The organism is Sinomicrobium weinanense (assembly GCF_018863395.1).
Classification (GTDB): domain Bacteria; phylum Bacteroidota; class Bacteroidia; order Flavobacteriales; family Flavobacteriaceae; genus Sinomicrobium; species Sinomicrobium weinanense.
This window is the reverse complement of the sequence record NZ_JAHKRR010000004.1, coordinates 576,715-634,385: the sequence shown is the minus strand read 5'-3', so window position 1 is coordinate 634,385 and position 57,671 is coordinate 576,715. Positions and strand designations below refer to the sequence as shown.

General features: G+C 46.7%; 43 protein-coding genes (2 of these 43 only partly in view). 14 read left to right on the top strand and 29 right to left on the bottom strand.

Annotated elements, in window-relative coordinates:
* From KN811_RS15000 to KN811_RS14990, 3 genes are all read left to right on the top strand, one after another.
* Nucleotides 1-5: the 3' end of a hypothetical protein gene (locus tag KN811_RS15000; RefSeq protein ID WP_187965050.1), read on the top strand. It extends 520 nt beyond the left edge of the window; the window shows 5 of its 525 coding nt (coding positions 521-525); the start codon falls outside the window, past its left edge; it ends in the stop codon at nt 3-5.
* A gap of 407 nt (nt 6-412) precedes the next feature.
* Nucleotides 413-598 (top strand): hypothetical protein, encoded by a 186-nt coding sequence (locus KN811_RS14995; RefSeq protein ID WP_187965051.1) that lies wholly within the window; start codon nt 413-415, stop codon nt 596-598.
* A gap of 590 nt (nt 599-1,188) precedes the next feature.
* Complete coding sequence (locus tag KN811_RS14990; RefSeq protein ID WP_187965052.1) at nt 1,189-1,965, top strand: ParA family protein; 777 nt, start codon at nt 1,189-1,191, stop codon at nt 1,963-1,965.
* A 148-nt stretch (nt 1,966-2,113) separates the two neighbouring features.
* Here the strand turns inward: KN811_RS14990 and KN811_RS14985 are convergent, their stop codons facing one another.
* Together KN811_RS14985 and KN811_RS14980 are read right to left on the bottom strand one after the other, a co-directional pair.
* Entirely contained in the window at nt 2,114-2,503 is a 390-nt protein-coding gene (locus KN811_RS14985; RefSeq protein WP_187965053.1) for a hypothetical protein, read from the bottom strand.
* 5 nt (nt 2,504-2,508) lie between these two features.
* Complete coding sequence (locus KN811_RS14980) at nt 2,509-2,790, bottom strand: hypothetical protein (RefSeq protein WP_216334866.1); 282 nt, start codon at nt 2,788-2,790, stop codon at nt 2,509-2,511.
* A 568-nt stretch (nt 2,791-3,358) separates the two neighbouring features.
* On the opposite strand from KN811_RS14980, the gene KN811_RS14975 reads away from it, so the two are divergent.
* Nucleotides 3,359-6,406 carry a sensor histidine kinase gene (locus KN811_RS14975; RefSeq protein ID WP_187965055.1) on the top strand — a complete coding sequence of 1,016 codons (3,048 nt, stop codon included), beginning with the start codon at nt 3,359-3,361 and terminating at the stop codon, nt 6,404-6,406.
* 231 nt (nt 6,407-6,637) lie between these two features.
* Here the strand turns inward: KN811_RS14975 and porN are convergent, their stop codons facing one another.
* From porN to topA, 6 genes are all read right to left on the bottom strand, one after another.
* Nucleotides 6,638-7,537, bottom strand: coding sequence for a type IX secretion system ring subunit PorN/GldN (gene porN, locus KN811_RS14970; protein WP_187965056.1), 900 nt, complete (start codon nt 7,535-7,537; stop codon nt 6,638-6,640).
* Nucleotides 7,538-7,684: 147 nt separating this feature from the next.
* Nucleotides 7,685-9,253, bottom strand: a complete 1,569-nt coding sequence (gene porM, locus KN811_RS14965; RefSeq protein WP_187965057.1) for a type IX secretion system motor protein PorM/GldM — start codon at nt 9,251-9,253, stop codon at nt 7,685-7,687.
* Between the two features lie 38 nt (nt 9,254-9,291).
* Nucleotides 9,292-9,945 carry a type IX secretion system motor protein PorL/GldL gene (gene porL / locus KN811_RS14960; protein ID WP_187965058.1) on the bottom strand — a complete coding sequence of 218 codons (654 nt, stop codon included), beginning with the start codon at nt 9,943-9,945 and terminating at the stop codon, nt 9,292-9,294.
* A 58-nt stretch (nt 9,946-10,003) separates the two neighbouring features.
* A complete protein-coding gene (porK, locus tag KN811_RS14955) occupies nt 10,004-11,356 on the bottom strand; it encodes a T9SS ring complex lipoprotein PorK/GldK (RefSeq protein ID WP_187965059.1) in 1,353 nt (450 codons plus the stop codon).
* 108 nt (nt 11,357-11,464) lie between these two features.
* Nucleotides 11,465-12,625, bottom strand: coding sequence for a formimidoylglutamase (locus KN811_RS14950; protein WP_187965060.1), 1,161 nt, complete (start codon nt 12,623-12,625; stop codon nt 11,465-11,467).
* A gap of 135 nt (nt 12,626-12,760) precedes the next feature.
* Nucleotides 12,761-15,238 (bottom strand): type I DNA topoisomerase, encoded by a 2,478-nt coding sequence (gene topA, locus KN811_RS14945; protein WP_187965061.1) that lies wholly within the window; start codon nt 15,236-15,238, stop codon nt 12,761-12,763.
* Nucleotides 15,239-15,577: 339 nt separating this feature from the next.
* Here topA and miaB point away from each other — a divergent pair, with 339 nt between their 5' ends.
* The 8 genes from miaB to KN811_RS14905 all read left to right on the top strand — a co-directional run bounded on the left by miaB (nt 15,578) and on the right by KN811_RS14905 (nt 24,198).
* Nucleotides 15,578-17,059: a tRNA (N6-isopentenyl adenosine(37)-C2)-methylthiotransferase MiaB gene (gene miaB / locus KN811_RS14940; protein WP_187965062.1), complete on the top strand. Its 1,482-nt coding sequence runs from the start codon at nt 15,578-15,580 to the stop codon at nt 17,057-17,059.
* Nucleotides 17,060-17,143: 84 nt separating this feature from the next.
* Nucleotides 17,144-18,457, top strand: coding sequence for a sigma-54 interaction domain-containing protein (locus tag KN811_RS14935; RefSeq protein ID WP_187965063.1), 1,314 nt, complete (start codon nt 17,144-17,146; stop codon nt 18,455-18,457).
* Nucleotides 18,458-18,653: 196 nt separating this feature from the next.
* The gene (locus tag KN811_RS14930) at nt 18,654-19,169 is read left to right on the top strand and encodes an LptE family protein (RefSeq protein WP_187965064.1); all 516 of its coding nucleotides are present in this window, start codon (nt 18,654-18,656) and stop codon (nt 19,167-19,169) included.
* A gap of 12 nt (nt 19,170-19,181) precedes the next feature.
* Entirely contained in the window at nt 19,182-20,123 is a 942-nt protein-coding gene (locus KN811_RS14925) for a hypothetical protein (protein ID WP_187965090.1), read from the top strand.
* Nucleotides 20,124-20,224: 101 nt separating this feature from the next.
* Nucleotides 20,225-20,590, top strand: coding sequence for a preprotein translocase subunit SecG (gene secG / locus KN811_RS14920; RefSeq protein WP_187965065.1), 366 nt, complete (start codon nt 20,225-20,227; stop codon nt 20,588-20,590).
* Nucleotides 20,591-20,761: 171 nt separating this feature from the next.
* Nucleotides 20,762-21,040, top strand: a complete 279-nt coding sequence (locus KN811_RS14915) for a co-chaperone GroES (protein WP_187965066.1) — start codon at nt 20,762-20,764, stop codon at nt 21,038-21,040.
* 66 nt (nt 21,041-21,106) lie between these two features.
* Complete coding sequence (gene groL / locus KN811_RS14910) at nt 21,107-22,738, top strand: chaperonin GroEL (protein ID WP_187965067.1); 1,632 nt, start codon at nt 21,107-21,109, stop codon at nt 22,736-22,738.
* A gap of 176 nt (nt 22,739-22,914) precedes the next feature.
* On the top strand, nt 22,915-24,198 hold the full coding sequence (locus KN811_RS14905; protein WP_187965068.1) for a hypothetical protein: 1,284 nt from the start codon (nt 22,915-22,917) through the stop codon (nt 24,196-24,198).
* 2 nt (nt 24,199-24,200) lie between these two features.
* On the opposite strand, the gene KN811_RS14900 is transcribed toward KN811_RS14905, so the two are convergent.
* From KN811_RS14900 to KN811_RS14855, 10 genes are all read right to left on the bottom strand, one after another.
* Nucleotides 24,201-24,569, bottom strand: coding sequence for a cupin domain-containing protein (locus KN811_RS14900; RefSeq protein ID WP_187965069.1), 369 nt, complete (start codon nt 24,567-24,569; stop codon nt 24,201-24,203).
* Nucleotides 24,544-25,272: a PepSY domain-containing protein gene (locus tag KN811_RS14895; RefSeq protein ID WP_187965070.1), complete on the bottom strand. Its 729-nt coding sequence runs from the start codon at nt 25,270-25,272 to the stop codon at nt 24,544-24,546. Before KN811_RS14895 ends, KN811_RS14900 begins: the two co-directional genes overlap by 26 nt.
* A 122-nt stretch (nt 25,273-25,394) precedes the next feature.
* Entirely contained in the window at nt 25,395-27,971 is a 2,577-nt protein-coding gene (locus KN811_RS14890) for a heavy metal translocating P-type ATPase (protein WP_187965071.1), read from the bottom strand.
* Nucleotides 27,972-28,183: 212 nt separating this feature from the next.
* Nucleotides 28,184-28,549 carry a four helix bundle protein gene (locus KN811_RS14885; RefSeq protein ID WP_187965072.1) on the bottom strand — a complete coding sequence of 122 codons (366 nt, stop codon included), beginning with the start codon at nt 28,547-28,549 and terminating at the stop codon, nt 28,184-28,186.
* A 209-nt stretch (nt 28,550-28,758) separates the two neighbouring features.
* Entirely contained in the window at nt 28,759-29,322 is a 564-nt protein-coding gene (locus KN811_RS14880; RefSeq protein WP_187965073.1) for a helix-turn-helix domain-containing protein, read from the bottom strand.
* Between the two features lie 92 nt (nt 29,323-29,414).
* Entirely contained in the window at nt 29,415-29,978 is a 564-nt protein-coding gene (locus KN811_RS14875; protein WP_187965074.1) for a DUF3347 domain-containing protein, read from the bottom strand.
* A gap of 18 nt (nt 29,979-29,996) precedes the next feature.
* On the bottom strand, nt 29,997-31,805 hold the full coding sequence (locus tag KN811_RS14870) for an efflux RND transporter periplasmic adaptor subunit (RefSeq protein WP_187965075.1): 1,809 nt from the start codon (nt 31,803-31,805) through the stop codon (nt 29,997-29,999).
* A gap of 183 nt (nt 31,806-31,988) precedes the next feature.
* Nucleotides 31,989-33,221 (bottom strand): TolC family protein, encoded by a 1,233-nt coding sequence (locus KN811_RS14865; RefSeq protein WP_187965076.1) that lies wholly within the window; start codon nt 33,219-33,221, stop codon nt 31,989-31,991.
* 188 nt (nt 33,222-33,409) lie between these two features.
* Nucleotides 33,410-37,231 carry an efflux RND transporter permease subunit gene (locus KN811_RS14860; RefSeq protein ID WP_187965077.1) on the bottom strand — a complete coding sequence of 1,274 codons (3,822 nt, stop codon included), beginning with the start codon at nt 37,229-37,231 and terminating at the stop codon, nt 33,410-33,412.
* A 112-nt stretch (nt 37,232-37,343) separates the two neighbouring features.
* Nucleotides 37,344-37,784: an HYC_CC_PP family protein gene (locus KN811_RS14855; protein WP_187965078.1), complete on the bottom strand. Its 441-nt coding sequence runs from the start codon at nt 37,782-37,784 to the stop codon at nt 37,344-37,346.
* 476 nt (nt 37,785-38,260) lie between these two features.
* Here KN811_RS14855 and KN811_RS14850 point away from each other — a divergent pair, with 476 nt between their 5' ends.
* Nucleotides 38,261-38,716 (top strand): GAF domain-containing protein, encoded by a 456-nt coding sequence (locus tag KN811_RS14850; protein ID WP_187965079.1) that lies wholly within the window; start codon nt 38,261-38,263, stop codon nt 38,714-38,716.
* A gap of 131 nt (nt 38,717-38,847) precedes the next feature.
* On the opposite strand, the gene KN811_RS14845 is transcribed toward KN811_RS14850, so the two are convergent.
* The 4 genes from KN811_RS14845 to KN811_RS14830 all read right to left on the bottom strand — a co-directional run bounded on the left by KN811_RS14845 (nt 38,848) and on the right by KN811_RS14830 (nt 47,782).
* Complete coding sequence (locus KN811_RS14845; protein ID WP_187965080.1) at nt 38,848-42,138, bottom strand: VCBS repeat-containing protein; 3,291 nt, start codon at nt 42,136-42,138, stop codon at nt 38,848-38,850.
* Nucleotides 42,139-42,263: 125 nt separating this feature from the next.
* A complete protein-coding gene (locus KN811_RS14840) occupies nt 42,264-43,796 on the bottom strand; it encodes a SusD/RagB family nutrient-binding outer membrane lipoprotein (RefSeq protein WP_247716504.1) in 1,533 nt (510 codons plus the stop codon).
* Nucleotides 43,797-43,803: 7 nt separating this feature from the next.
* Nucleotides 43,804-46,923 carry a SusC/RagA family TonB-linked outer membrane protein gene (locus KN811_RS14835; RefSeq protein ID WP_187965081.1) on the bottom strand — a complete coding sequence of 1,040 codons (3,120 nt, stop codon included), beginning with the start codon at nt 46,921-46,923 and terminating at the stop codon, nt 43,804-43,806.
* Nucleotides 46,924-47,281: 358 nt separating this feature from the next.
* A complete protein-coding gene (locus tag KN811_RS14830) occupies nt 47,282-47,782 on the bottom strand; it encodes a YkgJ family cysteine cluster protein (protein ID WP_187965082.1) in 501 nt (166 codons plus the stop codon).
* Nucleotides 47,783-47,922: 140 nt separating this feature from the next.
* Between KN811_RS14830 and KN811_RS14825 the strand changes: the two genes are divergently transcribed.
* Nucleotides 47,923-48,654 (top strand): class I SAM-dependent methyltransferase, encoded by a 732-nt coding sequence (locus KN811_RS14825; RefSeq protein ID WP_187965083.1) that lies wholly within the window; start codon nt 47,923-47,925, stop codon nt 48,652-48,654.
* Nucleotides 48,655-48,656: 2 nt separating this feature from the next.
* Here KN811_RS14825 and KN811_RS14820 read toward each other — a convergent pair whose 3' ends face one another.
* The 7 genes from KN811_RS14820 to KN811_RS14790 all read right to left on the bottom strand — a co-directional run.
* The gene (locus tag KN811_RS14820) at nt 48,657-49,100 is read right to left on the bottom strand and encodes a carboxymuconolactone decarboxylase family protein (RefSeq protein WP_187965084.1); all 444 of its coding nucleotides are present in this window, start codon (nt 49,098-49,100) and stop codon (nt 48,657-48,659) included.
* Nucleotides 49,097-49,945 (bottom strand): isocitrate lyase/PEP mutase family protein, encoded by an 849-nt coding sequence (locus KN811_RS14815; protein ID WP_187965085.1) that lies wholly within the window; start codon nt 49,943-49,945, stop codon nt 49,097-49,099. The genes KN811_RS14820 and KN811_RS14815 overlap by 4 nt, the downstream gene beginning before the upstream one ends.
* Before the next feature lie 81 nt (nt 49,946-50,026).
* On the bottom strand, nt 50,027-50,596 hold the full coding sequence (locus KN811_RS14810; protein ID WP_187965086.1) for a Crp/Fnr family transcriptional regulator: 570 nt from the start codon (nt 50,594-50,596) through the stop codon (nt 50,027-50,029).
* A gap of 62 nt (nt 50,597-50,658) precedes the next feature.
* Nucleotides 50,659-52,902, bottom strand: a complete 2,244-nt coding sequence (locus tag KN811_RS14805) for a GH92 family glycosyl hydrolase (RefSeq protein ID WP_187965087.1) — start codon at nt 52,900-52,902, stop codon at nt 50,659-50,661.
* Between the two features lie 164 nt (nt 52,903-53,066).
* On the bottom strand, nt 53,067-55,394 hold the full coding sequence (locus KN811_RS14800; protein WP_187965088.1) for a beta-N-acetylhexosaminidase: 2,328 nt from the start codon (nt 55,392-55,394) through the stop codon (nt 53,067-53,069).
* 173 nt (nt 55,395-55,567) lie between these two features.
* On the bottom strand, nt 55,568-56,593 hold the full coding sequence (locus KN811_RS14795; RefSeq protein ID WP_187966974.1) for a glycosylasparaginase: 1,026 nt from the start codon (nt 56,591-56,593) through the stop codon (nt 55,568-55,570).
* Nucleotides 56,594-56,616: 23 nt separating this feature from the next.
* A protein-coding gene (locus tag KN811_RS14790) for a glycoside hydrolase family protein (protein WP_187966973.1) crosses the window boundary here: on the bottom strand, nt 56,617-57,671 show its 3' portion. It continues 70 nt past the right edge of the window; only the last 1,055 of its 1,125 coding nucleotides appear in the window; its start codon lies off the right edge, out of view — the gene reads right to left on this strand; the stop codon is at nt 56,617-56,619.

Here is a 57,671-nt window from a genome sequence, read left to right as displayed (position 1 = left end):
GGTGACTCGATCTCCTTTTTCAGGAACGGCAAGGTCTCAATGTGGTATGCCATAATCGATGGTAAGATCGAATTCTTTACGTTCCCCTGGGTACATCCCACGAGCAAAAAAACACTAAAGCCCGTAACTCCGTATCTCTCGAAAATGTATCTCTCGAAAACCAAAGATCATGTCGGGAAAAGATAAAACATTCCGGCCAGTTTAATTTCACGGGGGGGAGTATCACATAGAACTCATTCTACCTGATATTCGAATTAGTTCTACATTTCAGGCCATGAGCTACTAGGGAAAATAGCCTAATTTCACCGCACTTTTAACCCGGGCATCGATGCATGCCTGAGCGGGATTTATCCCTGAAAATTGATACTAAACCTTGAAATAGATTTGTGGAAACCTTTTACTTTTTGAGTTGATGAGAAAACTACTGACTCTTGCAGGAGTTGTGATATCCGTCTATTCCCTGACAACTATTCTGGGGTATGTTATGGAATACCGCATGATGGCAAATGACGAAACAGGCTATGTGTGGGGAAATTTTATCCTGCTGCTCATAGGCTTTGTGATGATCCTCTATGCCCGTGGCATAACAAATAAATGATCAAAGGCACAGGCTAAAGGAACCGCATTGCAAACAACCAACCGTAGGTTCCTGAAGTCCCGGAGCAGGTTTTTTAGGAAATTTAGCCGCCCTGTCAACCCGTTCAATACAGGGATAAGCTCCGGGATATTCAGGAATTATATTAGAACTATTTATGATGTGGTCACTTATAGATATTTATTACAATGAATTACTGGTGATGCGTTAATTTTCAAATAAAAAATACAAGAAGTTGAATATCAATAAATTGAAAATTGTTTTTTGCTTTTACATTTGGTTTTGATTGAGCCTAACAGGGCTCCTCCCTTGTGATGAAAGGAGGTGGTTCCGATCTCTGATCGGGACCCGAGAGCCTGTCCCGAGATATCGGGAGTTAGAAAGCCCAAACCATCGGACAAACATAGGTGTTCCGGGCAAATTCCCAAGGCTTGGGCCGGGTCAAACTCCCCGTCCCACAAGCGGGACACCCCTCTTCAGATGAAAAGGGGAGCTTTTGAAATTTGTTAAAACATTGATTTATTTCCAATAACAATAAATCTCTAAAAACCACAACAAACCTCTATAAGTCATTAAAAATCAATATTGTTATTATGGGTAAGATCATAGCTATTGCAAATCAGAAAGGTGGCGTGGGCAAGACCACTACCTCCGTTAACCTGGCGGCTGCGCTGGGTGTTCTGGAGAAAAAAGTGCTGCTTATAGATGCAGACCCGCAGGCCAATGCCACTTCAGGGCTGGGTATTCCGGTAGATGATGTAGAAACCGGCACTTACCAGTTGCTAGAACACACCGTTGAAGCAAAAGACGCCGTGATACCGACCAAATCTCCCAATGTAGACCTTATTCCGGCCCATATAGACCTTGTAGCCATAGAGATCGAACTGGTAGATAAGGAAAGAAGGGAATACATGTTTAAGGAAGCCCTGAAAGGGATTGACGACCATTATGATTTTATCCTTATAGACTGTGCCCCGTCGCTCGGGCTGCTCACGCTCAATGCCCTTACTGCCGCATATTCCGTCATCATACCCATTCAGTGCGAATATTTTGCCCTGGAAGGCCTCGGAAAACTTCTTACCACCATTAAAAGCGTTCAGAAAACACACAACCCCAGGCTCGATATAGAAGGTATGCTGCTCACCATGTACGACTCCAGGCTTCGGTTGTCCAACCAGGTGGTAGAAGAAGTAAAACAGCATTTCAGCGATATGATCTTCGACACCATCGTTCAACGCAACATCCGCCTGAGCGAAGCTCCCAGTTATGGTGAAAGTATCATCAACTACGATGCCACCAGCAAGGGGGCACTGAGTTACCTGAGCCTCGCTCATGAGATCATAAGCAAGGGAACTGCCACCACTGAATAAAAAGATTGAAAGAGATTGATGGAAGATTGAATTTCGATAATGAGAGTTTGATCTTAAACATTTTAATCTTCTTCAATCTTCCCGCGTAGCGGGGTCAATCTCCTATCAATCTTTTAACCTTGCCTTTGCCCGCACGGAAAACAGTTTCTTAAAACTCGTTAGGCAGAAGCAGGGTTCTTCCAATAAAGTAAAAACACATACAGACACCGGGTTCCAGGGGGATGTTCCGGGAGATTCTCGCTCTTTTTAAGACCTCCCTGTTTCTTTTACAGAATTCCAGCCAGCAATCCCCCTTTTCTCCCCTGCACAGGCGGATTACAATAAAATCTGTTTCCCGCGACAGTGCAAATGCCCACATAGCCATATCCAGGAACAACCTGCCGTCTTCAAAAAGAGCAATTGCATATTGAACACCATCAGTATAATAAAACGGGAAACCGGGATGCAAATACAGGTGACCGGAACTGCTGAAACCCTCTATTTTTTTTCGGACCGCCCTACTCTCATTCTCTTTTACCTGAAGTACAAATATTTCCATACGCTTTAAACGAGTTTTACCCTGCAAACGGAAACCGCATTATTGCGAAATTCGATCTCCAGGTACATTTTGTAGGGCAGGCTCTTCAGGTCTGTTACAAAATATTTCCATCGATCTACATAATAGTGATTGTACTCATCACCCAGAAGTTCCACAACCTCGGCTTTAGACTTGGACAGCAACACCTCGCCTTCCAGGATATTTTTCAGGTGAGAAATACGTTGCTCTCTACTGCTTTTCCACAAGGAACTTTCAAAAGAGCAGTGTCTGACTCGCAATAAAAGCATGACATATTTACAAAATAATGACATCTCTCAATTTTTTCTGTCTATTGAAGTCTAATATCCACACTTAGAAAAAGTTATTTAATTTCCTGCCCGTACAGTTTCATTCTCCCGATACGGATAATGCCGGGACAAGGGAACGACAGGACAGTTTTCCGGTATTCGCAGTTTAAATAAACTAAATAAGCTCCCGGCAAAGCAACACTTGCCGGGAAGACTTATCTAAACACTTGATTATGATATTAGGAAACGCTGTATTAACGTCGATATAAAAGTAGCGTAGTTGCCTTATAATCTCCTCAAAAAAGCCGTAGAACTAATACATGGCCCGTGTAGAATAAGTTCATTTTCAGTGTAGAACAAGTTCTATAACAGCCAGGTCATTATTAACTTTTTTTTTCGTATACTTGTAGGCCTCAAATAAGAATTTTCATAACCTACATTATTTCAGTACCTTATAACTGTTTTATAGTATTAAAATAAGTATAAAACAGGTGTTTTATCACTCCTGGTAGCAAACATTTAACGCCCGCAAATTTTACATAATCTTTAGAATTTCCCTCTGATTCTAATGCGACTTACGTTGATCACCCTTTTCAGTTCCCTCCATCTTATAACCTATGGCCACCAAATCCGCAATCACCCTGCTAAAGATTATAGCATAAAATGGTATACCGACAGTGACGGGTTACCACAAAACAGTGTAAAACAAATATTCAGGGACACTTATGGCTTTATCTGGCTCCTCACCCAAAACGGCCTGGTACGCTACGACGGCAGAAACTTCAGGGTATTTAATTCTGAAAATACTACCATACACAACAACCGCATGACCCATGCCGAAGGAAATCCGGGCATGGACAGTATTTTCGTCTATAACGATTTTGACGAAACCCTCCTGATATCCAAAAGGACTGCTAAAACGTTTCATAATAAGGCAAGGCCCTATCCCGGCCACAACACGGCCCCTTTTACGGGAAACATCCCGGACTCCACCCGTGTGGCGGGCAAAAGGTACATTATCCCCGCGTCCGGCAACACCCGTTATTCCATAGGCAATGACACTGTGGCCTATCAAATGTCCGGACAGGGTACATACAGGCTCCGTTTTCCTCACAACGGTCCCCGGCATTTCTTTACCATGGGAGACACCCTGTATTATCTGCAAAACAATGGCAGATATGCCATGATACATGACGGCGGGATATTTTTCGGAAGAACAAAGGTCCCGGATAAAAAAATCACCGGGATTATCCACAATGCCATAACTCAGCAAAGTTTCGTCCACACGGAAAAAGAGCTGTATCTCCTTCAGAAAAAGGGTACAGGGCTTTATCTTCAACGTATATTGGCAGATTTCGATTTCAGTGCTGAAAACAGCATTTTATCGATCTATTACGATCCCTACCTGAAGCATATTTATATGGGAAGTGCCACCCGGGGCATGGGTATCGTAAAAAAATACGATTTTCACAGCGTCAACGTCCCGGGAACGGACATGGTGCAATACGCCCTGGCCAGCTATGGTACAAATCAGATAGTCACGGCCACCGGATCTGTCATTGACGTAGCTAATATTTCGGGTAAAAAATTGAATGTCTCCTGGAAAAGTGACAAATACAGCCTTATTACAGACAGGCAGGGAGACATCTGGACCAAGGACCATAATCTACTGTACCGTTTCCGGAAAGAGACGAACTACGACGAATACCAGCAGTGGACACTCCCGCAAAAGATAGAACAACTGTATAAAGGTACTGACGGCCGGATATGGATTGCCGTACATCTCAACAACGAAAAAAGAATAGCCTCCAAAGGTGCTCTCTACTATCTCGATTCTTCCGACCCGGATTGCAGCCCTAAAAGGTTTAAAACACTGGATTTCAACACCTGTTATATGCTGCAAACTACCGATAGTACACTCTGGCTGGGCAGCTTCAACGGATTGTACAAAATGGACCTCCGCAACAAAGAAACCAGCCAGGTCACCGGACTTTATGCCAAGCATATCAAAAGCCTGTATGCCCCAAATCCGCAGGAAATATGGATCACCACTTCCACAAACGGCATATTTCTGTACAAGGACGGAGCACTGATCGGTTTTCCGCCGGACAGGAAGGGATATATGCTTTCATCGCACTGCATTGTAGAAGATGACCAGGGGTATCTGTGGATCACTACGGGCAAGGGGTTGTTTCAGGTATCCAAAAAGAAAATGCTCGACTACGCCTGCGGAAAGATGAAACAGGTCTATTATCATTATTACAACAAAGATTCCGGATTCCTGTCTAATGAATTCAATGGGAACTGTGAACCCTGTGGTATAAAACTGAACAGCGGGCACATTGCTCTTCCCTCGCTCAACGGAATTGTGATCTTTAGTCCTGAACAAGTAAAACCCAACCTGCCCAATAAGACCATTTATGTCGACGAGGTCCGAACAGCAGACCATATCCTCCCCGTAAACAGGGACACTGTGATCCTGGATCGCGACTTCGGAAGGGTACACATCCGCCTGGCCACACCCTACTTTGACAATCCTTACAACCTGAACATAGAATTTAAACTGGAGGACGAAAACAACAAAAACTGGGAATATGTCGAAGACGGGCAGACCATAACCTTCTCCCAGTTACCTCCGGGAAAACACACCCTTATTGTGCGAAAAATGAACAGTTTCTACTCTCATTACCTCCATAAGAGAATAACGCTTATTGTCCCTCCCTATTTCTGGGAAACCGACTGGTTCTACGCTCTTTTGTGCCTGTCTGTCCCGGTGCTCATATTTTACTGTATAAAACTGCGCATAAAATACGTGCGCTACAAAAACGCCCTTCTGAAAAAGAAGATCATAGAAAGTACACGCCACCTGAGAAATACGATCAGCACGCTCCGCGTCACCAAAGACAAACTGAAACAACACACTGCCATACAGGAAAAGCTCATCGCCTCCATAAGCCACGATATACGCAGCCCTTTGCGTTTTATGGTAGATACGGGAGAATACCTCTACGCCAACTACGACAGCGGCAACAAAAAAATGATACGCGAAGGCATCCGGTCCATGTATAATGCCTCAGTAAAGATCCACGAATTTATCAGCGAACTTCTCGATTACAGCAAAGCCCGTATTTACGAAGGCATGCAAAACACCCCCGGAGAAAGCTATAACCTGCAGAAACTGGTCCGGGAAAAAATAAGCCTGTTCACGGAGATCGCCAATTCACAACGAACCGGAATATACAATTACATCCCGGATAATTTTATGATTTCGGTCAACAAGCACCTGCTGTCCATAATTATCCATAACCTTCTGGACAACGCCGTGAAGAACACACATAACGGGAAAATAACCCTGGATGCCTTTAAGCGGGAAAGAAAACTTTATATTGTTATAGCAGATACAGGTAAAGGTATCCCCAAAAGGCAACTCCAGTACTACCAGTCCCTGATCCGCCCGGACAAAAAAGAAAATACCGATTATATTAGCACGAGCAATAGCCTGGGGATTAAGATCATCCTGGACCTGCTCATTATCCTCAACGGTAAGGTAGATATTAAGAGTACAGTCAACAAAGGCACCCGGATCACCCTGATCTTTCCTTCGGAAGCGCGTTAAGGCTCTCCATCACCGGGTCGGGTGCCATGCAGGAGCAACGTATCGGCTGCCTGGAATCCCGGCCTCTTTAATATAACTGAAATTCAACATAAGAATAATCCTTATCAATACCTCCGTATAGAAAGTTCCCACCAAGACAACCCATATAAAAACAAAAACGCTTCCCCGGTTGATGAGGAAGCGTTGTGTGATAAGTGTTTTTATTCGGATAACGGGAAGATAAAATCCCGGTCAATTTGTCCATATATCTTCTTCAAACCCTCTGATCTCTTCTTTTATCCTATGGCCTTCCATCAACTGGAACAGGGAATTATCCACAATATAGTCCTTGATAGACCTGTCTCCGTGAACATTGTCTTCTTTGTAAATGGTGGCATTGAACCTTCTCGTGTTCAACAGGGTGTCGAAAGACAAGGGTGCGGCGGAATTCTTATTGTTAAACGCCTTGGCCTCATGAAGTATTTGCCGTGCACTGGGATACCATACCCAGAACAACTCGACCAGGTTGGACCCGTCGTCCACACCAGAATCGATAAAGTTAACATCGGGGGCAACAGGCGCGATAGCCAGCAGCCGGTATTTCAGTTCGCCCTGGCGTTTATCGAAATACCACACTCCTTTAATACGGTATTCCACGATATCTGCCGCAGTAATGTCTCTCCGGTCTACATATTCCGGGGACAATGCCTCGCCGGCATTGAGCTGCTCATACCCCAGGTCGGTAGTATCGATGCTGGAAAGCGTGGCGTCCAGGTCTTCGAATTTCCTTTTTTCCGTGAAATACGAATCTACATAAATATCTGTAAGTACGCTGTCTTTAATAGCGGTTACAAAGACATCATACAGTGATTTCCTGTTCGATTCCCTTATGGGTTCTATGGGATAGTACATCGGGAAATTCACCCTTTCGTCGAGATCTATGACCTCCCAGGTGGTTTTTGACCACATGACATCACGGTCGTCTACATAACCGTAATCCATGGGCTCATCGTTATCTGCTTCTTTTTGTCTTTCTGTTTTCACCCCGATCTCTTCGGGCTTCTTTGCGTTGAGCAGGTTAGCTTGTCCGAAGGAGAAATGAGAACATATACAAAAGACCAGGGAAAGCGGGGTAGTAACTCTCCAATTCATAATTTTTACATGATTTATATTATTGATTTACTGCTGTACCTGTGCAGGCTCAGGACATAGCTGTCCTGAACCGGGTCTGTGGAGTTCTCCACAAACCCGGTACGTGCACAGTTATAAGGTCATAAAAAAGTGCGGGATAAACCGGTCTTAATTGGTAAGCTGAATAACTACCGGCGACACTTTTTTCAATCTGTATCCGGTATTTCCGGTAATATATGCCTGGATGTCGAATATCTGAACGGCATCGCCTCTTCGGGCTCTTTTCAGTACGCTTCTGGCCTTACCGTCCAGTCTATTGCCACTTACAGACACCGTAGGCTGTCCGGGAACCTTGAATTTAAATCCTCGTATACCGAGGTTCAGGTCAAAGTCAAAGTCTTCCAGTATAGCGCCCACCGTTGATTTTTCCAGGCTGGATCGCGGCATGCTCACCTCTCCCGATTCTCCCCGTATGGTTCCGGAAGGCCTTGGCACATCCTTGATACGGAATTCGGAAGTGGTGCTGATACGCTGTCCGTCCGGCAGAGTACCACTCGCTGAGATATTTACTGTTCTTCCGCTACCGGGACGCATTGTATACTTGCTTCCGGAGACCCTTGTAAGTCCGGTGGCAGAGGCCGAAACCTTGTTGTCCGGGATTCCGGGTATGGAAATGGTGATAGGGTTGGATACACCGCGATATACCACATTCATCTTATCGGCAGAGATCACCGCTGCGTTGGGTTTGGTAATGGTGGCAAAAGTTGAGGAAACCGGTACTTCAATAGGTTCTTCATTTTGCATAAATATCAGTTTTCCCTCCAGCTTGTGATCGCCCGGGCTACCTGAACTCACATTGAGTTTTACTTTACCTCCGTCGAGGCTATAGTCGTCTTCCGTGAGTTTTTTCCCGTCGAGATAAAGTTCTACCTCGTGAGGTTTGGTCGTGGCATCGGTTCTTCCCAGAACTACGGCACCGTCGAAAACCTCACCCTGATAGTATGCAGACTTAGGCTGTTCCAGCAGGGTGGTATAGTTGGTCATGGATACCTCGCTGCTGAGCTCTTCTCCAAGCATGGCACCAAAAATTTCACTCTCCGTGGTCTTTATATCGGTCTGCATCTGAGTGATCTTGGTCAGCGAAGCTACCAGGGGGAATCCTTCAAAATTGTAGTTCAGCCAATCTATCTTCTTTCCGTCCCTGTTCTCGGCCTTTCCGTTCTCGCCCGTAGAGAACCTTCCTGCTACGGAACTCTTTATCTCGCTAAAATTCTCTTCTCCCAGGATTTCCATTACGGTCTCCCTGTAATTATCTATCTTATCTACAAACTCCTGGCCTTCGTCGGTATATTTTCCGCCCCCCCTGAAGAATTTTTTGTCCAGGAATTTGGGCTGGTCCATTTTTTCGTAGTCCTGCTTGTCGTTAAGATTCTCGGTCATCTCCGTTTTCAGCTCCTCCAGATAGGCGTAATAATCTGCCGAAGTCTCTTTGATCTGATTGGCTTTTTCCAGCACAGGCCTGTACCTGTCCGGTTTTTCGCCTGCCAACCTGGCTAGCCCTTCCAGAGCCATTGTATTATCTGTGGTGGCTTTAACGTTTGAAGCCTCTAATTTTTCATTCAACAGGCCAAAAGCCGACAATACCTCTTTACCCATGTTTATAGCGAGCATGGCTATAAAGACCAGGTACATGAGGTTGATCATCTTTTGACGTGGTGATAAGTTCTGAGCTGCCATTTCTAATTAGTTTGATTTTTGGTTTGGATGACTACTAATTAGTGCTTGTTCATAGCCGATAACATTCCTCCGTAAACATTGTTCAGGGACGAAAGGTTAGAAGTAAGAGACTCCATTTGTTCTTTGAGTCTTCCGGCATTATTGGCTACTTCTTCGTTAATGGCGGCTTGTCTTCCGGCACTTTCCAGTTGCACTTTATACAGGCTGTTGAGCGATTCCATCTGTGCTGCGGCCACGGAAAGTTCCTCACTGTATTTTCTGGTAGATGAAATGGCATCTACGGTAGGGGCCATATTTTTTGCAGCTCCCTCGAAATTACGTATGCTGTGCCCCAGGCTGCTCATCAGCGTTGCATCTATTTTGGCTTCCTTAAGCAGGTCGTCCAGCTTTCTGGAGAGCAATCCTTCGGCCTCAACCACTTCTTCCTGGGCCTTCTTCTCCTTCTTTCTGGCTTCTCCGCCGTCGAGTTCGGGATAAACCAAGCTCCAGTCCACGTCCTCATCGACCGGTTCAAAGGCCGAAATGGCAAATATCAATGCCTCCGTGATAAGCCCTATGGCCAGAAGCAGAGTTCCGTCCAGGAACCCGAGTTCCCAGTGGTTTAATTTAAACAGTGCTCCTAAGATTACAATAGATGCGCCCAGACTATAGGCCAAATTAAACAGCTGCTTATTCGATTTAGATCTTGCCATGATGGTAATAGTTGATTTGTGTTATATTAGTTTTTAATTACTCCAGTAGCTCTCCCGCCTATCTTCCGGTCTCGTTAGTTCCCATATAATCCTGTACGGTACGGAAACCTATATAGCTACGCGCAGAATCCTGGTATTCAAAATCCCGTGTACTGACCTGTAAAAAATAGGCTACATCTTTCCAGGAACCTCCCCGGATCACCTTTCTCTTGTTTCGTTCGTCGTAGGCATTGGGGTTCATTGTTGATGCATAATCATATGAATTGGCATCATAGGCAGAATTGGTCCATTCCGATACATTTCCTGCCATATTGTAAAGCCCGTAGTCATTGGGTTCGTAAGACTTGGCCTCTACGGTATAGAGAGCGTCGTCCGCGGCATAGTCTCCCCTGTTGGGCTTGAAGTTTGCAAGGAAGCATCCTCTTTCATCCATCAGGTAAGGCCCTCCCCAGGGATAAGTCCCTGATTCCAGTCCCCCGCGGGCGGCGTATTCCCATTCTGCTTCGATAGGAAGCCTGAACTGGTTTACAAAACCTTTGCCCCTGGCTTTCTGGAAGTCGTTCTTATACTTGGTTCTCCAGTTACAGAAAGCCTTGGCCTGTTTCCAGGAAACGCCTACTACCGGGTATTCGCTGTATGCATCGTGCCAGAAGTAGTCGTTGTGCATGGGTTCGTTATAGGAATAGTAGAAATCCTTGATCCACACTGTGGTATCCGGATAGATATTCAGTTCTTCGGTCTTCACGAAATCTTTTCTGCTGCCTTTTTTCATTTTGGCCGCAGCTTGAATATCCATCCAGGTATACTTATATTTTAACTTCGTTACGTCCAGGGTTCGATAGCCGTTATAGGATTCTTCCATGGAGAGATACATGGAGTCCATGACTTCGGTATAATATTCGTCGGGATATTTGGAGGTATCCCAGATAAGTCTCGGTTTCTTGTTCAGCATTCTTCCTTCAAAACCAGTCTCTCCCATACCCTCGTAATTATTGAGCATATATTTGTCATAGGCAGAAAGTTTGGAAGTATCGGCATCCATAAAGGCATAATCCCCTATACCGCCGTCATCCGGGGTAAGCCCCTCGTAGTCGGCAAGGATGGCGAGTTTTGTCCGTATTGTGGAATCTTTTACCCATTCTACGAACTGCCGGTATTCACTATTGGTAATTTCGGTCTCGTCCATATAAAACGATCGTACCGTAACGGTTTTGGTAGGGGCATTCATTCCTCCGGACACATCGGCTTCGGATTTACCCATAATAAAGGAGCCCCCGGGTACCAGGGTCATCCCAAATGGCTTTTCCGGGTGCCATCGTTTTCCACCTACTCCAACCAGTTCTCCCCTGTCCTTTTTACCGCAACTATAAAGAAATAATCCCAGGGTTATAACAAACAATAGTTTTTTCATTCGTTCTTTGGTTAATTATAGTTTAAAAATTCAAGCATACTACTTCACTATTCAGAACAAGGTCATTCAGATGTTTTTCAGTGCTCAAAAGCATCCCATACCGGAGTTCTACCCTATCGCCGTTTTCTTGTATGCCTTCCACCAACGCTCGGGGATGACTTCGTTACAGGCGTCTAAATAATCTTTATGGGTGCATGGTAATAACGTATGTCTTTTTAATTTATTATTCATCTCTCCAATAATTGGCACTTCTATCCACCACCTTCCGGAGATATCGCTTTTGTAAAAACACAGCTCCTGATCTTCCATCGGAACCATGTATTTCTCATAATTCTGAACACCGGTAAACGGATAATCTTTCTTCCTGAAATTATACCCTTCTATAAAATACCAGATGATCTGTGCCGTAAGCTGGGCGTTTATCCGGGTATTCCGGTTTTCGTAAACCCCAAATACGGAAACCTTGTCGCTGATCCCTGCATACCGGGCAATGGCACATATTTCACGGCCGTCAAAACCATTCGGGAAGGTCCCTGAAGCATTACCGAGATCACTGGCCCTCACAGCGGTCATGTCCAGGCTCACCACATCGGCATCGCGGAACACGGGCTCTACAATGGAAATATCCTCGGCTACGGTACCAAGCCGGTAGGCATCGAAGAAAAGTTTGTCCATAAGGTCTATTTCCTCCTGGGCATTAAAATAGGTCTGATAGCCCAGGTTGCAGAAATTGAAAAGGTTGTTGGGCTGCTCCACTATGATCTTGCTCATATAGGAACCGGAAGAAATAAGTTCATCGGACGACCCGAAATCGAACTTGCTGTCTATTGCTACCAGGTTTACCATTTGTTCCAGCTTGTCAAAAGCGCGGTAGGTGGCATAGGTTATGTCCTGCCCTCCTCCAATGATAATCGGTACTATACGGTTTTTCACCAGGCCCTCCACCACGGTTTTCACCGCAAAGTAGGTGTCTTCTACGGTTTCTCCCGGCTCTATATCGCCCAGGTCGGCAATATTGTTGTTCCAGTTTCCGGCAAAGAGCTGGTAGAGCTGTATTCTTATCTCATCGAGATCGGGCTTTTCCTGCGCCGGTATCGAGACATTCCTCGTTTCATTGACGCCGATGATCGCCAGTTGCACATGGTCCAGTTCCGGGAATCCATCCTGTTCGGAATGCACATACATATATTTCCCTATACTTTGCCTGGATAACAGCTGGCTGTGCGCCAATACCACTGTACTCACCGGGGACAAAAACTCAAAATCCATACGATCAGTTACTTTCAAGATTGGGTTCGTATCCTAATTTATTCTGTTTATGGCGTCTTAACCGAATATAAAGGCGCCTTCTCGTGGAGACGCACGGCTCCAGCCGGGGCAGGCTGTGCATCTCTACATTTGTATTTATTTTTTTTTCTTCGTCGCCTTTTTCTTTTTCGGCGTTTTTTTGTCCAGGATGTCCTTTACCTCTTCGAGGCTCAGTTTGGCTGCATCCACTTCTTTGGGCAGCTCCACCTTGGTCTTTCCTTTTATAATATTGTGCCTTCCCCATCGGGCCTTTTCTACCCTGATGCCTTCATCGGCCCATTCCTGCACTACTTTTTCGGCCTCTTTTTTCAGCTTGTCCTCGATCAACTGCCCGATATCCGACTGTGAGAGATTGTCAAAATCGTACTTCTTGTTTACATTGATAAAGATACCATCCCATTTTATGAAAGGGCCAAAACGCCCTTTTCCTTTGGTTACGTCTTTTCCTTTATAAGTGGCAATGGGGGCATCGGCCTTTTGTTTGGCCTTGATGAGCTCTATGGCCTGTTCGAGGGTCACTTCAAACACATCTTCTCCTTTTCCAAGAGATATAAAAGCATTGTTATAACGTACATAAGGCCCGTACCTCCCTACATTGGCTTCTACGGTTTTTCCTTCGTATTCGCCCAGCGTCCGCGGGAGTGCAAACAGTCCCAATGCCTCTTCGAGCGTAATGCTGTCTATGGTCTGTTCGGGCAACAGGCTGGCAAATTTCGGTTTTTCCTCTTCGTCTGCCACCCCGATCTGCACCATGGGACCGAAACGGCCAAGACGCACGCTTACCTGTCTTCCGGTCTCCGGGTCAGTCCCCAGGATACGCTCTCCGGTTTCGCGGTCTGCATTTTGCTCTACATTTTTTACCTGCGGATGAAAATCCTTGTAAAAGTTCTTCATTATCAGGGTCCAATCTTCCTGTCCGGACGCTATATCGTCAAAATCCTGTTCTACTTTGGCTGTAAAATTGTAGTCCAGTATGTTTTCAAAATGGTTTACCAGGAAGTCGTTGACGATCATCCCGATATCCGTAGGCACGAGTTTTCCCTTGTCCGACCCTGTAATTTCCGAAAGGGTCTTTTCTTCTACCTGCTCTTTCTTCAGAGTAAACTGGAGGTATTTCCGTTCTGTTCCTTCTACGCTTCCCTTTTCTATATACCCCCTGTTTTGAATGGTAGATATGGTAGGTGCGTAGGTAGATGGCCGGCCGATACCCAGTTCCTCGAGTTTTTTCACCAGGGAGGCTTCCGTATATCGGTAAGGTGCCCTGGAGAACCGCTGTGTAGCGGTCATATACCTGTTAAAAACAGCATCGCCCACTGCCAGTGCCGGGAGCAAACCTGCCTGTTCTTCGTCCTCTTCGTCCGTACCTTCTATATATACCTTCAGGAAACCGTCGAATTTAAGGACCTCACCATTGGCCGTAAATTGCTCTTTATGCGTACTGGCCTCTATTTTCACCTGGGTCCGTTCAAGCAGGGCATCGCTCATTTGCGAGGCTATGGTACGTTTCCAGATCAGGTCGTAGAGCCTGGCCTGGTCTCTATCCACGGGTACGGAATGACGGGAAATATCGGTAGGCCTGATGGCTTCGTGCGCTTCCTGTGCTCCTTTGGTCTTTTGTGAAAAATTCCTGGGTTTGCTGTACTTGCTGCCAAACTCCCGTTCTATTTCTTCTTTCGTTGCTGCTATGGCTTCGGGCGAGAGGTTTACGCTGTCTGTCCTCATATAGGTAATAAGCCCTGCCTCGTAAAGCCGTTGTGCCATGTTCATGGTCTTGCTTACAGAAAAATACAGCTTCCTGGAGGCTTCCTGTTGCAGGGTTGAAGTCGTAAACGGCGGTGCCGGGGTTTTCTTTGCAGGTTTGGTTTCGAGATTGGCCACCTTGAAATCCGCACCGATATTGCTTTCCAGGAATTTTTTAGCTTCCTCTCTGGTGGCAAAGGATTTGGGTAATCTGGCCTTAAAGACCTTCCCGTCCCCGGTTTTGAACTCGGCAACCACGCGGAAAGACACTTCCGGGGTAAAGCCGTTTATTTCACGTTCGCGCTCTACAATGAGCCTTACTGCAACAGATTGTACCCTTCCGGCAGAAAGGCCACTTTTTATCTTTTTCCAGAGTACGGGCGAAAGTTCATATCCCACCAGCCGGTCCAGCACTCGCCTGGCCTGTTGGGCATTGACCAGGTTATAATCGATCCCCCTGGGATTTTCTATGGCTTTCAGGATGGCATTTTTGGTGATCGCATTAAACACAATACGCTTCACCTTCGAATGGTCCAGCTTCAACTGTTCCGCAAGGTGCCAGGCTATCGCTTCCCCTTCCCGGTCCTCATCACTCGCGAGCCAGACCATATCGGCCTTGGAAGCGAGGCTTTTCAGTTGTTTAACAACCTCTTTCTTGTCCTTGGAAACGATATATTTAGGTTTAAACTCTTTGTCGACATCCACGCCAAGCTCCTTGGAAGGCAGGTCCGATATATGTCCGTAACTGGACGCTACCTTATAGTCCTTCCCCAGGAATTTCTCTATGGTCTTTGCCTTGGCAGGCGACTCTACGATCACTAAATTCTTTGCCATAAACCCGTTTTTAAGAATACAAAAGTATATTAAAAAATATTTATGGGCGTTACCCGATGTTTTTTTGACAGAAAAATACGGGTGCTCGGGTGCTCAGATATACGGGTATGCTGGTGTTCGGGTATGATCAGAAAATGGGCAGCCCGTATACTCGAATACCGACACACCCGTATACCCGGATTTCCCTGTCAATTTGTCACTAAGTTTATAAATAATCCTATCTTTGCACCATAAATTTATTGCGAATCGATATTTAATAATTCAATACGGTTTTTCCGGGCTTTCAGGCACACACAGCCTTTCCGGAGACCAAAACCGCCCGTCACGGGCCGAGTCCATATGGAAAAAATAATTGACGAAAAGAAACAGGGAGAGAGCCTGATCCTGGACCCGCAAAAAGGTCCGGCACAGGACATACGGAACGGAAAGGACGGCAGAAAACTCTACATTGAGAGCTATGGGTGCCAAATGAATTTTTCTGACAGCGAGATCGTGGCCTCCATCCTGGCAGGTGAAGGTTTTAACACCACCCAACAACTGGAAGAGGCCGACCTCGTACTGGTAAACACCTGCTCCATCCGTGAAAAGGCCGAACAGACCGTGCGTAAAAGGCTGGAAAAATTCAACGCGGTAAAAAAGATAAACCCTCAAATGAAGGTCGGCGTCCTGGGCTGTATGGCCGAGCGACTCAAAAACAAGTTCCTGGAAGAGGAAAAGATCGTGGATATGGTGGTTGGCCCTGACGCCTATAAAGACCTGCCCAACCTCGTTCAGGAAATAGACGAAGGGCGAAATGCCGTAAACGTTATCCTTTCCAAGGAAGAAACTTATGGTGATGTGGCTCCCGTCCGCCTTAACAGTAACGGGGTCACCGCTTTTGTTTCCATTACCCGCGGATGCGACAATATGTGCACTTTCTGCGTGGTCCCCTTTACCAGGGGAAGGGAACGAAGCCGTGATCCGCAATCCATCGTCAGCGAAGTCAACGAACTTTGGGAAAAAGGGTATAAAGAGATCACCCTCCTCGGGCAGAACGTAGACAGCTACCTCTGGTATGGCGGCGGACTTAAAAAGGATTTTGAGAATGCCTCCGAAATGCAAAAAGCCACGGCCGTGAATTTTGCCGGGCTGCTGGGTATGGTTGCCGAAGCTCAACCCAAAATGCGGATACGCTTCTCCACCTCCAACCCTCAGGACATGACTCTCGATGCCATCGAAACCATGGCCAAATACCCGAATATCTGCAAATACATCCACCTGCCCGTACAGAGCGGAAGTAACAGGATACTGAAGGCCATGAACCGCCTGCACACCCGCGAGGAATATTTTGAACTCATTGACAACATCCGGAAGATCATCCCCGACTGTGCCATTTCGCACGACATGATCGCGGGCTTCCCTACCGAAACCGAAGAAGACCATCAGGACACCCTTTCACTCATGGAATACGTAAAGTATGACTTCGGTTTTATGTTTGCCTATTCCGAAAGGCCCGGTACCCTGGCAGCCCGGAAAATGGAGGACGACGTGCCGGAAGAAGTAAAAAAACGAAGACTTACGGAGATCATCAACCTTCAGCAAAAACACGGGCTGTACAGAACACAGCAACACCTGGGCAAAACAGAGGAAGTGCTTGTAGAAGGCCCCTCTAAAAAAAGTGATGCCCACTGGATGGGCCGTAATACCCAGAATACGGTGGTAGTATTTCCAAAAGAACACTACCAGGTAGGGGATTTTGTGAACGTAAAGATCACAGACTGTACTCCTGCCACACTCATAGGGGAAGCCGTCCCCCTAACCCCCAAAGGGGGAACAGACTAAATCTCAATTACACAGAAATGACAATACACCAGATGACCATTTATATTAACATTACAAATCCCCCCTATGGGGGTTAGGGGGACTATGGAAAACGTACAAGCCATAAAACAGCGATTCGGTATCATAGGCAATGACGTGAAGCTCAACCGGGCCCTCGAAAAGGCCATACAGGTAGCTCCCACCGATATTTCCGTGCTGGTCACGGGAGAAAGTGGAGTGGGAAAAGAGAGCGTCCCCAAGATCATCCATTCGCTGTCGCACCGGAAACACGGCAAGTTCATTGCGGTAAACTGCGGGGCCATTCCCGAAGGTACCATAGACAGTGAGCTTTTCGGACATGAAAAAGGTTCGTTCACCGGGGCTACCCAGACCAGGAACGGATATTTCGAAGAAGCAAACGGCGGCACCATTTTCCTGGACGAAGTGGGGGAACTTCCCCTCACCACCCAGGTGCGCCTGCTCCGCGTCCTGGAAAACGGCGAGTTCATAAAAGTAGGGTCTTCCAAAGTACAGAAGACCGATGTGCGCATCGTAGCGGCTACCAATGTAAACATGTTCGAGGCCATCGAAAAGGAAAAATTCCGGGAAGACCTGTACTACCGGCTCAGTACCGTGGAAATATACCTGCCCCCGCTCAGGGACAGGAAAGAGGATATTCACCTGCTGTTCCGGAAATTCGCAGCCGATTTTGCCCAGAAATACAAAATGCCGGCCATACGCCTCGAAGACAATGCCGTTCAAATGCTCATCAAATACCGATGGGCAGGGAACGTACGCCAGCTTCGCAATGTAGCTGAACAGATCTCTGTACTGGAACAGGACAGGAACATCTCTGCCGAAACCCTGACGGGCTATCTGCCCGGGGCCGGAAAGAACCTTCCTGCCGTGATCCAGAACAAGAAAAACCAGGGCGATTTCAGCAGTGAACGGGAGATCCTGTACAAGGTACTGTTCGATATGAAGAGCGATCTCAACGACCTCAAAAAACTTACGCTGGAACTCATGCAGTCCGGCAGCAGCCAGAAAGTCCGGGAAGAGAACGAGAATCTCATTCAAAAGATATACGGAAAATCGGAGAGCAAAGCCGATTTCGAACCCTCTTCCAAAACTTCCGGCCCGGGAACAGACCGTTACGAAGACATCGAAGACTACGAAGAAAGCGACGCCCTGGAAGTACTTCCCGTACCACAGCAACCCCAGCCCGGAGCGCAGGGCGAGGACAAATATCACTTCGCCGAGGAGATCGAAGAAGAAGAGACCCTTTCACTCCAGGACAAGGAACTGGAGCTCATTAAAAAGGCCCTGGAACGAAACCACGGAAAACGAAAAGCCGCCGCCGCCGAACTCGGCATTTCCGAAAGAACCCTGTACAGGAAGATCAAACAATACGATCTGTAGGATTAGATGAGACAAAGTCCCCCCTTGATCCCCCCAAAGGGGAAATATCCGGACGGATAAGAGAAGGTCATCTTTTTTCAGCAAGGGTACAGATAAACAGTTAAAAAAAGAATAAATTTCTCCCCCTTGGGGAGATGCCGAAGGCAGAGGGGACTTCCCCCAAAGATAGCAATGCAGGCAAAAAAAAATACTTTTAATGAAAATACTCAAGAATAAAAAAATCGGCTACCTGTTCACTTTTGTAGCCCTGATCACTACACAAAGCTGTGGCGTATACAATTTTACAGGAGGTGAAGTAGGAAGTGCACAGACCTTTCAGGTCAACACTTTCCGCAATGAAGCCCCCCTTATAGAACCCGGCCTGGACAGGGATTTTACCCTTGCCCTGCAAGACCTCATCATGAATCAGACCAGCCTGGACCTGGTGCCGTCCAACGGCGACCTGGTGTACGAAGGAGAGATCACAGAATACCGGGTTGCGCCTATGACCGCTACCGCAGACCAGAACGCAGCCCAGAACAGGCTTACTATCGGGGTAAGGGTACGGTTTATCAACAACACCAAGGAAGAAGACGATTTTGAAAGGACATTTTCATTTTATTACGATTTCGAGGCCAATGCACAGCTCAACAGTGTAAAAGGCGGGGCGCATCAGGAAATATTTGAACGGATCACCCAGGATATATTCAATGCCTCCCTGGCCAACTGGTAATGATGATTTATGATGAAAATTTCAAACTATACATATCTTTTACAACACCCTGAGAACATTCGCCTGGGAGAAACTTCGTCCCTGGAACAGCTTATTGAAGAATACCCCTATTTTCAATCGGCCAGGGCCCTGTATCTCAAGGGGCTGAAAAACCTCAACAGCTTCAAATACAATGGCGCCCTGAAAAAAACGGCAGCCCATACCACCGACAGGACCATCCTGTTCGACCTCATCACTGCTGCCGAATTTTCACAAAACCGTACAGCATCTGTTATTGCCGGACACCGTGTACATGTAGAGGATATTGAAGTCAACGCTCAGGAGATCAGCATCGAGGACGAAAAACTGGTAGAACAGACCTATATAGGCAGCGAACAGGAAGCCGAGACCATCCTCGACCCTTCTACCTTTATGCCTGTGGAAAGAGAGCCACAAAGCGAGGAAGAACAACAATTAAAGATCGGGGAGCCCCTGGACTTTGGCCCCGGGGAAAAACACTCGTTCGCCGAATGGCTGAAGCTCTCTTCCTCTCAGCCGATAGAAAGGGACAAAAAGGAGGACACCCCCCTTAGTCCCCCCTCAAGGGGGGAGACTATTTCCCTCCAACAGGAGAATACCCCCCTTGAGGGGGGACAAGGGGGTGTATCACAAGAAAAAAGCACCTCCGATCAAAGCAGGAAATTCAAACTCATCGACAAATTTATCAAGGCCAATCCGAAAATAGTCCCCCGGGCAGACCGCAACAAGGAAGCCCCTGCAATAGACCTGTCCAAAAATGCCCAGGTAGAAAAAGAGGGGCTCATGACAGAAACCCTGGCCAAGGTATACCTGGAACAAAAACGGTACAAGAATGCCATACAAGCCTATAAAATATTAAGTTTGAAATATCCGGAAAAAAGTGGTTTCTTTGCAGACCAAATCAAAGCCATAAAAAAATTACAGCAAAACGGCTGACAGATGGCCTGATTATTGACAAGGGAAGAAACAGGGAATAAAACCGCAAAAGGATTTCCCGGATCTGACAAGCAAAATACACATTAAATTATAAGATAATTATGAGTACGTTTTCGATCTTTTTAGTGCTGATCATTATAGTGTCACTTTTACTGATTCTGGTCATCATGGTACAGAACCCGAAGGGCGGCGGGCTTTCTTCTTCCTTTGGCGGCGGCGGCGGCCAGATAGTAGGCGGTGTAAAAAAGACAGGCGATTTCCTGGACAAAAGTACCTGGACCCTGGCTACTATCCTTATTGTCCTGATATTGCTGTCCAACCTATCCATGCAAAACGGTAAAGGTGCTTCCGAAGATTCCAAGGTCCTGGAAGGCCAAAAAACAGAGGAAACCAGAGCCCCGCAGCAAACAGAAACACCGGAAACTCCTGCAACAACCCCTTCAGACAGTTCCGGAACAGCGCAGTAAACTGTTAAATACATATATTAAAAAATGCCAGCTTGTCATAAGTTGGCATTTTTATTTACAAAAATGTCAGTTTCCCCTCCCTGTTTGACCGACACGAACATATTGGCACAATTTCTGCCTGATTCTGCTTAGTTTAAAAATTAATCTAATCCTATAAAAACAATAAATAAAATGGCTAAAGTAGACATTAAACCGCTTGCGGATAGAGTTCTGGTAGAACCTGTCGCGGCAGAAACAACAACCGCTTCCGGAATCATTATTCCCGATTCTGCCAAGGAAAAACCACAAAAAGGTGTTGTTGTTGCAGTTGGTCCCGGCACCAAGGACGAACCGTTAACTGTAAAAGTCGGTGATACTGTACTTTACGGAAAATATTCAGGTACCGAGCTCAAACTCGAAGGTACGGACTACCTGATGATGCGCGAAAGCGACATCTTGGCAATTGTATAGCCACCGCCCCATTTCATTAAATCTTCACTTTTAATTTAAGAACATTAAATTCAAAACCAAAAACACATGGCAAAAGACATAAAATTTGACATCGATGCCCGTGACGGCCTGAAGCGCGGGGTAGATGCACTGGCAAACGCAGTAAAAGTAACGCTGGGCCCTAAAGGAAGGAACGTGATCATCAGCAAATCCTTCGGTGCCCCGACCGTAACCAAAGACGGTGTTACCGTAGCCAAAGAAATAGAGCTGGAAAACCCCCTGGAAAACATGGGAGCACAAATGGTAAAGGAAGTAGCTTCCAAAACCAATGATCTGGCCGGTGACGGAACTACCACAGCCACCGTTCTTGCACAGGCTATCGTAAAAGAAGGTCTGAAAAACGTAGCTGCAGGCGCTAACCCGATGGACCTTAAAAGAGGTATTGACAAAGCCGTAGAAGTCCTGGTAGCGGACCTGGCCAAACAAACCAAGGAAGTAGGCGATACATCTGACAAGATCAAACAGGTTGCCGCCATCTCTGCCAACAACGATGAAACTATCGGTGAACTCATAGCCCAGGCCTTTAACAAGGTTGGAAAAGAAGGAGTGATCACCGTAGAAGAATCTAAAGGAACAGATACTTATGTAGATGTGGTTGAAGGTATGCAGTTCGACAGAGGTTATCTCTCCGCATACTTCGTGACCGACTCCGAAAAAATGGTTGCAGAACTGGAAAACCCATATATCCTTCTTTACGACAAGAAAATATCGAACATGAAGGACCTGCTTCCGGTATTGGAACCCGTAGCCCAGAATGGTAAGCCCCTGATGATCATCGCAGAAGATGTAGATGGTGAAGCACTCGCCACACTGGTAGTGAACAAACTGAGGGGTTCCCTGAAAATAGCTGCAGTAAAAGCTCCCGGGTTTGGTGACCGAAGAAAAGCCATGCTCGAGGATATCGCCATCCTTACCGGCGGTACTGTAATTTCTGAAGAAAGAGGATTTACCCTCGAAAACGCTACCGTAGATATGCTCGGTTCTGCCGAAAAAATAACTATCGACAAAGACAACACTACTGTAGTGAACGGTGCCGGTGATGCAGAAGCTATCCACGGACGTGTAAGCCAGATCAAAGCACAGATAGAAACAACCACATCTGACTATGATAAAGAAAAACTCCAGGAGCGCCTGGCCAAACTGGCCGGTGGTGTAGCCGTACTCTACGTAGGTGCTGCTTCTGAAGTGGAAATGAAAGAGAAAAAAGACCGCGTGGACGATGCCCTGCACGCTACAAGAGCTGCCGTGGAAGAAGGTATCGTTGCCGGTGGAGGTGTAGCCCTGGCCAGAGCTAAATCTGTTCTGGACAGTGTAAAACCTGCCAATGCCGACGAAGAGACCGGGGTTCAGATCGTAGCCCGTGCCATCGAGGCTCCACTGCGTACTATCGTGGAAAATGCAGGTGGTGAAGGTTCTGTTGTAGTATCCAAAGTGCTGGAAGGAAAAGACAGCTTCGGTTATGACGCCAAATCTGAAACCTATGTAGATATGTTCAAAGCGGGTATCATCGATCCGAAGAAAGTGACCCGTATTGCACTGGAAAATGCAGCTTCCGTAGCCGGAATGATCCTTACTACGGAATGTGCACTGACCGACATCAAAGAAGACACCCCTCCTTCCGCTCCTCCAATGGGAGGTGGAATGCCGGGAATGATGTAGAACATTTAAGTGAGTTCCCGAGAGGAACGAACACTTTTAAAATAATGAAAAATCCGGGGTTTATGATGAGCTCCGGATTTTTTTATGTCATAACACCAAATGTTAAACTTGTATCAATGTCTTAATTTTTTTACATAATTTTATTTATTTAGTTGTCCATCAATCATCAAAAACTTATGACAACTAATCAACTAAATGTCATTGAATGGCATCCGGCAGAAAAGATTCTGTTCCGTTTTGTCCTTTGCTATTCCCTGTTTTTTCTTTTTCCCTTCCCTCTCCATTACATTCCATTTGTAAAACACCTGTCGCAATGGGTCAGTCAGTTCTGGCAATGGTTATCGCTCTGGACAGCAGAGCATGTATTTCATATTACCGAAGAACTGCCTTTGTCCGGAAGGGGTAGCGGCGATACGACCCTCAGCTATATAATGGTTTTTAATCGTCTGATTTTGTCTGTCCTGGCCACCTTGATCTGGTCGGTGTTCGACAGGAAACGTGCCGATTACCGCATACTGTTCCGGTACCTGATCCTGTTTCTTCGTTATTCTACGGCTTTTACTCTGCTGTCTTACGGCCTGTACAAAGTGATGCCCTCCCAGTTCTCCAACCTCAGTCTGTTCGACCTGATAAGGCCTTATGGCGATTCCTCCCCTATGGGGTTAATGTGGAATTTCATGGGATATTCCGGTACTTATACCATATTTTCCGGTGTCGCCGAAGTTATAGCGGGTATACTGTTGCTTTTCCGGCCCACTGTAAAACTGGGAGCAATTATTAGCTTCGGGGTTATGCTCAACGTATTCATGATGAATATGAGCTATGATATTCCGGTAAAGATATACTCTTTTCACATTATGTTTTCTTCGGTTGTAATCCTCACCCCGCACCTAAAAAGCCTGGTCAACTTTTTTATCCTGAACAAAACCGCACACCCGCAAAAAATAATTCCTTATACACTCCGAAAAAAACTCAATATCGCGGGATATATTTTCAAAGGAATATTTATCATATACGTTGTAAGCCTATCCTCCAGCAGAGCTTATTCCGCATATACCAAATGGGGCAGAAAGGCCCCTCTTCCCCCACTCTATGGCATATACAATGTGCAGAACTTTATTATCAACGGAGACACTATCCCTCCATTGATGACCGACACCATTCGTTGGAAAAAACTGGTCATCGACAAGCACAATGCGGGAATAGTGAAAATGGACGACAAGGTCATGGGACTAAAGAAGGAGACCGATACCTTAAAGCATAAGCTAACCCTCACCTCTTACAAGGATTCCACGCTTACATATGATTTGAGTTATTCCGTAAAAGATAGCATGTTCTATGCCAACGGAATCCACAAAAAAGACACATTACAAATCGAATTTAAAAGAACACTGCCGGAAGATTTCCTGCTTATCAACCGGGGATTTCACTGGATCAACGAATTTCCTTTTAACCGGTAGCCCTACTTTCCTTTTTGTATGGCTTCCATAAAATCCTCCCTCGCCGGGCTGAACACGTCGATAAGCATACCAGCTTCGAGACATTCGGCCCCGTGAGGGACATCAGAAGGGATAAAAAATCCATCTCCTTTTCTCAGGGTCTTGTTTTTCCCATTTATGGTTATCTTAAAAACACCGGAAGCCACATAAGTAGCCTGTGAATGGTAATGGTGATGTATATATCCGACCGCACCTTTCTCAAACTTTACCTTTACCATCATCATCCGGTCGTCATATCCCACAAACTGGCGTTCTATGCCTTCGTCTACACGTTCCCAGGGTGTTTCGGCCGAGATAAAGAATCCCTCACTGTTGTTTTTTTGCTCTTCCATTAGTCTTTTTATTTTTGTTGTATATTTTCCTCACACTCGGCGATGACACATACCACAGTGCAAAACCGCTCAGCACGGTAATCAGCCCGAGCAGTGAAAAGGAACGGAGTAACAGGTTATTAAAATTGTCCCGCCCTTCGTAATCCATAGTATGTGTCATCCATAAAAAGTCGAACCAGCGCCAGGAACGGTGGCGGACCCTTTCAAACGAACCGTCCCGGGCCGACACATAAGCTTTCAGTTCTTCAGGATGATCGTAAGAGACCACATAAGCCGGCAAAGGCCTTCCGCGGTACTCGTGATGCTTTCCGGCTTCCGAAATCCGCTCTACACCTGTAACTTTCATGCCTTCGGCCATATAACTACCTGCCACCTGCAAGGCTTCTTTTTCAGTGATCTCATCTTTATGCTGCCCTGTACGGGCGTCGACCAGGATACTGCCGTTCACCCAAAAATACGGACGGTTTGCAATTTCTTTCAAAACCAGGGAATGAACAGCAAGATCGGGATTGTTGGGAGAGATCAGTCCGCTGAAAGATACCGGGTGTTTTTCCCGGTGGAAGTGGTCCCCGTGAATTTCATCGATATCCGTCCAGCTGAAATAGAGGCCGCTGATCGTCCACATTAGAAATTGTATCCCTAGAAAAACACCCAGATAACGGTGTATCTTCCTGACTTTTGTCGCCGTTTTCCTGTTTACCATACTATAAAAATAATTTGATATTCTTTATAACGACATTGTCATTCCAAACAAAGTGAGGAATCCCCTTTGTAGGAATGACAATGTCAGGCCTGTTTAAGCGATATGCTGCGACATACCAGGGGTTACCCGATCCTTGCTCCCCGCAACCGCAGCGAGTTGACAATAACGGAAACCGAGCTGAAACTCATGGCCAGCGCAGCGATCATCGGGGAAAGCAGCAATCCGAAAACCGGGTACAAAACTCCTGCTGCCACAGGAATGCCCAGGGTGTTATAGGCCAGGGCGAAAAACAGGTTTTCCTTAATGTTCCGCATCACCTTATGACTCAATATACGCGCCTTGGCTATCCCCTTCAGATCTCCTTTTACCAGGGTGACCCCTGCACTTTCTATCGCTACATCGGTACCGGTGCCCATCGCTATCCCGATATCGGCCTGTGCCAGTGCCGGGGCATCATTGATACCGTCGCCGGCCATGGCAACTTTTTTGCCCTGGCTCTGTAATCGTTTCACTTCTTTCTGTTTGTCTTCCGGGAGCATCTGGGCTTTAAAACCATTCAGGCCTAGGGTTTCGCTGACTGCTTTTGCAGTATCTTTGTTATCCCCGGTAAGCATCACTACTTCGAGGCCTTCCTCCTGTAATTTCCGGATCGCTTCCCTACTGGTTTCCTTGATCCTGTCGGTAATAACCACAAATCCGAGAACCTTGTCCCCTTCCGAAAGATAGGAGACTGTTTTGCCCTGTTGTTGTTCTTTCTTTACCTTTTGATGCAAATCTGAGGGGATCCCCGCCCTGACCTGCTCCATTAATTTTTCATTGCCGAGGGCTAACAAGGCCCCGTTACCCTTAATTTCCTGTCCGGTTTGAGACCCACGGCCGTGGGTCTCTACGTGGGCGATGACCCCTTTTCCGGTGATAGCTTCAAAACCCGTGACCGGGTCTGGTTTTACGCCCTTTTCTTCGGCATATCGCATGGTGGCTTCGGCCAACGGGTGTTCACTATGGTTGTTCAGGGATGCTATTTTCTGCAATACATCCCTTTCGCCTGTTTTTCCTATTGCTACAATTTTTTCTACGGATGGTTTTCCCTCCGTAACAGTCCCGGTCTTGTCAATGATCACCACATCGATCTTGTTCATTCCTTCAAGTGCTTCGGCATTTTTTATCAATACACCGGACTGGGCCCCTTTACCCACTCCAACCATGACAGACATGGGTGTGGCCAGCCCCAGGGCACACGGACAGGCAATGATAAGCACGGCAATGGCATTGACAAAGGCATAGACATAGGCCGGCTCCGGGCCGTAAACGGCCCAGACGATAAAGGTAATTACGGATATCAGTACCACTATCGGCACAAAATACCCCGATATCCGGTCTGCCAGCTTCTGAATGGGTGCCCTGGACCTGCTGGCCGAGTTTACCATTTCTATGATTTGCGACAGCAGGGTTTCCGAGCCTACTTTTTCGGCTTCCATTACAAAACTCTTGTTGCCGTTGATCGTTCCAGAGCTTACATGGTCTCCCTCTTTCTTGTCCACCGGGATCGGCTCACCCGAGATCATGGATTCGTCGACTGTACTTTCTCCCTCTTTGACAATACCGTCTACGGGGATCTTTTCACCGGGCTTTACTCTTAAAAGATCTCCCTGGTGTACGGCATCTATGCCGACTATTTCTTCCTTGCCATCCACTATTTTCGTGGCATTGTTAGGGGCCAGTTTCAGCAGCTCTTTTATGGCAGAATTGGTTTTGCCATGTGCCCTGGCCTCCAACAACTGTCCCAGCAGCACCAGGGTAAGGATCACGGTAGCGGCTTCGAAATACACATGGACCGTTCCGCTGTGCGACCTGAACTGTTCCGGAAAAATCCCGGGGAACAATATAGCTCCCACACTGAAAAGCCAGGCAGCCCCGGCACCGATACCGATCAGGGTAAACATGTTCAGGTTCCGGGTCGCAACAGACCTGTATGCTTTCTCGAAAAACATCCAGGTAGCGTAGAACACCACTGGTAGAGAAAGCGCAAGTTGCGCCCAGTTCCAGTATTTCCAAGGCATCAGCCTGGCCAGCGGATCACCGGGAAGCATTTCTGACATGGCGATCAGAAATATGGGAAGCGTAAAGGCAACGGCCACTTTAAACTTTTTAAGCAGTTTTTTGTAGGTCTCGTCTTCTTCTTCCACATCTACCTCTACCGGAACAAGATCCATTCCACATATCGGGCAGGACCCTGGTTCGTCCTTAATGACTTCCGGGTGCATGGGGCAGGTATATTGTGTTTTTTTCTTTACTGCCGTAGGGGCTTCCACCAGGTCCATTCCACAAACAGGGCAGCTACCGGGTTCGTTATACGTCTTGTCTCCTTCACAGTGCATCGGGCAATAATAAACCCCGCTCCCCCCGGATGATTGTTTTGTTTTCTCATGATGGTGCGAAGCATGATTGTCCTTACCGGAACCGCAGCTTCCGTGTCGATCGTCATGCCCGGGAACTTGTATACCATAGTGGCCTCCGTCATCTTTCATGGCCTGCTCCAGTTTCTCAAAAGGGACATGATCGTTCATCTCAACCACAGCCTCTTCCTTCTCCAGGTTAACAGTAACCCCGGTTACACCGTCTACTTTCCGTAAAATACCTTCCACATGATTTTTGCATCCTGTACAGGACATTCCCGATATTTTATACGTGTGTTTCATGATACTTTGAATTTACTTCACAAAGTTCCGGCGAAAAGACGCGGGAAGTATTATACAATTTTGGAAAAGACTTATATAATTTTGAAAAGGGCTTATATAATTTACGGCTCTTTTTTTGAGATTGAGTAAGATTGATAGAAGATTGATAGAAGATTGAATGAGATTAATAAAAAACAGGGAGCACTCAACTCACGATCTTTCAATCTCATTCCTTAGCTTAATCTTTTACGCATAGATCCTAATATTTTTAAGTGCTCTTCACATTCTTTATGCAACTCTGTTATAAATTCTTCTTTTAAAATACCTGATGCCATTAGTAACCCGAGCCATGCCTCCGTTTCATCTGTTCCTTCCACAACAATAGAGAGCTTACAATAAAATTCCTTTTTAGATCTACTTCTTAATGTTGCCCTGTAATTTACATACATCGATGTTCCTGATTTGACAACCTGATAATTGATAGCCTTCCCCCTTGGTGTTAATGATATTTTCCCTGAGAGATCAAGTATGTTTAAAGCAAATTTTTTTAAACGTTCCCTTATTTCTATTTTATATTTTGTCCAATTCGAACTTTCCACTTTATTGCCTTTTAGAGATCCCTGAACGGTTTAAAATTCTCATGACAATATAGAAGAATTGAACATAAAACACAAATAATGAAATAGTTACACAAAAACCTATCTATCCATATTTTTTTACCAGTCATTCCCTAATCCCTACTCAATCTAATCAATCTAATCAATCTTATTCAATCTCCTATCAATCTCTTTTAATCTCTTTCATTCTATCACAACTCCTCCAACGGTCTCCGCTTTCGTTCCCCGAGCTGCTTAAAGTGCGAAGGGGTCAGCCCTGTAACTTTTTTAAACTGGCTGCTCAGGTGGGCTACGCTGGAATAGTGGAGCTGAAAAGCGATCTCGCTCAGCGACAATTCATCGTAAACCAGCAGTTCCTTGACACGTTCTATCTTCTGGGCAATATAATATTTTTCGATAGTGGTGCCTTCTACCTGGGTGAACAGGTTGCTGATATAGGTATAGTCGTGATGCAGTTCGCGGCTCAGGTAATCGGACAGGTTGGTCTTTAAATATCCTTCCTGGGGTTGGTGCACAAGTGTTACGATCAGGTTTTTTACCCTTTCGATCAGCCGGCTTCTCTTGTCGTCTATGAGGTTAAAACCATAGGCCTGAAGGGCGTTGTCTATTTCCTGTTTTTTGTTCGCCGGAATGTCTGCGGGCAGTTCCACTTCCCCGAGTTCAACGGATACGGGTTGCAGCCCCAGCTTTTCCAGCTCGGACTTAACGATCATCTTACAGCGGCTGCAAACCATATTTTTGATGTAGAGCTTCATTTTTGGTAGATTTTGGATTTTAGATGTGAGATATGAGATTGTTTGGCGAATGACCTATATCCATCTCACATCTAAAATCTAGTATCTCAAGTCTAATTTAATGTTTCTTTTACTTCCCCGCACTTCAGCATTTTGTTTCCGAAGTAGGGATTTCGGATCTCCTCTTCGGATGACAGCCAGTATGCCCCTTCAAAGTCGAATGCCATCGGGCAGTATTGTTTGTATACAGCTCCGGAAGCTATCTGTCCGTCTATCACTTTGACAATTTCTTCAGAAAGTCCGAAAAAGGCTTCACGCTGTTTTTCCACATCGTCCGTAGCTTCAATCGTTTTGGCAAGGTCTGTTGCTTTTGTCGCATTTTCCACTTCGGAAAGTGCTTTTACCAGCATTCCGGCCCCGCTCTTCGCTTCTTTGGCGTCTGTATTTACCAATGCGGTCTTTACATGGATATAATGCCCGTATGCACTGCTTATTTTGTCATTTTTAAATGTGAGATCGGCAGTGGCTTCCTTGTTCTGAGCGGCTTCCTCATGACCGGAATGATCTTCGTGGTTCTTTTCTACGGTCTTCACGGTTTCCTTTTTGGCATCCTTACAGGACAACACCCCGGCAATCAGGCCCAGGGCCAGTACTGCCATTACAAATCTGTTTTTCATTTTAATCAATTTTAATGGTTATTTTATTTCACTTGTTACTTCCCCGCATTTGAGCATCTTTTCTCCGAAATAAGGATTTCGGATCTCTTCGGACAGGCTCAGCCAGTCCGCGCCTTTATCGGAATCGGCCATGGGGCAGTGTTGTACATATAAAGGTACAGAAAATGGCCCGAAAGTAGTGGCCATCCGGATCACAGCCCCGGAAAACGGCTTGAAGGGCTTCCGCATTGCCTCTACATCTGCCGCTTTACCCATGGCCTCTGAATGCCTTTCCAGTTCCTTTTGAAGGTCCATCCAGCGATCATGGGATGTGCCTTTAAAAAGGGACATGTCTACCGCAGAAACGGATGAACTTACGTTTACCAATTCTTTTTGTGCTACGGCAAAATCATCGTTTGTCAATGCATCCTTTAACTTCAAATAGGTTTCTGTGATCTTTTGCAATGCTGTTTTCGCTTTTGCCGAAACTTTCATTTTCACAGGGTTATTGTCCTGTCCGGATGCGGGCATATCCATGTTGCCGTGCTGATGGCCGGTACTGCCGCTACCGCCTTCGGGGTTCATCATACTGGGTTTTCCTGCGAGTTGTGCTGCGGCATCCACCGTAAAGGTGCCGTTCACTACGATCTCCTCTCCTTCACTCAAGCCAGATTTTACGATATAGGCACTTCCGAGAGAAGGCCCAAGGGTCACTTCGCGCAGTCTGAACCCGATTTTTCCTCCTGCATCTTCTTTGGTGTAGACCACAGAACGCTCTCCCGTCCACAGCACCGCGGTTTTCGGAACCGTGATCTCTTCCTGAGCTTCTCCGCCGGCAACTACCTGTACTTCCCCGGAAGCAAACATTTCCGGTTTAAGCCTGCCGTCTTTATTACTCACTTCCACCCGGGCTGTGGCCACCCTGGTCTGTGCATTGATCAACGGGTCTATAAAAGAAACAACACCTTCAAAGGTCTCTCCGGGCAGGGATGCGATCGTATAATTTATCGTGCTCCCCTCCTTTACCCAGGCCATTTCACTTTCATAAACATCGAAAAGTACCCAAACACCAGAGAGATCGGCTATTTCATACAGAGGTGTCCCACGCTCCACATAGTCGCCCAGTTCTGCTTTTTTTTCGGTCACTATGCCATTGACATCCGCTCCTATCGGAAATCGTTGTATGGGGGTTCGGTTATTTATGATCTTATTGATCTGCGATTCGCTTATCTTCCAGTTTCGCAGCTTTTGTTTTGCAGCTTCGAACAGTTCGGGCTGAGCATCTTTGATGGCGTAGGCCTGCAACAGTTCTTCCTGGCCGGTCACCAGGTCGGGAGAATAGACCACGGCCAGGGTTTGTCCTCTCCTGACACTTTCTCCCGTAAAATTAACAGTTAGCCGCTCTATCCGGCCCGGAATGTGGGTGGTCTGAGCATAGACTTTCCGTTCATCCGGCATCACTTTTCCATTGAGGCGGATCACTTTTTCTGCGTTCTGCCGGCCCACGGTCATTGTCCGGATATTGGACAGCTTCACCGCATTTTCACTCATCTCCACTATTGCAGGATCCCCTCCGGAAGCATTTTCATCCATAGGAATAAGGTCCATACCGCATATCGGGCACTGTCCGGGTTCGTTCTGTCTTATCTGGGGGTGCATGGAGCATGTCCACACCTCGGCTTTAGCCTGTCCTGAGCCTGACGAGGGGCTCGGTGACCGGGAATCAGTTTCTTCATGTACATGGTCTTCTGCGGGCTTTGAACTTCCGCCAAAGACCAGCCAGCCGAGCAGAAAGCCCAGGAACAGGATCCCTGCCATGATCCATATATTTTTGTTTTTTGTTTTCATAGGTTTATTTATTTAATATTTTTCAGGCTTGAGGGACACCCCCCTGCCCCCCTCAAGGGGGGAGCTATTCTTCTTTTTTATAAAAATCGTTCTTATACTAAACACTCCTCTTTCTATACCCCAAAAGAGAAATAAATTCTCTCTAAAAGCAAAAAAGTTCCCCCTTGAGAGGGGCAGCGGGTGTTATTTTGTCAATAAATAATCTTTCTGTGCTTGTGCAATAAACCGATCTTTTTCGGCCGTGGCCTTTGCGGTCTGATACAACAGCTTTTCCTGTTGCATTCGCAGTACCTCTTCAAAATCAGTGGTCGAATTACCGTAGGCGGACAGTAACAGTTTTACGGCCTGGTCGGTACTTTCCAACTGCCTGTCGTAAAGATCTATGCGTTGTGCGGCTTTTTCCAGGTCGTATTTTGCCATTTCGTAACCGGCTATCAGCTTGTTCCGTACCGCAACTTTTTGATGTTCGGCAGATTCGGAAAGAAGCTCGGCCTCCCGGACCTTCGCTCTGTGTTTTTTTCTGAAGATCGGCAGGCTTACGGAAAACATCGGCATAATGGCATCCTGGCCCCTTCTCTCAGGGTCCATCCCATTTTTTTCACCGATGATCATATAATCAATTCCCAGTCCCAGCATGGGCAATCCCTGTTTTTTGGCAGCTTTCTTTTGCGCCCCGAACGAAGCCACTTGTTTATCTAACTGCACCATTTTGGGATGCGCAACAAAAAGGCTGTCTCTTTTCAGATTTTCTTCCTGTACATAGCCTTCAACTTCGGGTAGGGCTTCCGGAAATACTACCTCATTATCGTAATCTGCATTCAGCAGGGCATTGAAACGGTATTGGATTGACCTCTTTTTGTCTTTTAACAGGGAGATCTCTGTCTCTGCCTCGTTACGCATCATATCTACACGGACCACGTCTACCATAGCCGTTTTTCCATTCCTGAACTTAGACAATGCCAGTTCCCTGAAGGTATTCAACACTTCCAGGTTTTCTTCCTGGAACCTGATGGTCTCTTCGAGCTCGTACATTTCGGCATAGACCGACTTTATTTCCACGAAGAGTTCTTCACGCGCATCCAGGTATTGCTGAAAACCGGCCTCTGCCATCAGGGTTGCAGCATCTTTCTGAGCTTTCAATGTACCGAACCAGGGGAACATCTGCATCAGTGAGAACTTGGCTTCCTGCCTTCCCAAACGGGTCTCTATCATTCTTCCGAAAGCGCTCATCGTCAGTGTAGGATCGGGCAGGCTGCTCACCTGCGGGGCTTTTTGCATGGCCGCTTCAAACGCAGAATAGGAGGCCTTTACTTTCGGGTTGTTCTTCGCTGCCGTTTGCAGGTAATCTTCCAGAGATTGCCCTGTGACGGTTGCGGAAAACAACAAACTGCACATTATCCAAATGAACTTTTTCATCGTATTTTGATTTATGATTTCAAGATCAAAAACATATGACTTATTGATACTTGATCCGTCTGTAAATTTTGAAATCATTGTTTTGAATCTTGTTTGCTTTTTGTTTCTAAATGATCCGGAAACTATTTAAGACTTAAAACTTCAGGACATAAGACAGGTTTAGTACCAGAGGTCTTATGTCCTAAGTCTTATTGCCCTATCTCCGTTTTTTTAACAACCGTTTCTCTCCAGTATGCCTGTAATACGGGCACCACGAACATGGTCATGATCTGTATGAACATTCCTCCCACGGTGGGGATGGCCATGGGTACCATGATATCGGCCCCTTTTCCGGTGGAAGTCAGCACGGGCAACAGGGCTATGATGGTCACTGCGGTGGTCATCATGGCAGGGCGGACACGCTTCAGTCCCGCTTCCAGTACGGCTGCCCTTACTTCGGGTACGGTTTTCGGTTGTTTTTCTTCAAATACCTGGTGAATGTATGTCCCCATGATCACCCCGTCGTCCGTAGCGATACCGAACAGGGCGATAAAGCCTACCCAGACCGCCACACTGAGGTTGATGGTATGCATCTGAAAAAGATCGCGCATGTTCACCCCGGCAATGGCAAAATCCATAAACCAGTCCTGGCCGTAGAGCCACAGCATAATAAACCCTCCTGCAAAAGCGACGAACACCCCGGAAAAGTGAATAGTGGAAGCGATGACCGTCCTGAACTGAAAATAGAGCAATAAAAAGATAACGATCAAACTCAGCGGAATAACAATGGAAAGCCTTTTCACGGCACGTACCTGGTTTTCGTAATTCCCGGAAAATTTGTAACTCACTCCCTTGGGAATACTCAATGCTCCGGAGGCGATCTTATCTTCTATAAACCGCTGTGCATCGTTTACTACGTCTACCTCTGCGTAGTTTTCCCTTTTATCGAAGAGGACGTAGCCTGTGAGGAAGGTCTCTTCGCTCTTTATCATCTGAGGTCCGCGGACATACTCAATATCTGCCAGCTCTCCCAGGGGGATCTGTGCTCCCGTCGGGGTCGGTATCAGTATCTTTCTGATCTTTTCCGGGGTATCCCGGAGTTCCCTCGGGTAGCGTACACGAACGGGGAAACGCTCCCTGCCTTCTACCGTACTGGTGATCTGTATACCCCCTACTGTGCTTTCTATGACCTGTTGCACATCTTCCACACTCAATCCGTAGCGGGCAATGGCATTTCTGTTTATATCTAATTGCATATAGGGCTTTCCTACGATCCTGTCGGCAAAAACAGCTTCTTTTTTTACGGAAGGCACCTCCTTGAGTACTTCTTCGAGCTGTATCCCGAAATTCTGAATGGTTTCCAGGTCGGGGCCATACACCTTGATCCCCATAGGTGCCCGCATTCCGGTTTGAAGCATAACCAGGCGGGTCTCGATAGGCTGTAATTTAGGAGCAGAAGTGACGCCGGGTATACCGGTTACCTTTACGATCTCATTCCAAATATCGTCCGACGACCTGATATGGCTTCTCCAGTTACGGAAATACTCCCCGTCCTTATCTTTTACCAGGTCTTTTTCAGTAAATCCCCGGTTCAGTACTTCGTCGTTTGTAAGGGTGTCTCCCGATCTCAGAACAAATTTTCCGTCCCGGTCTGTTTTATAGGTTTCCTGTTCTCCTTTAGCATTTATACTATACTCAGACTTGTAATTGATGATATTTTCATACATGGATATGGGTGCCGGGTCCAGGGCGCTTTCTACCCGGCCCAGTTTTCCCACGGCCATATCCACTTCGGGTATACCGGCAACGCCCATATCAAGCTGCTGTACTACCCGTTTGTTCTCTTCCATCCCGGCATGGGGCATGGAAGTGGGCATCAACAGGAAACTGCCTTCATCCAATGAAGGCATAAATTCCTTACCCGTTCCCGGAAAGGTATGGGATAATCCACTCCAAACCGCAGTGGTACGGATGTTCCACCCTATCGCATCAAAACCGCGGGCCACAAAACCAAACGTCCGGGGAAAACCGAGCCAGATGACCAAACCGAAAAAAACGGTAAACAGGGGGACAAGCAGGAATTTTCTCTTGTTGACCAAACACCACTTTAAAATGGGCTCGTAGTAATAGACCACCGATAGCAACACTGCCAGGATCAGGGCCAATAATACAATAACAAACAGGTAATTCGTTACCAGGCTGTTCTCGTGTCCCAAAGGCACCCATTCTTCTGCCAGGAAAAACAGGGTAACGGCCAATATGATGAAAAACACGATCTGAGAGGAATATTTCCCCAGAAAACCGGGATTCTTGTGTTCTACCAATTTAATGGCTCCTATAACGACCAGTGCAAGGGGGAGCCACAACTTAAAGACAATAGCAAGCAGCAGCCCTGCAACTACAAGTGAAATATTCCAGGCCTTGGTCATTTTGTCCTTTTTGAAGGTCAGGGAAAAGACAAAATAGGCCAGGGTTGGCAGCACAATGACCCCCAGAACAAAAGAAGCAGCCAGGGCAAAGGTCTTAGTAAAAGCCAGGGGCCTGAAAAGTTTTCCTTCGGCCTGTTCCATAAAGAATACAGGGAGAAAGCTCACCACCGTAGTGGCAAGTGCCGTGGTTATGGCCGGGGCTACTTCTATGGTAGCTTTGTAGACCACTCCCAAAAGTGCATTCCCCCGGACATTTTTATTTTCTTCCAGTTCCAGATGCCGTATCATGTTCTCCACAAACACTATCCCCACATCAACCATGACCCCGATGGCAATGGCGATCCCGGAAAGTGCCACCACATTGGCATCGACACCGGCGTAACGCATAACCACAAAGGTCATAAGCACCGCAACAGGCAGCAGACTGGATATGAGCACCGAAGCCCTGAGGTTCAGTACCAGTACAATGACCACGATAATGCTGATAAGTATTTCGTGCGAAAGTGCCCTTTCCAGCGTGCCTATGGTTTCCTGGATAAGCTGCGTACGGTCGTAGAACGGAACAATGGTAAGCTGGCTTTCGGTACCGTCTTCCAGGGTCTTTTTGGGCAGGCCAGAGGCGATCTCTTTGATCTTGTCCTTGACATTGCCTATGACTTTCAGCGGATTGGAACCGTAACGCGCCACGACTACCCCTCCTACTACTTCGGCACCTTCTTTGTCTAACATTCCCCTGCGGGTAGCAGGCCCGAGGGTAACTACGCCTATATCTTTGATGAGCACGGGCTTGTTATTGTTAACGGCAACTACGGTCTCTTCCAGGTCTTCCACCGAGCGGATATACCCCAGGCCGCGCACCAGGTATTCCACCTTGTTGATCTCTATGGTCTTGGCCCCTATATCGCGGTTGGAATTCTTTACGGCCATCATTACCTTGTCTATCCCGATGTCATAGGCTTTCAGGGCATCAGGGTTGACATCTACCTGGTATTCCTGCACATATCCTCCTACGGAAGCCACTTCGGATACTCCTTCTACGGCATTTAACCCGTATTTTACGTAAAAGTCCTGTACGGTGCGCAGTTCGTGCAGGTCCCATCCGCCGGTAACATTACCGAGAGAATCTCTTCCTTCGAGAGTGTACCAGAACACTTGCCCCAGCCCGGTGGCATCGGGCCCCAGGGTGGGCTGCACTCCTCCGGGCAGCAGGTTGGCGGGCAAAGAATTCAGCTTTTCGAGTATCCTGGAACGCGACCAGTAAAATTCAACATCTTCATCGAAAATAATATAGATACTCGAAAACCCGAACATGGAATTACTCCGGATCGACTTAACCCCGGGCACGCCCAGCAGGGAGGTGGTAAGCGGATAAGTGATCTGGTCTTCCACGTCCTGGGGAGACCTTCCCGGCCAGTTGGTAAAAACGATCTGTTGGTTTTCCCCTATATCGGGAATGGCATCTACCGGGACCGGGTCTTTTGGTAAAAACCCGGTGTCCCAGTCGAAAGGTGAGGTCACCAGTCCCCAGCCGATAAAAAAGAGCAGCAGGAGTACGGTAACCAGCCGATTATGCAAAAAATAGTGTATGATCTTATTTAACATAGATTCTGTTTTAATGCTGTGCTTCGGCTGCGCTCAGCAGCCCCGTTTAATCGTGGTAAAACTGACATTTTGTTACAAAATTGTCAGATACCGATATGGCATAACATTAAAACTAAATAAGGAAAGTGTCGTTCAGCACCTGAATGTCCCGGACGACCATAGGCGGACTGTAATCCCTGAAAGGAACAACATTTTCTTCCAGTCCCTCGAAAAGATTGAGATAAGTATAAACAAACGCCTTCAGAAAAACAACCTGCTGATGCAATTCCGTATCGACGGCTTTCTGAAGAGTGTCCTGCCCCTCGATCAATACGGTTTCTTCCGAACAACAGGGGCTTTGGGCAATGGTGCAGGAAGAATCGTCTTCGCTCTGCTGTATTTCCATACTTCGGCTGTGCTCACTAACCATACCGCAACTGTCTGCCTTGACAAAAAGCGCCGTGTCTACCAGAAAACTGCCACAGAAATGCTTCTCTACGGTAAAGGACACCGTAGACAGCAGCACCAGAAAGGTGAGCAAAAGGGACGTTATTTTCAGAAAAAATTTCTTCATCCGGAATACAAAGGTAGAAAATATTTCGTCTTGGCGATTTTTTTTGGAAATTGTTAACACGGTACGAAGGCATGGGCAGGACACCTGCACCAGCATGTTTAGCATGTTTTTTAGGTTTTTAGACCTAAACGTTTAGGTCTGTTAATGTCCCGTTTAGCTAAAATAATGTTCTTTTTGAACATAACATCCAAACATTTGGCCAGAAGATCTAAAGTTTCAGGTAAAAAAACTAAAATTTTAACTGAACAACTTAAAACTTTAGGTTCCGAGGCTAAATTTTTAGAGGTCAGGACTAAAAACTTCTATTTTTCACCTAAAAACATCCTTATTTCATCCTAACACATTATCAATTCACTTAAAAGAAGCTATTTTTTACCGAAATGACACCATTTTTTGAAGTAGTTTCCACAAACCCGTTAAGGGCCCAATGGAAAATCTTCAAATATGAAGTAACTTTGCAGAAAAATCGTATCCCTATGACTTTTGATGAGCTGAGATCACAGGTAAAAACCATTTTACAACAAGATACCACCGTAGATGCCCGCCTTACCGGGATATGTGAACTCTTAAAGAAAAACATCCCGTATTATGACTGGGTTGGTTTTTATTTTAAGAATGGCGATAAAGAGGAATTAAAGCTCCGCGCTTTTGCCGGGGAACCTACGGACCATACCATCATCCCTTTCGGAAAAGGGATATGCGGCCAGGTAGCAGTTTCCAATGCAAATTTTGTAGTACCGGATGTCAAGGCGCAGGACAATTATATTGCGTGCAGCATATACGTCAAGGCGGAGATCGTTGTGCCACTGTTTGTAAATGGCGAGAACATCGGGCAAATAGATATCGATTCGCATACGGCCGACCCGTTTACGGAAGAGGATGAGCGGTTTTTGGAGTTTGTGAATGGGGAGGTTTCCAAGGTGTTGAGGTAAGATGATGGGGATGGACCGGAGGGACACCCCCCTAGCCCCCCTCAAGGGGGGAACTATTCATCTTTTTATGACAAACTGTTCTTGTATTAAAACAATTCTCCCCCTTGAGGGGGGACCAAGGGGGGTGTTCTTCACTCATCAGTCTCAAACACCTGCAACACTCCGTCATTATTAGCAACAAGCACCCACCCCTTATCTTTAAGGTACTTCATTTTTTTGGCATCACCATTCGTAAAAAAACCGCTGTAAGTATTTGGTGTTACTTTGAAATTCCCCTGGCCATCGCCGAGCAATAATGCGCCGGTACCCGCATCATTCCGGGTAGTCTCTATTTCCGAGACGAAAAGGTTTCCGGTGACCAGGGCATCGGGGTTGCCATCGTTGTTGTAGTCTGCCACGAGAATATCGTTTATACTGGAAAGCTGAGCCATATTGGGCAAGGGGGTCACTTTAAAGTGCCCGTTCCCCAGGTTTTCCAGATAAGAAGAAGCAAATGTATCTGCGGTATAGTGCAGGGCCTGTTGCAGGTTTTTCTCTCCGTACACTTCTTCCAGTTCCAGGGAGGCAAAGACGTCGTATTGTTTAAAGGTGGTCTTTAAGCCGGGGATCTGCTCCGATGAACAGGAAAAGCCCCTCAGGGGATAGTGTTTGTTCTCCTGATAATACCCCAGTACGATATCGTGCGAACCGTTATCGTCAAAATCGTGATAATAGACATCAAAAGGATTTTCGGGAGAGGTCTTGTATTTGTAATTCAGCCCGATATTTCCCGCAATATAATCCATATCCTCATCATTATCGAAATCGCCCTGTTCTATGCTGAACCACCAGCCTTTGGTCTGGTGCAGGCCGTCGATATCCTGTTTTTCCAGTTTGCCTTCGATATTTCTGAACACCGTAACAGGCATCCATTCACCCACCACGATAAGGTCTGTCCAGCCGTCATTATCGTAATCGGTCCATATGGCGTCGGTGACCATGCCCAGGTTTTGAAACCCGGGGGCTTTTTCATCAGTTTTATTGGTGAGCCTTCCTTTGTCATTCACCAGTAATACAGACGAAACCGGACGGGGATAGTTATGCGGAAAATGCCTTCCGCCAACGAAGATATCTGCATCGCCGTCTTTATCGTAATCGTATTCTTTTACTACGCTACCGCTGATGTTGGTCATGTTTGTTATGGCAGCTTTCCTGAAGTTCCCTTTACCGTCGTTCCGGTACAAACGGTCTGCGTATTTTTCGCTGCCGGCCTCAAATTCATTACCTCCGCTTACGACATACAGGTCCGGGTAAGTGTCTCCGTCTATGTCGGTAAATGCGGCATCCATATCCTCGTATACGGCTTCTTCAGACCATAAATTTTCATTGCTCTTTTGAAAACCGTTTTCGTCCTGTATATACAATGCCGCCGGAAACCCCGCCGCACCTCCGATAAAGACATCCTGCTTTCCGTCGTTATTTATATCCCCGACTGCAAGTGCTGGCCCGAATTGTGATAGTTTGTGAGGCAGTAATACCTGGTGGGCATAATCGTTAAAATCATTTTCTTTATGCACATGGGATAGCTGCCCACCGGAAGTAAGCTCTGTAAACACGGTTTCCGGTAGAACTTTCTCATCCGGGTCTTTTACAGCATCTTCCATAAAAAGGGTGATCTCCTGACCGGCTTTTATATTTTCTTTCAGGGTCACTTTACCGTTTGGCCAGGTCACTTTTAATCTACTTGCTTCGGTATTTTGCCCCAGTCCGAAATGTACTTCGTTCTCGCTGGTGGAATAGATGCCCCTTACATTGGTTGTTTCGAAATACTGTTTTTGTCCGCCCGCCTCAATATTTACCCGGGAACCGAAAACCGGTAAATTTTCCCTGGATACCAGGTTTAATCTCAGGTAATGGTTCTTATTTCCGTTGTTCCGGTATACATAGGCCTTTTCGTTAATGTTATTGACCACAAGATCGAGATCACCGTCGTTGTCGAGGTCGGCGTAGGCTGCACCGTTCGAGAACGATTCCCGGTCGAGCCCCCATTCCCGGCCCGTATTTTTGAAATTCAGGTTTCCTTCGTTCTTATAAGCATAATTTTTTATAGGCTGTGAGGGGATCAGTGCCACGGCCTTATCAATATCCGCCACGTCCCAGACGCTTTTTATCTCTCCTCCGTCCGGATGTTTCTCCAGCCATTTTTGTATAGACTTATTCATAAAACCGGCCACTCTTTTATCGGCATCGGTATTCCTGATATCCCTTAGCAATCCGTTGGTAATATAGGTGTCTTTCAGGCCGTCATTATCAAAATCGGCCATAAGGTTCGCCCAGCTCCAATCGGTAGAGGCCATACCGGTGATCTGGGCCACATCGCTGAAAGTTCCGTTCCCGTTGTTTAAATGCAGCGTGTTGAACATGTATTGATAATGCCCTCCGTTATCAACCACATCCCAGAAGGCCTCGGGGTTCATTCCACTCATATTGGCCTTGAGCCTGAAGTTGTCTTCGGCTACCATATCCACTATAAATACATCCTGGAACCCGTCGTTATTGATATCGGCGATATCCACCCCCATGCTGAAATATGACATGTGATTCAGGGCGGTATCGGCTACATTGACAAAGGTCCCGTCCCCATTATTCATAAAAATAAAATCCGGGGCATGGAAATCGTTGGCCACGTAGATATCGGGCCATCCGTCATTGTTCAGGTCGGCCACAGAGGCCGCATTGGGAAAGCCTGTCTGTGCAATGCCTGCCTGTTCGCTCACTTCTGTAAACTTTCCTTTTCCTGTATTTTTATATAAGACCAGGTGATATTCGGGCTTCAGCAGGGAAGTTCCGAAGTATTTTGAATAACTCCCGGGATTGGGCGGCTGAGTGAGCAGAAGCAGGTCGAGAAAGCCGTCCTTGTCGTAATCCAGGAATACGGCATGCCTGGTGCGCTGTTCATTGGCTATCCCGTATTCCTCTGCCGATTCGGTAAAGGTCAGGTCGCCATTATTGATATACAGCAGGTTCTTTCTCCATCCGGGTTTATCGTCGTAGAGTTCCCGGCTTATATAGATGTCGGGCCAGCCGTCGTTGTTCACATCTGCTATGGTAACGCCGGTAGACCAGCCTCCGTCATTGACTATTCCGGCCTTTCCGGTGATGTTCTCAAACCTGAAATTCCCGCGGTTCACATACAGTTCATCATTGACCATATTCCCGGCAAAGTAAAGGTCTTTCAAGCCGTCGTTATTAAAATCTGCCACGCCTACGCCGGCTCCTCCGTAAAAATTTGCATAGATCAATATATTCCGGGAGCTTTCGTCTTTAATTGTATTTTCAAAATTGACTCCCGTATGGCCGGAAGGCAATAAGCTGAACAATTGATCTTGCGATACTGCCTCCAACCCAGAGAGAAACAGTATGCCGATAAAAATATTTTTCATGTGCTCTAACCTATTTATTTAACCAAATAAAGGAGGGAACGACCCCTCCTTTATCATTCTAAACTACCAACACTATCATATTAAATGATGTGTAACGTTTGAGACGGACAGCCGTCTGTATCATTCTATTCCACATCCCACCAGACACGGGTGGTCAGTTCGTCCGGTCCCTGCCTGTCTATGGCAGCCTGATAATTTTCCGGGTTATTGGACTGGTCACTTTCCGCATAGGTGAGTCTTCTCGGAATAGTTCCTCCGGTGACGTTCCCGGGATAATTGACAGGCACTAAAACGGGGAAGCCTGTTCTTCTCCAGTTCGCGAACGATTCGTATTCGTTGAGGAATGTCGCTGCCCAGTACTGGGTGTTTATCTGTTCCAGGGCATTTGCGGGGTCGTAGGGGTTTGCCATCAAATAATCGTCGATGTCTCCGTCTGAAATGGCCCCGGCCGATCCGTATAATTCCAGCATTTTCATCGCAGCCCTTACTCCTGCATTGTAGTGGGCTTCGGGATCTCCGGCAAGGCCCCAGCGTACGCCGGCTTCTGCGAGCATAAATTCTACTTCGGCATAGGTCTGGAAAAACATGGGTGCGTCTTCGCCGGTAATTAACAGCCGGTTCGGTTCGGTATATGCCTGTATGTTCTTTTCTCCTGTCATTTCTTCGAGCATTTCGAGGTCCAGGCCGTTGGGGAGCCCTTTTTGCATGTCAGGGTCCAGACGCTCTTCTTCTGTTCTCAGGATCGGCTCGTCATTGGCATTCTTTTCGCCGGTATCTTCGGGCAGGGAGCCCAGAACGGTGAGCCTGGGGTCTCCCTGTAAAAAATCTATAAAGGTTTTGCTCATCCGCATACTTGCGTCTGCCGTAAAAGTTTCTCCAATACCGTTCTTATTCACTCCTTCCGGCCCGGCAGTATGAGGAATAAAGGCGATATCTGCATTAGATTCCATAACGCCTCCGTTGATAGCCTTCGTGACCCACTCTTTTGAAGCGGCAGGGTCTACTTTGATCAGCCTGAAGCCCAGCCTCATCATCATGGAATATCCAAATCTTCTCCATTTTCCCATATCTCCCTGAAACATCAGGTCTGCATCGCCGTACCCGGAGGTGCCATCACTTAAAATGGCTGTCGATTCTTCCAGTTCTTTAAGCATATCTGCATATATTTCACTCTGGGGATCGTATTTGGGCGTGAATATACCTTCGATCACCGCTTTGCCGGCTTCACTGTAAGGCACATCCCCATAGAGGTCCGTGAGCCTGGAATAGATAAAGACCCTCATGATCCGGGCAATGGCTTTCATTTCTTCAGGTTCTCCGTCCTCCTCCAGTTGCACCAACAGGTCTTCTATGGTTTTAACTGCTGTAGTATAATAGCGGTCGATCAGGGAAGAGGCATACCCCCTGTTCCATGTATATTTATCTCCCGCCCAATAGCCTGCGGTTGTGGCAAAATGTTGCATCATCGTGGACTGATAGATCAGGTTTGCCCTCCAGTTCTCATAGCGTTCTCCCGAAGTGAACAACTGGGTCGACGTCAGCTTACTTGTGGCCAGTACCCTGTGTTTGGTCGGGTCGATGTTGATTTCATCAAAGCCTCTGTCGCAGGCCGATATAATGAAAATCATTAAAAGTATATAGCGTATCTTTTTCATCATTACCTATTTAAAATTTAACATTTAAGCTCAGGCCGTAGCTCCTGGTAGATGGAACACCAAAATATTCCAGTCCCTGGGAGTTCCCTACGTTATAAGCACTTTCCGGGTCGATATTATCTGCACTTCTTTTAATATAGAACAGGTTGCGTGCAATAAAAGATATATTGGCCCCGGTGAGGAAAATCTTATCCAGTATGCTATCCGGAAGTGTATAACCGATACTCAATTCCCTGAACTTAATGTAGTCTGCATCTTCTACAAATTCTTCTGCAATTCTGGCAACCCCGTTTTGAAAGCTATAATAGGTCTGCAGGTCTTCGGGAGCTACCGTAGTGGTGAACGGTTCGCCGGTGGCTCCGTCAATACCGGAGACTTCCAGGCCGTTTTCCCGGCCTTCCAGGGTTGTCTTATGCAATCCGTTACTGTATGCAAGCGTGTTTGTCCCGGAGAAGATCTGTCCTCCGAATTTGCCATCGATCAGGAAATTAAGATTAAAATTTCCGAAGGTAAAGCTGTTGCTCCAGCCCAGGCCCCAGGGAGGGACACCATCTCCCAGTATTTTCCGTTCTCCCGGCTGGGGTAGCGGAACACCGTCGGCATTAATATCATAAACAATATTCCCCGTTTCGTCGCGTACATAAGATATACCTACGATCTTCCCGTAGCGTTCGCCGACAATATGCTGTATCCGTACATTCTGGGTCCTGGGTTCGTCCAGGCTAACCGGTTGTCCTTCGGGGTTGGTATTTACGATAAGGCTTTCATTAAACGCCCCGTTTATACTTGTGGTCCAGCTGAAATTCTTTGTCCTGAAGGGTTTTCCGGACAGCAGGAATTCAACCCCTTTATTTTCCAGTTTACCGAGATTGGCAGCTTTAAAATTATATCCTGTCGTATTGGATATGGATGCATTGACCAGGTCATTGATCGTTTCATTTTTATATAATGCCAGGTCCAGCGACAACCGGTTGTTAAAAAACCGGGCGTCTACACCGATCTCATATTCTTTCTTGGTCCAGGGCACGAGGTCGGGGTTGGGGACCACATCTCCGCTGATCCTTCCCAGGGGCTGGCCTAAATGGCCCTGTCCGAAAAATTCATCGTTGGGGACCAATTGATAGGCTATATCTCCTCCCCCGGCTACCTGAGAATAACCACCCCTTAATTTTAAGAAATTTATGCTCGCCGGCATATCGAGTGCATCCGACAGAATAACACTGGCATTGACCGATGGGTAAAAATCGTTATTGGGCGATGTTTTTCCCGGGTAAGACAGGGTTGAGAACCAGTCGTTCCTTCCGGTAAAGGTCAAATATGCCCAGTCGTCCCAGGAAAGTTCCAAAGAACCGTAAAGCGATCCTATTTTGCGTTCGCTGTAAATCCTATTCCTTGTTTGTGCTCCTAAATTGGATATATCTTCGAACCCGGGAATAATAAAATCATTCCCACCGAGGTTTAAAGTTTCCGATTTTATATGGTTGTTGTTTGCACCGACCAGGGCCGAAAGGCCTAATTTATCTGTTAATTCCTTGTCCATGCCCAGCATTACATCGGCATCTATCTGGGTGTATCTCCACTCTGCCTCATTCATTCCCCCCAAAGGTTTATAGGCCGTACCCCAGGGTTCTACGGAAGTGGACCTTCTTGTAAAATGATCGACCCCTACCCGGCCCGAGACGTATAGCCATTCAAGAATATCGTATTGTAAAGAGGTGGAAGCGATGATCCTGTTCTTCAGATCTTCATTCCTGAAATTATAAGCCGCAAAGTAAGGGTTTTGAGAAAAGGTATTGCTCGAATACTGTCTTTCGGTACCATCCGGGTTGGTTCCAGGCTGCATATTCCTCACATCGACATTGGGCGATAAAAGTGCCACCGTATAATTGGCGTTACCAGGGGCATCAGACAGCCTTGGCCTGTTCATTACATCATCCACGATATATTTGACATTGACCTGAGTAGTCAGTTTTTCGGCCAATACAGCCCCTGCATTCAAAGCAAAGGTTTTACGGTTCATACTGGCATTGGGCATAATATCTTTATTGTCCATATTGGAAGCGGAAAACCTGTAATTTACATGCTCGGAATTCCCGACCAAAGCCGCCGTATTGATAAAAGTGGTCCCGGTCCTGTAAAACCGATCCATATTGTTGCCCACATAAGAATAGGGCCTTTCTTCACCGTCCCATTGTATAACAGGAGAACCGTCCAGCCTGGCTCCCCATGAACTCGTTCCCAGGTCCAGGGCCTCTTCGGCATTTGCCGGAATCCTCGCCCGGATACCCTGTCCGTAAGTGTTCTGGAAATCCTGGATGGATGAATTCAGTTGGTCAAACGTAACGGAACTACTGAGCTCAACACCGAAACCCTGCTTTTCCCTTCCGCCTTTTGTAGTAATTAAAATAACGCCGTTACCTCCCCTGGAACCGTATAATGCCGAAGCCGAACCTCCTTTAAGAACGCTCACAGATTCAATATCGTCCGGGTTAATGCTCGAAATACCATCACCTCCGTCATTTCCTCCCCACATTCCTGCAGAACCGCCACTATCATTGCTTATGGGAACACCGTCGACAACGTATAAGGGCTGGTTGTTTCCCGTCAGGGTACTGTTTCCCCGTATAATAACCCTGCTCGACCCCGCAGCTCCTGTGGAATTCTGGGTGATATTAACTCCAGCAACCTTACCTTGTAAAGCATTAATGGCGTTGGTCTGCTTTACGGTAGAGAGCTCTTCTCCTCCAACTTCAGTGAGTGAATACCCCAGCGCTTTGGTTTCTTTTTTGATCCCGAGAGCAGTTACGACCACTTCACCGAGTTGTTCCGCGCTTTCATCCAGGACAGCGTTTATGCTCGTTCTCCCGTTGACAGATATTTCCCGGGTAGCATATCCGATAATGGAAAATACCAGAATACCGTCTTCCGGCACATTACTAAGCGTGTAATTTCCATCAAAGTCGGTTGAGGCCCCGTTATTTGTCCCTTTCAGGACCACGTTTACCCCGGGCAGTGGCATTCCGTTAACGGCCTCGGTAACCACTCCCGTAATTGTAATGTCCTGAGCCCAGATTGACGGTACAGCCAACAGGGATAGGAACATCACCACGATTGTTAATTTATTAAACATACAATATACATTTAAGATTAATTTGAGTTAATAGTATTCCAATTAACATTAATTATTTATAAATGTTACAGTAAAGTTAAAATTTAACAAATTTTTTCGACAAACAACGACTATCCATAGCTAAAAAACATTAGCCATATGATCATTATTAGCTTTATTTTTTCAATTTCCTTTTTCTTTAAAAATCTGAAATCTTTATACTGAAGGCTATATCCTATAAAACAAGATGAAAAATTTCCGGGGCCCCGGGTGTAAATACGGATAGTCATTGCCGAAACGGCTTCATTTCCTCAAATAGCGTGGGAGACAAGCCAGGAGGAAAGACTGAAGAAGGGGATACTATGTATGGTCTGATATTTTACCGGTGAACTTTTAGCCTTTTTTTCATTTCTTCTACAATCCGGTATGCCGCCGGGCAAATGGCCGTATTCTTCAGGGTGAGGTTTGTGATCTGGTGAAATTTTTTCCTGTCGGTATGCGGATATTCCCGGCAGGCCTTGGGGCGGACATCGTAAATGGCACAATAATTATCGTCCCCCAGGAACGCACAGGGAACGCTTTGCAAAACATAGTCTTTATCCTCATCTATACGCAGATAACGGTCTATGAACTGTTGCGGCCTGAGCTTAAGACGCCTGGATATACGTTCTATATCGGTATTTGTAAACAACGGACCTGTTGTTTTACAGCAATTGGCACATTGCAGGCAGTCCGTTTGTTCGAACTCTGCATCGTGTAGTTCCTGCATGACATAATCCAGGTCCTTCGGTGGCTTTTTTTTCAGCTTTGCAAAGTATTTCTTGTTTTCCTTATGTTTATCTTTGGCGAGTTGCGGCAGCCGTTTCAGAAAATCATCCATAGTGCAAAATTAGGGTTTCGGAACGGGTTTTTGAATGTAAACGGTTTTTTTAGGCTAAATAGTGTTGTTACAAACAGGTACGGGGAGTCAAGAAAAGAGGCACTCGTTGCAAACGAGCGCCAGGTTTTTATTGAAATTTTATGAAGGAAAAAGAGCATAGCGTCCCGGATATTATCGGGAAGGCTTTACTGGATTATCAGCAGGGAAATTACACGGAAGACATCATCACCGAAACTTCTATTTCCGAAGAAGACGTGTTGCCCCTGCCCTATCTCTTCCGGGATTACATGGAGATGCCCGGCATTGAACAAAAGGCCCTTCAACTCGCACATGGGAAAGTGCTGGATGCCGGGTGCGGAGCGGGCAGCCACTCCCTGTACCTCCGGGAGGAAAGGAAACTGGACGTAACAGCCATAGACATTTCGCCAGGTGCTGTTGAAGCCTGCAGGTTGAGGGGACTGAAAGATGTTTTTGTACAGGATGTGATGCAGTATCAAGGCGAAAAATTCGATACCATCCTCCTGCTGATGAACGGCTTGGGCCTCTGTGGGCGATTACGGTACATCGACAGCTTTCTCACGCATTTAAAAAGCCTGCTGAACAAAAACGGGCAAATATTACTGGACTCGTCCGACCTGCTCTATATGTTCGACGAAGATGAGGACGGCGGCCGGTGGATCCCTTCGCACGCCGAATATTACGGCGAAATAGAATTCCGGATACGGTATAAGGACTTACAGAGCGATCCTTTTCCATGGCTGTACATCGATTACAACACCCTGCAAAACGCTGCCGCTGCCAACGGATTGAATTGTGAGCTCATCATGGAAGGTGAGCATTATGATTACCTGGCAAAACTGACAGCTTTCTGAAATTAGGCGTACACCGTTTTACCGGCAACATTGATCCGGTTCCAGGAATTGATCACGACGATTAGCATTATAAGCTGTGAGGCTACCTCTTCTCCAAACAAATCAATTATCGTGTTGTAAGTATCATCCGTTAAGCCATTATCCGTCATTCGGGTCAGTTCTTCCGTTAATTGCAGGACTGCTCTTTCTTCCGGACTAAAAATATGTGACGCTTTCCAGGCCGGCAGGGCATATATCTTCCGGGCTTCTACCCCGATCTTCAGGGCATGGTCTACATGCATATCAATACAATAGGAACAACTGTTCAATTGCGAGGCCCTGATCTTCAGCAATTCCACCAATTCAGGGGCCAGTTTCCCCTTTTTTAGCTGCGCCGACAGTTTTAGTATTGCTCTGAAAGCTTCAGGCATTGTTTTTTCTATGGATATTCGTTTTTTTGATTTCATGACCTTTCTTTTTTTATCAATTTCTTCAGATAGCTTGTAGTAATTTCATTTTCTGTAATACTATTCAGTCCCATCCCATTCTGTAACCGCATTGCCGTATCCCTCATAGCTTTTACGGCTATCTTCAGGAAACCGGGGCCCAGGCTGAGGCGTGCCACTCCCAGTTCACGGAGTTTCTCCGGTTCCGGCACCCCTGGCACAGTGAGGAGGTTTAAGGGCAGGTCCAATTCTTGCAAAAGCGTCCTGATATCTTTTTCCTCAGTGAGGAAAATAGGAAAAAATCCATCAGCTCCGGCTTCTTTATACGCTTTTCCCCTTCTTATCGTTTCGGCAAGTCTTTCCTGTGGAGAACGGTATGTCCCTGCATGGAGAAAGACATCCGTCCGCGCATTGATAAACAGGGGGACCCCCATACTTCTGGAGGTTTCCCGGACAAGCCTGATCCGCCGGAATTGCTCCTCAGCAGTATACATCCTTCCCGTTTCCGTACTGGTATCTTCCAGGTTCAGCCCCACAACTCCTGTTTCTATGAGGTGTTTAATATTTTCCGCCAGTTCCCGGTCGTTACAGGCATACCCGCTTTCCATATCCACAGTAAGAGGGATTTCGACACTGTTTACAATCCTCCGGCACGAAACGAGCAGATCTTCCAAGGGAATGCATTCCCCATCGTCATAGCCATGGGTAAACGCCACAGATGCACTACCCGTGGCTACGGCCGGAAATCCCATATCTTCAAGCAGACATGCTCCGAGGGGCTCCCATATATTGGGCAAGATCAACAAGTCTTCCGAATCGTGTAATTTTCGGAATCTTTCTGCCATTTCTTTCTGCAAACCTTTCATCTTTCAACGAATTAATGATTACTCGACAAAGGTAGTTTGGCAGTCAGAAAGAAGTGCTTAAGCTGGTTTAAGAAATGAAGGTCAGCGCATTTTTTTCCGTATCTCGCTGAGGTATTCCGGAGTAAAGCCCAGATAAGACGCCAGCATATACTGGGGGATGCGCTGGGCAAAATCGGGTAACAGAGCTATAAAATTGTGATAACGTTCTTCCCTGGAAAGTCCGTATTCGTACCTTTCTCTTTGTTGGGAAGCCCCACAAGCCTTTTGCAACATGATCCTGAAGTAGCGCTCCATTTGTGGAAATTCCTGCAACAGTGAAGATTTGGCTTCCCGGTCGAGGGATAGCACTTCGGTGTCTTCGATGGTTTCTATACAAAAACGAGAAGGAACGCAATCATTCAGACTCATATAGTCGGTCATCCACCAGTTTTCAATAGCAAACCGGGTGATTTGCTCGGTGCCATTATCCTTTATAAAATACATGCGCAAACACCCTTTGACCACAAAATATTCGGCCTGGCAGATCTGCCCCGTTTCCAGCAAAAGAGTCTTCTTTTTCAGGGAAAGAGGCTCCAGATGTTCCCGAATAACCTTTTCTTCCTTACGGTTGACCGAAATATATCGTTTTATATGTTCAACTAAGGAGTTCATATTTATACCCGGACGGTGATTCGCTGTATCATAAAGTTTCCTACAAACATGGTTGTGCTATATTAGTCATTTTCTTTTAACCGGAACGAAACTTCTCCTGCATTTAACAACGCTTCATCGGAAATAAAATATCCTTTGTATTCTTTTCCACCGACCTGTATTTTATCGATATACCGACTTTCACCGGGATTATTGCAGGTAATGACCAGCTTGTCTTTTTTGTAGTAATCGATATCCAGGTGAATCGTTATCTTACTGAACCGGGGAACCACAAAAGTGTATTCCGGGTTGGCCGGGGTTATCGGATATATACCCATCATGCTGTAAATGGCCCAGGCCGACATGGTACCGGTATCGTCATTGCCGGGAAGGCCGTCGGGAGCGTTTTTGTAATAGGTGTCGAGGAGTTCCCGTATGCGCTTCTGGGCTTTCCATTCGCTTCCCTTGATGTAGTTGTACAGGAAGCCATAGGCTATATCGGGTTCGTTGGCCATATCGTAATGTCCGTTGTCGAAAATATGGTCGAGCTGTGCTTCGAAGTCTTTTTTGCCTCCCATCAGTTTTATCATACCCTTTGCATCGTGCGTTAGCATAAACACATACTGCCAGGCATTGCCTTCTATAAAGCCCATGTTCTTCTCAAAATTGGCCCCTTTTACCGGGTCAAAAGGTTCGTACCAGCTTCCGTCGGCATTCCTGGGGCGGAGGAGTTTCAGTTTTTTATCGAACAGTTTACGGTACGACAACGATCGTTTATAAAATGACCTGTAATCTTCTTTTTTGCCAAGTGCTCTGGCCAGTCGGGCAATGGCGTAATCGGCAACATTGTATTCCTGGGTGGTAGACACCACACCATCGGCCAGACTGCTCGTATTAACATAGCCATCGCGCAGATAATCGGCCAATGCCGGGCGTAAAGGGTTATTTTCCAATTGCGTTGCGCTCTTTTTCATGGCCTCATAGGCTTTTTCCACATCAAAATCCGTAAGGCCCCGCAGGTAAGTATCTGCTAAAACTACGGAGGCAGGATCCCCTACCATAGTGAATGTTTCTGTGGAATTCAACTCCCATTTGGGCAACCAGCCGTTTTCGTCATACATGTCGAGCATGTTCTTTACCATTTCCAGTTGCTGGCCGGGATATACCATGCTCATAAACTGGTGATAATTTCGGTAGGTATCCCACAGGGAGAAAACGGTATAGCGGTGATTGTCCGTTTTTCCGATCTTCCCGGTAGAGATCTCGGGATACTCTCCATTAATATCATTAAAAATGTTGGGGTGGATCAACGTATGGTACAGGGCGGTATAGAAAATGGTCCTGTCCTCTTTTGTTCCGCCTTCCACTTCAATTTTTGAGAGTTTTTCGTTCCAGGCCTTTTTTGTCCTTTCATAGACCTTGTCAAAATCAAGGCCTCCCGTTTCCTTCTCAAGATTTTCCCGGGCATTGGCTATACTCACATAAGACACTCCTATCTTCATTTCTACTGCGGCGGATTTTTTAAGGTTGTAGCTGAAATAGGCACCTATACTGTCACCAATGACTTCACGGGTAAAACCTTTCATCATACGGGTCTTACCGTTATAGGTCATCCACTGGGCTTCCTCACCTTCGTAGGTTGCCGGCTTTTTCCATATACCGAACTCGTCCGCAGGCTTGGAGAACCTGGCCACAAAATATACCGGGTAAGCGTGTTCAGGGCTGTTGTAACAGAACGAACCTACCGTTCGCATGCCTTCGATCTCTGTGGGCGATACCACTTTGACCATAGCCCCCTGTTCGTTGGTAAGCCCCAGCCCCAGATTGAGCAAGATATTGGACCTGCCTTCGGGGAAAGTATAGCGGGTAACCCCTGTTCTTGTGCTTGCCGTAGCTTCGGCTTTCACTTTGTATTTGGGCAGATTTACACTGTAATACCCGGCTTTAGCTACCTCATCAGTATAGGCAGTCCCGTATTTCAGGTGGTCGGTTTCCAGTTCCCCGGTAGTGGGCATGGTGATGATAACCCCGAGGTCCGGACAGCCCACACCACTCAGATTAACATGAGTAAAGCCTGTCAAAAACGTATTTTCGTTCACGTATGGATTGGAAAGCCACCTGCTATCCTTTTCCAGCACATTTTGTTTCCCGGCCACATTGAACGGGGATACACTGGCCATCCCCCGCGGAGCAATAGCCCCGGGATGGGTAGCCCCAAAATTGGAGGTTCCGATAAAGGGATTTACATCATCCACGGGCTTGTCCTGGGCCGTTGTGGTATTTATGGATATTAAAAAACCGATGGATAGTATTTTTAGTGCTTTCATTGGGTTTGTTTTCTTACATATGTCTTATCGGAGAGCCCCCCTGGCCCCTACTTCGACTTCGCTCAGCACATCGCCTCAAGGGGGGGAATTATTCATCTTTTTCACGAAGAATGGTTCTTAATCAGAACAATGCTCCCCCTTCGAAGGGGGACACAGGGGGGATGTTACTCCACCACAACCTCATCCACAAACAACCACGTATCTCCACCTTTCGGGCTATTTCCCAGCCTGGCAGCTTTTACTTTAACATAACGGGCTGTTTCTTCCGGGAAGGTCACCGTAAAATCTTTGAGTTCGGCATCGCCATTTACAGCGTAATCCCTTTTTATTTCGCCGACTTTTTTGAAAGTTTTGCCTTCGTTTGAAAGCAATACTTCCACTTTAGCGGGGAAGTAGATCCCCGATCCCTGGTTTTCCAGGGTGCCTATGGTTACCTTTCTGACACCCGCACTCTCTTCGAGGTCTATGGTCAATTCCATATCCTTGTGGAGCCATCCCTGCCACTGGCCATCGTGAAAATTCTTTGTTCCCCGGAGCACATTGACCATACTGTATGTCCCGGTACCGGGATAGTTTTTATTCCACGGGTTCTTATAGGCCACTTTTTTACCAACGGCTTTGTGCCAGGTAAAGGTCTTTTTAAATTCTTTTCCTACGGGTTTATCATCTTTAAAAAGAGACGCCTTTACCGTAGTTGTTTCAGCAACCTCTATCGGGCCGGAATATTTTTTTGCCGAAGTGAGGTCCTCTCCGTTCAACACATAACGGATATCCGAGCCGGGAATCTCATTTTTCAGGGCCAGGGTTACTTTATGGGTCTTTTCATCTACTTTGGTATCTGCCATGATGGTATAAGCACTTTTGGCGTAATTGATCCCCAGTTTGTCATACCGCTCGAACATGTGTTCCATCCTCGGCACGAATTCTTTCCAGTCCCTGCCTTCCTTAGGGCTCCATACGGCTTCTGCCAGGGCTGCCAGCCTGGGATAGATCATGTATTCCGAATGGGATGTGGTAGGAACATACTCTGCCCACAGGTTGGCCTGGCCACCCAGGACGTGTTTAGCCTGTGTTACACTCATGGAATCTACCACGGGATCAAATTCGTATACTTTGCTGAGCGGGGTATATCCGCCGAAAGCTGTAGGTTCGGAATCCTGGGGCCCCTGATAATGATCGAAATAACAGTGTGTTCCCGGGGTCATCACCACATCGTGCCCCTGTTCCGAGGCTTCCCAGCCTCCCTGTATGCCCCTCCAGCTCATTACTGTGGCTCCCGGGGCCAGTCCGCCTTCGAGTATCTCGTCCCAGCCTATCAAAGTCCTTCCTTTGGAACTGATAAACCGTTCCATGCGTTTTATAAAATAGCTTTGCAGTTCTTTGACATCGGCCAGGCCTTCTTCCCTGATCCTCTTTTGGCAATGCGGGCAGCTTTTCCAGTTGGTTTTGGTAGCTTCGTCCCCTCCCACGTGAATATATTTTGAAGGGAATAATTCCATAACCTCGGTAAGCACGTTTTCCAGAAACTCAAAAGTGGATTCTTTTCCCGCACAATAAATATCGGTAATGGGCCATACTCCTCCGGAAGGCACCATCACGGGTTCGGCCTTGCAGGACAGTTCCGGGTAAGCGGCAATAGCACTCATTACATGAGCGGGCATTTCTATTTCCGGGACCACTTCGATCCCCCTTTCATGGGCATAGGCCACAATTTCCTTGATATCTTCTTGTGTATAAAACCCGCCATAAGTGGCTTTTTCCGACGGTTTCGGGGCGGGGCGGGCATTCCAGTGCATGTCTTCCTTGTCTACCCGGTACCCTCCTACTTCAGTGAGCTTCGGGTATTTTTTAATTTCTATACGCCACCCCTGGTCGTCCACCAGGTGCAGGTGCAGTACGTTCATCTTGTGCATGGCCAGTCCGTCTATGACCTTCAACACGTATTCTTTGGGGAAGAAATGACGGGACACATCGAGCATAAGCCCACGCCACGGAAACCGGGGACTGTCTTTTATCTCCGTCGCGGGTACGGCCCACGTTATATCTCTTTGCAGGTCCTTACCCTCTATTTCGTCCGGAAGTAGTTGTCTCAGGGTCTCCACTCCGTATAAAAATCCGGAATAGCCATTTGCAGATATGGTGATCGCATTTCCTGTACTATGAAGTTCGTAGGCTTCATCTTCCAGCCCGGCGTCTGTCCGGAACTCTACGAAATTGCCATCGGGAGCGGAAGTTACGATTTGCGGCTCCCATCCGGCAGCAGCTTTGAACTTATCCGTCAGTGTACGGGCAATTTCTTCCTGGTTCTCTTCTTCGACCAGAAATACGGTTTTTTCATTAAACACAAAGGCCCCTTCATTTAACTTTAATTCCCTGGGTTTGGGAATTATGGAAATATCGCCTTCTGTAAAGGTGATCTTTTCCCGGTGGCCGCATGCGGATAGAAGTATGGCCAGGCTTAGGAGGAGTGTTTGAATGAAGCGTGTTTTCATGTTGTTTTTTCTTTTAGGGGGGGGGGAATTATTCATCTTTTTATGCAAAATCGTTCTTAAAGCGAAACACTTCTCCCCCCTTGAGGGGGACTAAGGGGGGTGTTCCCCCATCTCAACCTCACCAAAAAAATTCCCACGAGGCCGCTAAGCCCCGCAGGAATTACATAGAGGGATTATGAAAGTTTATATTCTCCGTCGATCAGGCGGTTTCCTTTTTCTTCTTCGTAAATGGCATAATTAAATCCCGGCCTCAGGCAGTAGGCTCCATATTCGCCATATTTATTCAGGGCAATAAAACCGATCTGGAGGTATTCCAGGTCGGGTCGGTCTTTGTAGATCTTATAGATGCGTTCCACGATCTCTTTGCAGGCTTCCTCCGGGCTTTTTCCCTGGCGCATCAGTTCTACTACCATGGCGCTTCCTGAAGTACGCATTACAGATTCCCCGAGACCCGTTGCCGCTGCAGCTCCCACTTCATTGTCAAGGAACAGTCCGGCACCGATAATGGGAGAGTCCCCTACCCGGCCATGTACTTTCCACGCCGCACCACTGGTTGTACACGCCCCGGAAAGGTCTCCCTTTTCGTCAATGGCGAGCATGCTTATGGTATCGTGGTTCTCAATGTTGATCACAGGTTTGTATTCCGATTTTCCGAGCCATTCCCGGTAGGCCTTTTCGGCATCTTCGGTAAGCAGGTTCTCTTCTTTAAACCCCTGTTCCAGGGCAAACTGTTTTGCTCCTTCACCCACAAGCATAATGTGCGGGGTCTTTTCCATCACTTTTCTCGCTACGGAAACAGGGTGTTTTATATGCTGCAAAAAGGCTACGGAGCCGCAGTTACTCTTATGGTCCATGATACAGGCATCGAGGGTTACTTTTCCTTCCCTGTCCGGCCATCCGCCATATCCTACGCTGGATACCCTGGGATCGGCCTCAGCCGTCATCACCCCTGCTTCTACAGCATCCAGGCCGGAACCTCCGTTCTTCAGTTTTTTCCAGGCCTCTTCATTGGCAGCCACCCCGTGGTTCCAGGTAGAGATCACCACCGGTTTCTTTACTTGCTTATCGGTATCGGCAACAGCTCCCCCGTTCTTTTTTGGTTTATGGGGCTTTATACCATTGTCTACACAGCTGTAAAGTGTGCCCACCGCAACAGAACCCAGGGCTGTTTTTGTTATGAATTTTCGTCTGTTTATCATAGCAGTTACTTTTCGGTCTTGTCTTATTGCTTTGCCTTTGTTTCTTTGATCGCCTGTAACATGTCGTCCGTAAGTGCAGGGCCGTCAAAGAACGAGATCCCTTTTGCACCGTTTTCCCTGGCCAGTTGCACGGCTTCTTTAATCTCTGAAGGCGACATTTCCGGAACAAAAACCCCGGTGTGCAATTCGGTTTCCTTGTCTTTGAGATCCTGAACTCCCTGTTTTGTGGCATAGCCTATCCAGTCGATCTCTTCGTTGTAAAAGTTGTGATATATCATGGGCAGAACTACGTCTATATCCCATTTATCCCAGCGTTGACGTACCATGTGGTCCGCCATTTCGGGATAAGGGAATACGGCGGCTGTAAGTATTTTTCCGTGTTTATGGGCTATTTCATAAGCGTCGTTCACCACGGCCCTGATCTTATTCAGGCGGAATTGTTTCCATTCCATATCGATGGCCGGGTTTTCCATTTCCCTGGGGTTTTTATGATGTATCTTTTCGAACTCTGCTACGCAGACATCGCAGTAACAGAAATCAAATTCCTGGAGTTCTTCGTTTTGCTCCAGGTCGTATTTGGGCAGCAGGCCTATGGGCAGGAAAATATCGGAGTAGCGGATATAGTCCAGATGAACACTGGCTACATCATCTACTTTTGCCAGGCCTTCCACCAGGCTGAGCACGTGGTTGCGGGATGCTTCCCTGGTAGGGCACATCCATTGGTAATAATCTACATAGGGCCTGTGGTCAAAACACGATTTTCCCTCGCGGCTTACCGCATACCAATCGGGATGTTTCAGGGCCACGGAGTCCCCGGGGCGGTTCATGGCCATGATCCATGCGTGTACTTCAAGCCCGGCCTTCCGGGCCAGGGGTGTAAGCCTTCCCAACAGTTCGGGGTCGGTGTTGGTATTGATGAGCACGGCATCCAGGCCATTGTCTTTATATTTTGCAAATTCTTCCTGATAAGAATCATCTGTTCTTTCCGGATCGGCAGTGATCCAGGTCCAGTATTTAAATCCTTTCTCTGCAATGTTTTCGGAAGTTGCTGTTTCTTCTTTTGCTTTTGTCTCTGCCT

What these genes read in the sequence shown, in the direction of transcription:
- KN811_RS14820 (WP_187965084.1), bottom strand. Translation starts at nt 49,100, where the DNA reads ATGAAATCAAAAAAACGAATATCCATAGAAAAAACAATGCCTGAAGCT.
- KN811_RS14845 (WP_187965080.1), bottom strand. Translation starts at nt 42,138, where the DNA reads ATGAAAAATATTTTTATCGGCATACTGTTTCTCTCTGGGTTGGAGGCA.
- KN811_RS14825 (WP_187965083.1), top strand. Translation starts at nt 47,923, where the DNA reads ATGAAGGAAAAAGAGCATAGCGTCCCGGATATTATCGGGAAGGCTTTA.
- KN811_RS14870 (WP_187965075.1), bottom strand. Translation starts at nt 31,805, where the DNA reads ATGAAAACAAAAAACAAAAATATATGGATCATGGCAGGGATCCTGTTC.
- KN811_RS14900 (WP_187965069.1), bottom strand. Translation starts at nt 24,569, where the DNA reads ATGGAAGAGCAAAAAAACAACAGTGAGGGATTCTTTATCTCGGCCGAA.
- KN811_RS14895 (WP_187965070.1), bottom strand. Translation starts at nt 25,272, where the DNA reads ATGGTAAACAGGAAAACGGCGACAAAAGTCAGGAAGATACACCGTTAT.
- KN811_RS14795 (WP_187966974.1), bottom strand. Translation starts at nt 56,593, where the DNA reads ATGATAAACAGACGAAAATTCATAACAAAAACAGCCCTGGGTTCTGTT.
- KN811_RS14855 (WP_187965078.1), bottom strand. Translation starts at nt 37,784, where the DNA reads ATGAAGAAATTTTTTCTGAAAATAACGTCCCTTTTGCTCACCTTTCTG.
- KN811_RS14915 (WP_187965066.1), top strand. Translation starts at nt 20,762, where the DNA reads ATGGCTAAAGTAGACATTAAACCGCTTGCGGATAGAGTTCTGGTAGAA.
- secG (WP_187965065.1), top strand. Translation starts at nt 20,225, where the DNA reads ATGAGTACGTTTTCGATCTTTTTAGTGCTGATCATTATAGTGTCACTT.
- KN811_RS14815 (WP_187965085.1), bottom strand. Translation starts at nt 49,945, where the DNA reads ATGAAAGGTTTGCAGAAAGAAATGGCAGAAAGATTCCGAAAATTACAC.
- KN811_RS14890 (WP_187965071.1), bottom strand. Translation starts at nt 27,971, where the DNA reads ATGAAACACACGTATAAAATATCGGGAATGTCCTGTACAGGATGCAAA.
- KN811_RS14950 (WP_187965060.1), bottom strand. Translation starts at nt 12,625, where the DNA reads ATGGATTTTGAGTTTTTGTCCCCGGTGAGTACAGTGGTATTGGCGCAC.
- KN811_RS14990 (WP_187965052.1), top strand. Translation starts at nt 1,189, where the DNA reads ATGGGTAAGATCATAGCTATTGCAAATCAGAAAGGTGGCGTGGGCAAG.
- KN811_RS14835 (WP_187965081.1), bottom strand. Translation starts at nt 46,923, where the DNA reads ATGTTTAATAAATTAACAATCGTGGTGATGTTCCTATCCCTGTTGGCT.
- topA (WP_187965061.1), bottom strand. Translation starts at nt 15,238, where the DNA reads ATGGCAAAGAATTTAGTGATCGTAGAGTCGCCTGCCAAGGCAAAGACC.
- KN811_RS14935 (WP_187965063.1), top strand. Translation starts at nt 17,144, where the DNA reads ATGGAAAACGTACAAGCCATAAAACAGCGATTCGGTATCATAGGCAAT.
- KN811_RS14805 (WP_187965087.1), bottom strand. Translation starts at nt 52,902, where the DNA reads ATGAAAGCACTAAAAATACTATCCATCGGTTTTTTAATATCCATAAAT.
- KN811_RS14865 (WP_187965076.1), bottom strand. Translation starts at nt 33,221, where the DNA reads ATGAAAAAGTTCATTTGGATAATGTGCAGTTTGTTGTTTTCCGCAACC.
- KN811_RS14985 (WP_187965053.1), bottom strand. Translation starts at nt 2,503, where the DNA reads ATGGAAATATTTGTACTTCAGGTAAAAGAGAATGAGAGTAGGGCGGTC.
- miaB (WP_187965062.1), top strand. Translation starts at nt 15,578, where the DNA reads ATGGAAAAAATAATTGACGAAAAGAAACAGGGAGAGAGCCTGATCCTG.
- groL (WP_187965067.1), top strand. Translation starts at nt 21,107, where the DNA reads ATGGCAAAAGACATAAAATTTGACATCGATGCCCGTGACGGCCTGAAG.
- porN (WP_187965056.1), bottom strand. Translation starts at nt 7,537, where the DNA reads ATGAATTGGAGAGTTACTACCCCGCTTTCCCTGGTCTTTTGTATATGT.
- KN811_RS14800 (WP_187965088.1), bottom strand. Translation starts at nt 55,394, where the DNA reads ATGAAAACACGCTTCATTCAAACACTCCTCCTAAGCCTGGCCATACTT.
- porK (WP_187965059.1), bottom strand. Translation starts at nt 11,356, where the DNA reads ATGAAAAAACTATTGTTTGTTATAACCCTGGGATTATTTCTTTATAGT.
- KN811_RS14840 (WP_247716504.1), bottom strand. Translation starts at nt 43,796, where the DNA reads ATGATGAAAAAGATACGCTATATACTTTTAATGATTTTCATTATATCG.
- porL (WP_187965058.1), bottom strand. Translation starts at nt 9,945, where the DNA reads ATGGCAAGATCTAAATCGAATAAGCAGCTGTTTAATTTGGCCTATAGT.
- KN811_RS14810 (WP_187965086.1), bottom strand. Translation starts at nt 50,596, where the DNA reads ATGAACTCCTTAGTTGAACATATAAAACGATATATTTCGGTCAACCGT.
- KN811_RS14830 (WP_187965082.1), bottom strand. Translation starts at nt 47,782, where the DNA reads ATGGATGATTTTCTGAAACGGCTGCCGCAACTCGCCAAAGATAAACAT.
- KN811_RS14905 (WP_187965068.1), top strand. Translation starts at nt 22,915, where the DNA reads ATGACAACTAATCAACTAAATGTCATTGAATGGCATCCGGCAGAAAAG.
- KN811_RS14930 (WP_187965064.1), top strand. Translation starts at nt 18,654, where the DNA reads ATGAAAATACTCAAGAATAAAAAAATCGGCTACCTGTTCACTTTTGTA.
- KN811_RS14975 (WP_187965055.1), top strand. Translation starts at nt 3,359, where the DNA reads ATGCGACTTACGTTGATCACCCTTTTCAGTTCCCTCCATCTTATAACC.
- porM (WP_187965057.1), bottom strand. Translation starts at nt 9,253, where the DNA reads ATGGCAGCTCAGAACTTATCACCACGTCAAAAGATGATCAACCTCATG.
- KN811_RS14880 (WP_187965073.1), bottom strand. Translation starts at nt 29,322, where the DNA reads ATGAAGCTCTACATCAAAAATATGGTTTGCAGCCGCTGTAAGATGATC.
- KN811_RS14860 (WP_187965077.1), bottom strand. Translation starts at nt 37,231, where the DNA reads ATGTTAAATAAGATCATACACTATTTTTTGCATAATCGGCTGGTTACC.
- KN811_RS14925 (WP_187965090.1), top strand. Translation starts at nt 19,182, where the DNA reads ATGAAAATTTCAAACTATACATATCTTTTACAACACCCTGAGAACATT.
- KN811_RS14850 (WP_187965079.1), top strand. Translation starts at nt 38,261, where the DNA reads ATGACTTTTGATGAGCTGAGATCACAGGTAAAAACCATTTTACAACAA.
- KN811_RS14875 (WP_187965074.1), bottom strand. Translation starts at nt 29,978, where the DNA reads ATGAAAAACAGATTTGTAATGGCAGTACTGGCCCTGGGCCTGATTGCC.
- KN811_RS14995 (WP_187965051.1), top strand. Translation starts at nt 413, where the DNA reads ATGAGAAAACTACTGACTCTTGCAGGAGTTGTGATATCCGTCTATTCC.
- KN811_RS14980 (WP_216334866.1), bottom strand. Translation starts at nt 2,790, where the DNA reads ATGCTTTTATTGCGAGTCAGACACTGCTCTTTTGAAAGTTCCTTGTGG.